The sequence below is a fragment of the Pseudomonas sp. Au-Pse12 genome (assembly GCF_021341665.1).
Lineage (GTDB): Bacteria > Pseudomonadota > Gammaproteobacteria > Pseudomonadales > Pseudomonadaceae > Aquipseudomonas.
Window position 1 is genome coordinate 114,086 of record NZ_JAJTTH010000006.1, and the last position, 57,671, is coordinate 171,756.

Annotated in this window: 41 protein-coding genes and 2 pseudogenes (2 of these 43 running past the window's edge); 18 read left to right on the forward strand and 25 right to left on the reverse strand. The window is 63.1% G+C overall.

Features of this window, described 5'->3' with window-relative positions:
- Positions 1–570 carry the beginning of a lipid A export permease/ATP-binding protein MsbA gene (msbA, locus tag LXM55_RS18165; protein ID WP_233321619.1) on the reverse strand. 1,236 nt of this gene lie to the left of the window's left edge, so the window shows 570 of its 1,806 coding nt (coding positions 1–570); its start codon is at positions 568–570; its stop codon lies off the left edge, out of view.
- A 156-nt stretch (positions 571–726) separates the two neighbouring features.
- Between msbA and LXM55_RS18170 the strand changes: the two genes are divergently transcribed.
- Entirely contained in the window at positions 727–2,589 is a 1,863-nt protein-coding gene (locus tag LXM55_RS18170; RefSeq protein ID WP_233321621.1) for an O-antigen ligase family protein, read from the forward strand.
- Between the two features lie 81 nt (positions 2,590–2,670).
- Here LXM55_RS18170 and LXM55_RS18175 read toward each other — a convergent pair whose 3' ends face one another.
- From LXM55_RS18175 to glnE, 16 genes are all read right to left on the reverse strand, one after another.
- Positions 2,671–3,291, reverse strand: a complete 621-nt coding sequence (locus LXM55_RS18175) for a CatB-related O-acetyltransferase (RefSeq protein ID WP_233321622.1) — start codon at positions 3,289–3,291, stop codon at positions 2,671–2,673.
- Positions 3,292–3,305: 14 nt separating this feature from the next.
- Positions 3,306–4,190: a glycosyltransferase gene (locus LXM55_RS18180; protein ID WP_233321623.1), complete on the reverse strand. Its 885-nt coding sequence runs from the start codon at positions 4,188–4,190 to the stop codon at positions 3,306–3,308.
- Complete coding sequence (locus LXM55_RS18185) at positions 4,187–5,341, reverse strand: glycosyltransferase (RefSeq protein WP_233321624.1); 1,155 nt, start codon at positions 5,339–5,341, stop codon at positions 4,187–4,189. Before LXM55_RS18185 ends, LXM55_RS18180 begins: the two co-directional genes overlap by 4 nt.
- A complete protein-coding gene (locus tag LXM55_RS18190) occupies positions 5,338–6,222 on the reverse strand; it encodes a DUF6625 family protein (RefSeq protein ID WP_233321625.1) in 885 nt (294 codons plus the stop codon). The genes LXM55_RS18185 and LXM55_RS18190 overlap by 4 nt, the downstream gene beginning before the upstream one ends.
- A gap of 54 nt (positions 6,223–6,276) precedes the next feature.
- The gene (locus tag LXM55_RS18195) at positions 6,277–7,689 is read right to left on the reverse strand and encodes a PIG-L deacetylase family protein (protein WP_233321627.1); all 1,413 of its coding nucleotides are present in this window, start codon (positions 7,687–7,689) and stop codon (positions 6,277–6,279) included.
- An 8-nt stretch (positions 7,690–7,697) separates the two neighbouring features.
- The gene (locus LXM55_RS18200; protein WP_233321629.1) at positions 7,698–8,594 is read right to left on the reverse strand and encodes an antimicrobial resistance protein Mig-14; all 897 of its coding nucleotides are present in this window, start codon (positions 8,592–8,594) and stop codon (positions 7,698–7,700) included.
- Positions 8,594–9,724, reverse strand: a complete 1,131-nt coding sequence (locus LXM55_RS18205) for a glycosyltransferase (protein ID WP_233321630.1) — start codon at positions 9,722–9,724, stop codon at positions 8,594–8,596. Before LXM55_RS18205 ends, LXM55_RS18200 begins: the two co-directional genes overlap by 1 nt.
- Positions 9,708–11,465 carry a carbamoyltransferase family protein gene (locus LXM55_RS18210; RefSeq protein WP_233321631.1) on the reverse strand — a complete coding sequence of 586 codons (1,758 nt, stop codon included), beginning with the start codon at positions 11,463–11,465 and terminating at the stop codon, positions 9,708–9,710. Before LXM55_RS18210 ends, LXM55_RS18205 begins: the two co-directional genes overlap by 17 nt.
- Positions 11,466–11,666: 201 nt before the next feature.
- On the reverse strand, positions 11,667–13,121 hold the full coding sequence (locus LXM55_RS18215; RefSeq protein WP_233321632.1) for a lipopolysaccharide kinase InaA family protein: 1,455 nt from the start codon (positions 13,119–13,121) through the stop codon (positions 11,667–11,669).
- Entirely contained in the window at positions 13,121–13,873 is a 753-nt protein-coding gene (locus LXM55_RS18220) for a lipopolysaccharide kinase InaA family protein (RefSeq protein ID WP_233321633.1), read from the reverse strand. The genes LXM55_RS18215 and LXM55_RS18220 overlap by 1 nt, the downstream gene beginning before the upstream one ends.
- Positions 13,870–14,604 carry a lipopolysaccharide kinase InaA family protein gene (locus LXM55_RS18225; protein WP_233321635.1) on the reverse strand — a complete coding sequence of 245 codons (735 nt, stop codon included), beginning with the start codon at positions 14,602–14,604 and terminating at the stop codon, positions 13,870–13,872. Before LXM55_RS18225 ends, LXM55_RS18220 begins: the two co-directional genes overlap by 4 nt.
- On the reverse strand, positions 14,604–15,410 hold the full coding sequence (gene rfaP, locus LXM55_RS18230; RefSeq protein WP_233321637.1) for a lipopolysaccharide core heptose(I) kinase RfaP: 807 nt from the start codon (positions 15,408–15,410) through the stop codon (positions 14,604–14,606). Before rfaP ends, LXM55_RS18225 begins: the two co-directional genes overlap by 1 nt.
- Positions 15,407–16,531 carry a glycosyltransferase family 4 protein gene (locus tag LXM55_RS18235; RefSeq protein ID WP_233321638.1) on the reverse strand — a complete coding sequence of 375 codons (1,125 nt, stop codon included), beginning with the start codon at positions 16,529–16,531 and terminating at the stop codon, positions 15,407–15,409. The genes rfaP and LXM55_RS18235 overlap by 4 nt, the downstream gene beginning before the upstream one ends.
- Complete coding sequence (gene waaC / locus LXM55_RS18240; RefSeq protein ID WP_233321639.1) at positions 16,531–17,592, reverse strand: lipopolysaccharide heptosyltransferase I; 1,062 nt, start codon at positions 17,590–17,592, stop codon at positions 16,531–16,533. The genes LXM55_RS18235 and waaC overlap by 1 nt, the downstream gene beginning before the upstream one ends.
- 1 nt (position 17,593) lies before the next feature.
- A complete protein-coding gene (gene waaF, locus LXM55_RS18245) occupies positions 17,594–18,628 on the reverse strand; it encodes a lipopolysaccharide heptosyltransferase II (protein WP_233321640.1) in 1,035 nt (344 codons plus the stop codon).
- 134 nt (positions 18,629–18,762) lie between these two features.
- Complete coding sequence (glnE, locus tag LXM55_RS18250) at positions 18,763–21,702, reverse strand: bifunctional [glutamate--ammonia ligase]-adenylyl-L-tyrosine phosphorylase/[glutamate--ammonia-ligase] adenylyltransferase (RefSeq protein ID WP_233321641.1); 2,940 nt, start codon at positions 21,700–21,702, stop codon at positions 18,763–18,765.
- Between the two features lie 383 nt (positions 21,703–22,085).
- On the opposite strand from glnE, the gene aceE reads away from it, so the two are divergent.
- The 4 genes from aceE (at position 22,086) to msrA (ending at position 30,424) form a co-directional block, all read left to right on the forward strand.
- Positions 22,086–24,731, forward strand: coding sequence for a pyruvate dehydrogenase (acetyl-transferring), homodimeric type (gene aceE / locus LXM55_RS18255; RefSeq protein ID WP_233321642.1), 2,646 nt, complete (start codon positions 22,086–22,088; stop codon positions 24,729–24,731).
- Between the two features lie 11 nt (positions 24,732–24,742).
- The gene (gene aceF / locus LXM55_RS18260) at positions 24,743–26,695 is read left to right on the forward strand and encodes a dihydrolipoyllysine-residue acetyltransferase (RefSeq protein ID WP_233321643.1); all 1,953 of its coding nucleotides are present in this window, start codon (positions 24,743–24,745) and stop codon (positions 26,693–26,695) included.
- 311 nt (positions 26,696–27,006) lie between these two features.
- Entirely contained in the window at positions 27,007–29,700 is a 2,694-nt protein-coding gene (locus tag LXM55_RS18265) for a putative bifunctional diguanylate cyclase/phosphodiesterase (RefSeq protein WP_233321645.1), read from the forward strand.
- Positions 29,701–29,773: 73 nt separating this feature from the next.
- Positions 29,774–30,424 (forward strand): peptide-methionine (S)-S-oxide reductase MsrA, encoded by a 651-nt coding sequence (gene msrA / locus LXM55_RS18270; RefSeq protein ID WP_060837213.1) that lies wholly within the window; start codon positions 29,774–29,776, stop codon positions 30,422–30,424.
- Positions 30,425–30,516: 92 nt separating this feature from the next.
- On the opposite strand, the gene LXM55_RS18275 is transcribed toward msrA, so the two are convergent.
- From LXM55_RS18275 to eutH, 3 genes are all read right to left on the reverse strand, one after another.
- A complete protein-coding gene (locus tag LXM55_RS18275; protein ID WP_103407686.1) occupies positions 30,517–31,353 on the reverse strand; it encodes a 23S rRNA (adenine(2030)-N(6))-methyltransferase RlmJ in 837 nt (278 codons plus the stop codon).
- A 103-nt stretch (positions 31,354–31,456) separates the two neighbouring features.
- A complete protein-coding gene (locus tag LXM55_RS18280; RefSeq protein WP_233321647.1) occupies positions 31,457–31,813 on the reverse strand; it encodes a DUF1937 family protein in 357 nt (118 codons plus the stop codon).
- A 37-nt stretch (positions 31,814–31,850) separates the two neighbouring features.
- Positions 31,851–33,086 carry an ethanolamine utilization protein EutH gene (gene eutH / locus LXM55_RS18285; RefSeq protein WP_060842294.1) on the reverse strand — a complete coding sequence of 412 codons (1,236 nt, stop codon included), beginning with the start codon at positions 33,084–33,086 and terminating at the stop codon, positions 31,851–31,853.
- A 380-nt stretch (positions 33,087–33,466) separates the two neighbouring features.
- Here eutH and LXM55_RS18290 point away from each other — a divergent pair, with 380 nt between their 5' ends.
- The 6 genes from LXM55_RS18290 to LXM55_RS18315 all read left to right on the forward strand — a co-directional run bounded on the left by LXM55_RS18290 (position 33,467) and on the right by LXM55_RS18315 (position 40,578).
- Complete coding sequence (locus LXM55_RS18290; protein WP_060837209.1) at positions 33,467–34,231, forward strand: DeoR/GlpR family DNA-binding transcription regulator; 765 nt, start codon at positions 33,467–33,469, stop codon at positions 34,229–34,231.
- A gap of 158 nt (positions 34,232–34,389) precedes the next feature.
- Positions 34,390–35,796, forward strand: coding sequence for an NAD(P)/FAD-dependent oxidoreductase (locus tag LXM55_RS18295; RefSeq protein ID WP_233321648.1), 1,407 nt, complete (start codon positions 34,390–34,392; stop codon positions 35,794–35,796).
- The gene (locus LXM55_RS18300; protein ID WP_233321649.1) at positions 35,783–37,015 is read left to right on the forward strand and encodes an NAD(P)/FAD-dependent oxidoreductase; all 1,233 of its coding nucleotides are present in this window, start codon (positions 35,783–35,785) and stop codon (positions 37,013–37,015) included. Before LXM55_RS18295 ends, LXM55_RS18300 begins: the two co-directional genes overlap by 14 nt.
- A gap of 27 nt (positions 37,016–37,042) precedes the next feature.
- The gene (locus LXM55_RS18305; protein ID WP_233321651.1) at positions 37,043–38,467 is read left to right on the forward strand and encodes a glycerol kinase; all 1,425 of its coding nucleotides are present in this window, start codon (positions 37,043–37,045) and stop codon (positions 38,465–38,467) included.
- Between the two features lie 221 nt (positions 38,468–38,688).
- A complete protein-coding gene (locus tag LXM55_RS18310) occupies positions 38,689–39,960 on the forward strand; it encodes an O-acetylhomoserine aminocarboxypropyltransferase/cysteine synthase family protein (RefSeq protein ID WP_233321652.1) in 1,272 nt (423 codons plus the stop codon).
- Positions 39,961–40,083: 123 nt separating this feature from the next.
- Positions 40,084–40,578, forward strand: coding sequence for a DUF2165 family protein (locus LXM55_RS18315; protein WP_233321654.1), 495 nt, complete (start codon positions 40,084–40,086; stop codon positions 40,576–40,578).
- A gap of 370 nt (positions 40,579–40,948) precedes the next feature.
- Here the strand turns inward: LXM55_RS18315 and putP are convergent, their stop codons facing one another.
- Positions 40,949–42,433 (reverse strand): sodium/proline symporter PutP, encoded by a 1,485-nt coding sequence (gene putP, locus LXM55_RS18320; RefSeq protein WP_233321656.1) that lies wholly within the window; start codon positions 42,431–42,433, stop codon positions 40,949–40,951.
- A gap of 465 nt (positions 42,434–42,898) precedes the next feature.
- On the opposite strand from putP, the gene putA reads away from it, so the two are divergent.
- Both putA and LXM55_RS18330 read left to right on the forward strand, forming a co-directional pair.
- Positions 42,899–46,852: a trifunctional transcriptional regulator/proline dehydrogenase/L-glutamate gamma-semialdehyde dehydrogenase gene (putA, locus tag LXM55_RS18325; RefSeq protein ID WP_233321657.1), complete on the forward strand. Its 3,954-nt coding sequence runs from the start codon at positions 42,899–42,901 to the stop codon at positions 46,850–46,852.
- A 247-nt stretch (positions 46,853–47,099) separates the two neighbouring features.
- Positions 47,100–48,902, forward strand: a complete 1,803-nt coding sequence (locus LXM55_RS18330) for an acyl-CoA dehydrogenase (RefSeq protein ID WP_233321659.1) — start codon at positions 47,100–47,102, stop codon at positions 48,900–48,902.
- 85 nt (positions 48,903–48,987) lie between these two features.
- On the opposite strand, the gene LXM55_RS32710 is transcribed toward LXM55_RS18330, so the two are convergent.
- The 4 genes and pseudogenes from LXM55_RS32710 to LXM55_RS18345 all read right to left on the reverse strand — a co-directional run bounded on the left by LXM55_RS32710 (position 48,988) and on the right by LXM55_RS18345 (position 51,573).
- A complete protein-coding gene (locus tag LXM55_RS32710) occupies positions 48,988–49,833 on the reverse strand; it encodes a methyl-accepting chemotaxis protein (RefSeq protein WP_442799771.1) in 846 nt (281 codons plus the stop codon).
- Between the two features lie 21 nt (positions 49,834–49,854).
- Positions 49,855–51,018: pseudogene (locus LXM55_RS32715) on the reverse strand (cache domain-containing protein); the annotation flags it as partial.
- Between the two features lie 25 nt (positions 51,019–51,043).
- The gene (locus tag LXM55_RS18340; RefSeq protein ID WP_011058865.1) at positions 51,044–51,346 is read right to left on the reverse strand and encodes a cell division protein ZapA; all 303 of its coding nucleotides are present in this window, start codon (positions 51,344–51,346) and stop codon (positions 51,044–51,046) included.
- Positions 51,343–51,573 carry a hypothetical protein gene (locus LXM55_RS18345; RefSeq protein WP_233321661.1) on the reverse strand — a complete coding sequence of 77 codons (231 nt, stop codon included), beginning with the start codon at positions 51,571–51,573 and terminating at the stop codon, positions 51,343–51,345. The genes LXM55_RS18340 and LXM55_RS18345 overlap by 4 nt, the downstream gene beginning before the upstream one ends.
- A 327-nt stretch (positions 51,574–51,900) precedes the next feature.
- Here LXM55_RS18345 and LXM55_RS32720 point away from each other — a divergent pair.
- The 5 genes and pseudogenes from LXM55_RS32720 to mscK form a co-directional block, all read left to right on the forward strand.
- A pseudogene (locus LXM55_RS32720) lies at positions 51,901–52,656 on the forward strand (MCP four helix bundle domain-containing protein); the annotation flags it as partial.
- Entirely contained in the window at positions 52,648–53,511 is an 864-nt protein-coding gene (locus LXM55_RS32725) for a methyl-accepting chemotaxis protein (RefSeq protein ID WP_442799772.1), read from the forward strand. The pseudogene LXM55_RS32720 and the gene LXM55_RS32725, both read left to right, overlap by 9 nt.
- A 210-nt stretch (positions 53,512–53,721) precedes the next feature.
- Entirely contained in the window at positions 53,722–55,332 is a 1,611-nt protein-coding gene (locus LXM55_RS18355; protein ID WP_233321989.1) for a methyl-accepting chemotaxis protein, read from the forward strand.
- A 176-nt stretch (positions 55,333–55,508) separates the two neighbouring features.
- Complete coding sequence (locus LXM55_RS18360) at positions 55,509–57,251, forward strand: potassium/proton antiporter (protein WP_233321665.1); 1,743 nt, start codon at positions 55,509–55,511, stop codon at positions 57,249–57,251.
- 64 nt (positions 57,252–57,315) lie between these two features.
- Positions 57,316–57,671: the beginning of a mechanosensitive channel MscK gene (mscK, locus tag LXM55_RS18365; protein ID WP_233321666.1), read on the forward strand. 2,998 nt of this gene lie beyond the right edge of the window; only the first 356 of its 3,354 coding nucleotides appear in the window; it begins with the start codon at positions 57,316–57,318; its stop codon lies beyond the right edge, outside the window.

The window sequence follows — 57,671 nt, forward strand, 5'->3', positions numbered from 1 at the left end:
CGGCAAGATGGCGATCATCACCAGAGTCAGGCGCCAGTTCATCCACAACAGAGAGGCGAACAGGAAGATCACGGTCATGCCTTCGCGGATCACCACCTTGATCGCGTCCGTCGCCGCCCCCGTGACCATGGTCACGTTGAAGGTGATGCGCGAGATCAAGTGTCCGGAGTTGTGCTTGTCGAAGTAGCGGTTGGGCAGGGTCAGCAGGTTGTTGAACAGTTGCACCCGCAAGTCATGCACCAGCCCCAAGGACACCTTGGCTAGAAAGTAGTTGCCCAGGTAGGAGCCCAGGCCTTGCCAGGCGGCGATCAGAACGATCAGCAGCGGCACCGCTTGCAGCAACTGCATGTCACGCAGATAAGGCACACCGGGAAACAGCACGGCCTGGGGATTGGACAGGCCGTCGACGAAATACTTGAGGATGTAGCCAAGCATTGGCTGGGTCGAAGCGAAGATCAGAAACCCGACGATGCTGATGAGAAACAGACCAATATATGGCCGCACATAGCCGAGCAGACGGAAGTAGATTTTCAAGCTCGAGGGGCTTGCGCCGGGACTGGAGTCGGTCATATCACGCGAATGTCGTCAAAAAGGAGGCTGACTTTAGCACAGCTTGTTCGCGGTACTGGCACTGCCGTGGGCCCGAGAATGTTCAGCTGACCAACGACACCGTCAGGTATTAGTCGTTATGATTGCCAGCTTAACTTCTGGGATGAACGTCTAAGCATGCAACCCAATGCTCTTCACAACACGGCCAATCGAGTATTCGATTTCATTTGCCTGTGGATTCTGCCGATCGGCTATCTACTGCTTCTCAGTGCATTGTTCTTCATGCCAGGACGCAGCGGGTTGCACAAGTTGTACTACGGGCTGTTCAGCATCCCGGCGCTGGTCGCTCTGTGTATACGCCCTAGCGAGCTCAAAGGTCTGTTACGCGAACCTATCTTCGTCGCTATGCTGCTGTTCTGCACTTGGGCCATTGTCAGCCTGGCCTGGAGCCCGCCGGTCGACAGTGTGCTGGGTGAAATCAAAACGCCCCTGCACACTCTGATGTTGTTTGTCGGCTGCACACTAATGGCCCGCTACCGCGGCGAGGTGCTAAAGCCGCTGCTCTTCTGCGCCGCGATCGTTGCCCTAGTCGCCTCGATATTCAACCTGTACGTCTTCATTCGCTACCACACCCCTGAACTGCGCATGGTGGGTGCCGGAGCCTTTGACAACCCATTGCTAAGCTCACATGTCTTCGGCTTCTTCTGTGTCTACTGGCTGTGCCTGTGCATGAACTGCCGTCGTTACCAGATGCTCTGGCTTAGCATTCCAGCACTGCTCATCATGATCGCTGCGTTGATTGCGACGGGCTCCAGGACGCCTTTGGTGGCACTGACCCTTGCAGCACTGTGGCTGAGTTTCATTAGCTGGAACCGACGTTCACTAATGCTGCTTGGCGGCATGCTGGCAGGCGGCACAGCTGTCATTGCACTGTTCTCGCAAATGCTTCTGGAACGGGGCAGCTCTTCACGTTTCGACCTCTGGCGCCTGGCCCTCGAGCAGATTGCCAACCATCCCTGGATTGGCCACGGCTATAACGCCAGCCTGTCACTGGACCCAGGCATCGGTTTCCTTCTACAGGAACCCCATAACTTCGCTCTTGGCGTTCTCTACTACGTCGGCATCTTCGGCCTGCTGCCATGGCTGTTCATGCAGGCCTGGGCCCTCTTCAAGAGCTGGCAATTGCGTGCCGAGCCGCTGCTGATCCTGGCATCGACCTGGCTGATGTTCGGCATCGGCGCTGGGCTGACCGAAGGCGGCGGGATTCTCTCTCGTCCAAAGGAGCACTGGTTCCTGCTGTGGATCCCACTGGCCTTGATCGCAGCCCTGTGCATCAGCCAACGAGCCCGACGCTCACCCAGCCATCCGGTCAAGTCACTCGCAGCGGTCGACGCGGAAAAACTGATGGCCAATGCTCAAGTCATTGAAGCCGACGGCTTGGGCCCCAAGGTTCTGCGCCTTGAAGACGGCAGTTTTTTCAAGCTGTTCCGCCCTCGTCGCTGGTACACCTCCGGCGGGTTCTATCCCTACTCCGAACGGTTTGCCGCCAATAGCGAGCAATTGCGCACACTGGACATCAGCACCCCTGACATCCTCGGCCTGTATCGCCTTGCCGACGGCAGCAACGCCGTGCGCTACCAGCCCCTGCCCGGCCAGACCATGCGCCAGCGCCTGCAATTCGCAGGTGCTGCCGACGATCGCGCCAAGCTGATCAAGCGCTTTGGTACCTTCATGGCCAAGTTGCATGAGCAGGGTGTGTACTTTCGCTCACTGCACCTGGCCAATGTGCTGGTACTGGAGAATGGCGAGTTCGGGCTGATTGATCTTGCCGATCTACGGGTCTATCCCTCCTCGCTGAGGAAGTCCCTGCGCCAGCGCAATTTGCGCCACATGCAGCGCTATGCCGAAGATTGTGGCTGGCTGTTTCAGGAGCACCTGGATGCACTAAGGGCGGGGTATGCGCTGCCCACCTCAATGCCTCAGGCCACCAGCCTGTTGAAGCCGCTGACAGCGAACGACAAGCACCAAGCAGCGCTCTGACCCCTGCGCCCGCACTTGCTCCATGACAGCTGGACACGGCGTGTCATGGGGCAAGGCCAGAAGGAATGGAACAGCAACAGGTCAAGCAGAACGTTGCCGGGCGTAGGTTAGGAAACCTTCGATATCATCGCTGCAGAGCTTGTCGGCCAAGCCGTGCAACTCAGCCTCCGGCCAGTCCCACCAAGCACTCTGCAAGAGCTGTTGGCGCTGCTCTTCGGTAAAACGCCAGCGTAGAAAGCGCGCCGGATTGCCACCCACCACCGCATAAGGTTCTACGTCCTTGGTGACCAGCGCTCCCGCCGCGACAATCGCGCCATGGCCAACGGTTACACCGGACAACAGCGTGCAGTTGGAACACAGCCACACATCATTCCCCACCCGAACATCACCGTTGGTCCCGGCATAACCTGTGATGTGCGCGGCCTGGGGCAACATGGCCGGGAACGGATAGGTGGTCACCCAATCCGCGCGGTGATGGCCTCCAAGGAAAATCTGCACCCCTTCGGCAATCGAGCAATACGCCCCAATGCTCAGGGTCGAACCTTCTTGCCAGTCATGCACCTCGGGCAAGCCATAACTGCCGCGGCCGATGCTGTAGCCTGGGTAACGCTGCTGGAAACGCACCACGCCACGCTCGATCTTCGGCAGCTTGCGAACCGCCCGCTTGGCGCGTTTTTCAAGATAGCGCTGAATCCAACCCATGGTCCGACGTCTCTTCAGTCTTTTTCCAGTGGAGAAAAGCACAGGCGCGCTAAACCACGCCAGGTTTTCTTGTTCCAGGCCTTGAACGGAATCTGCGCCAGCAACTCACGAGCCAGCTTCCGGTCACGATTGGAGACCTTCAGGAACATCGAGCTGAGGAACTTGTAGCGCACCTCGTCATACAGCGGGTGATCACTGAACAACGCGTAGGAACGCAGGATGTTGTCGATCATGAACCGGTGGTTCTTGTAGGAGTTGGTAGCGTGCTTGCGATAGCGAGCCATCAACACATTCAGGCCGTCGATGAAGTAGCCAGCCCGGGTAATCTTCAACTCGATCAGCAGGTCTTCAAGACGGATATTCGGATCGAAACCACCGACCTTTTCCAGGGCCTCACGGCGAATCATCAGGGTGGGAGCCGGAGGGTAAGGCTTACGCTCGAGGAACATATCGTCGAAATCAAGACGTCGAAACGGCACGTCACGGCGCTGGCGCTTCTCGGGAAACAGGTTGCCATCGCTGTCGATCAGCTCGATATTGCCTGCACAGATCCCCACCTCAGGTTTACCGTCCATGTAGGCCACCTGAGTCGCAATGCGTTCGGGCAGCATGATGTCATCGGAACCAAAGGGCACGATCAGGCTGCCGCTGGAGCGCGCGATGGCGCCATTGAGGGTGTTGGTCAGTCCCTGATTCTGCTGGACCCGAAAATCAAAGCCGTGCTGCTCCTGCAAGCGCCGGATCCGCTCGACACTGTCATCGCTGGAGCCGTCATCCACCACCAGCAACTCGATGTTCGGGTAGGTCTGATTGAGCACACTGAGAATGCTCTGCTCAATGTAGGGCGCATGGTTGTAGGAGGCGATGATCACCGTCACCACCGGTTGCTGGTCTGTCATTGCTGCCTCTTGCCCGCTTGACTCAATCCCGAGTCGATCAGTTGCCGGTACTCCTCACGGAACACCTCGATATCGTGTTCTTTCTGCAGATAGCCATAGGCTTGCTGCCCCTTGGCAGCCAACGCCTCATCGGAAAGCCCGAGATAGGCGTCCAACGCAGCTACCAGCGACGGCACGCTGGCCGTCTCCACTGCCAAACCACCCGCCCCCTCGATCAAAGGCAACATGGCCGGCACGTTGGAGGCGATCACCGGCAACTGCCCGCTCATGCCCTCAAGCAAGGCCAGGCCCAAGCCTTCAGCCAGCGACGGCATGGTCCAGATATCGAAGGCACGCACGTATTGCAGGGCATTTTCCTTGAAACCCAACAGGTGAGCTCGCCCCTGCAACCCCAGGCGCTGGATTTCGGCGCGCAGGTTGGCTTCTTCACGACCTGCACCAATGATCGCCAGTTGGGTCTGCGGGTATTTGTCCTTGAGTTGAGCAAAGGCCTGCAACAGATAGGTGTGCCCTTTGACTGGCACCAGGCGCCCCAGGGCACCGATCATCCGTACATCAGGGGCTAACCCCAGCAACTCCCGGGAACGCTCACGAGAAAGCTGCAACGCCTCGGCCTGTTCGATATCGATAGCGTTGGTAATTGCCCACGTGTTCTGGTCGGTGAAGCCGCATTTGCAATCCAGCAGGTACTGCTTAACGGCCGGGGACACCCCGACAAAGCGCCAATGCCGATCAATCAGACGCTGGGTCTGGCGACGACGATAAAGACGGTCATATTCACCGAAACCATGGGAGATGCCGATGCACAGTGGCACCTTCAACCAACGGTTGAGGGTCAGCATCATATTCACCGGTTTGAAGCGGTTGCAGATCACCACATCAAACTTTTCCTTGCGGCAGAACTGATACAGCCGCCACATCGCTCGCAGGCGCATGCCCTTGAGGGCCTTGTCGGAAAATTCGAAATACACCGAATGCGCAGCCCGACTTACCGGATCGTTTGGCCCTGGACGGCCACGCAGGAAAGCTGCGGTGACTTCGTATCGCTCAGCCGGCAAAGCCTTGACGATCTGCTCAGCCAGGTCAGCGAAGTCGTGAGACTTGACGTTGTAGTCCGGTTGCAACTGTAGAACCTTGAAGCGCTGGCTCATAACTCTCCCCGATGAAAACCTGTGGCATCGATGACCCAGGACGATTCGCTGGCCAGCGCCCGGACCACTTGAGCTTCAGGCTCGGGCAAGCGCGACCATTCATTGCGCTTCCAGCAAACAAAGTGGAAATACGGGAAACTGCGGTCGCCGTCGCGGTCATTGGTCAAGCAGCCATTCTTCCAGTACCAGTGCGACGGAAATTCGTGACTTCCGTCGTGCCACTTGATAACGCCTCCCGGTGTGCTGAACGCCTCGGTGAACTCGCTGCGGCGACGCCATGGATTGAACTTGCCCACCAGCTTGAATAACGGTTCCGGGAAATTCTTGCGCCAGAGGAAAATCCGGCTGAAGGCCCCCTCATCCAGTGCATGATGCTCCTGGTCGACAAAGCGCTTGCGCCAATCTTTGATCTGCATGAACAGCTCACGTTTGCGGGCGGTGTTGCGCATCAGGCACAGATGCCCGGCGACCCGACGTTCATGAGTGGAAAACAGGTCATAGCCCGCCAGGCGATCCGCAGTGAAGTAAGCCCGCAGGTCGCCGTAAACCAAGTCAATATCGCCGAAAGCCCAGAAATCGTAGCCCTCCAGCCGGTCGATATGAATATGCCCCAGAGCGGGTTTGATATCACAGAGCTTGTAGGCGGCTTTCGGCGCGAAGTCGATACCCAAACGCCGAGAAACCAGGGCGCAATAATCGCTGAAGCTGATGCTCTCGATGCACACGTTGGACGGCAGATCATCGGGAGCCCCACAGTCACTGAACAACAGCCAATCGATGTCCGGATTACGCCGACAACTTTCGAGGAAGAACGGCATCCAGAACGGCCAGCGACCGAAGTAAGGAATGACGAACAAAATTCGCGGGCGTGGATTGATCACAAAAGACTCGCTGTCAGGTTAGGGGCACAACAGATTCCTGTGTTGATGCCGGTTTTATCGCTGCCGTAACAGCCAGAACAGTTCGTGCCGCCGCACTGCCTTGCGAAAGAACTCATTCTCTCCCAGGGTGGAAGGCACTCTACCGGCCATAAGCCACTGTATCGACCTGCGCAGACGCCGCTTGAACGGCATTTTCGGTTGCAAGTCATGCATCATGCCCAGTGCCATGGCCTTGTCATACTGCTGCACCCGGGACAACGCAAGGCACCAGGGTCTTAGTTGCGCTGTAGAATCGAACACCGGCGGCAACGCAACGCCCGCACCCGAATCCCCCATTGGCCAACGGTCGTTGTCGTGCAGGTGATTGGCGTAGCCGAGCACAGTGCTCGGTTGCCAGGCCAATCCCTCCAAAGCCTGCATGACAGCCTCCCGAGCGCAGATGTGGTCGGGATGAGGGTCCAGGGTCGGGTGTGGCAGCACTATTACTTCGGGGCGCGCCTTGAGCAGCAGCTCACGCAAGTCGGCCAGCAGGTTATTCCAGGTTGGCAAACCATCCTGGTCGGCGGGCAACGGGAATGGATTGAACTGGCGGAACAAGCGGATATCACTCAGTTGCGCCTCGCGAGAGGCCAACGGCTGTTCCGGAGCGGCTTGCATGGCCGGCAGTTGCAGGCAGAAGTAGCCCAGTTGCACGCAATGGGCCTCAGGCACCCCGGCCCAGCGCGGAACGCTGATACTGTCCCAGGCGCGCAGGCGCCCTTTGATCCGCGCCGCTTCTGCCGGGTCCATGCCCATGGCCTGGTAGTGCTCAGCCTCGATCTCTCCGGCGGTCAAGGTCACGATCCAGGCCTCATCAGCCTGGCTGTAGAGGCCGAAGGCTGCCAATTCGGCATCGTCGGCATGGGGAGCGATCACCATCACCCGCTGGCGCCGATAATCAGGGTCGCGCCAGAGCATCAGTTGCGGCTGGATGCTGATCCGGCAGAAACGCCCGCGCAGCTGCAGTTCGCCACTGGCCAGGGGAGCGGCCAAGCCGCTGAGATTCAGATAGCGCAGGCCATTGGCGCCGCGCTCGAATGCTTGGCGATCGGCAAGCGGGCCGCCCGTTACCTCAACCGCCGGGTCGAGAAAACGCCCCAGCCACGAGCTCTTGACCTGTACGCCCAGCACCAGGGTTTCATCCCCAGCCAACTCCAGCGGCGCCTCCAGCAGCAGACGCCCCGCCTCAAGACGTACAGCGACCTGTTGCGCATCGCCGCCGAAGTCGTAGCGGTAATCATCCTTGGGCGAGTAGAACAGGTGATCGGCAAACCAGGCCTCATGGGCCAGCCAGGCACATACCGCCAGCAACACCGGCAGCCACCAGGCCACCAGGATGCCGAGCACCACCAGCAACACCAGCCCCACCAGCAGAGCGGTTCGTTTGTTGCGCCGGTGGCGCTTGAGCAGTTGCTGCTTGCGACTCATGAGCTGACTCACACCTGGAAGACCGGCACAGGATTACACCAACGATCCTTGTATTCACGGTCGGCACGGCCGAAGGAAAAACGCAGCGGCTTGTTCAAGGCCCGGGCCTGCTCCCAGGCGCTCTGGGTATTGAGGAAACTCAGCACACTGCCGGGGCTGAACTCCCGGGTCTCGGGATCGACACCGCCATTCACGTACTCGACGCTGATCCACTCCGGCGCTTCGACCCGGTAGATCAACTGCACGGCAATGGGCGCATCGTTGAGGAAGATCACGGACCCGATCAGCAGCTCGCGCAGGCGCTCCAGCACCTCGGCCATGCGCTCGGCACCGGTCGCGGCGAAGCCCCAGCGGCGCTGGAACAGGTCGCAATAGATGGCTGCCAGCTCAGGACTGCTGAAATCACCGACTGGCCGTACAACCCCACCCGCTTCTTCCAGCAGACGCAGTTCACGACGCTGGTTGTAGCGAAACTTCTTCGACAACTCCTCGGGGGTACGGGCCATGGCCAACTGCTCGGCCTGGGGCTTGAGGGCCGTGAAGCGTCCCTCGTTCAACGCGGAGAGGTAACGCCCACGATGACGCAGCGCGGCCTGGGCATCGGCGGCGGCAGGCAGGATCAGTTCGGCATTGCCAATATCGAACAGTCCCTTCTTGCCAGCACGCTTGAGCACGTCCTTGGACAGTGCCAGATCGCGCCCCCAGGTGGCGATGGCCGCTTGCAAGTGACCGTCACGCTCCCAGGCCAGGTAGCGCACCGGAATCTGTGCCAGGTCCGCCAGTTGCTCCACCACCAGAGGGTGAGTGGCCACACTGCCACCGAACCGCTGCCAGGCATCGGCATAGGTCGACGCGTCAATGACTGACCAGCCGCGTTCGCGCCAGCCTTGAAATCGATTGAGCATCAGCCCCTCGCGGTCAGATCGGTGACTTGTGGCAAATGCCAGAATACGTCGCGAACGGCGCGATCGGAGAAGCGCTCGCGCAGGCGATCAAGCATCAGCTCGGCACAGACTCGGCGCTGATGCTCATCCATCGCGGCCAGATGCTGCAGCCCTTCGGCCATATGCTCGGCATCCCCCAGCGGAAACAGAATACCCACGCCCTCGACCACTTCCTTCGCGCCACCACAAGCGGTGGCGAGCAAGGGCACGCCGGCCGCCATGGCTTCCAGCAGGACCATACCGAAGGGCTCATGATCGGAACTCAGGGCGAACACGTCGAAGGCACGGAAATAACGTCGGGCCTGGGGCACTTGCCCGAGGAACAGCACGCGATCAGCAACCCCCTGCTCCCGGGCCAGGGACTTCAGGTCTTGCTCCAGGCGGCCGGTGCCAAGAATCGCCAACTGGCTGTGTGGCGGCAGTTGCGGCACGGCGGCGGCAAAGCCTTTCAGCAACGTAGCCTGGTCCTTGTCCGGATGCAGGCGCCCGACGTTGCCAACGATCCAGGCATCGGCGGACAGGCCCAGCTCGCTGCGCGCCTGGGCAGCGCTCAGTTGCTCGGCCTGCAGCGCCTCAAGGTCGATACGGTTGTACAGGGTCTGAATACGCTGCGCCGGCCATTTCGGCAGGCAGGCGCGCATATCGTCACGCACCGCATCCGACACCCCGAGCAAGCTCAAGCGCTTGCGAAACAGTTGGGCAAAGAGCTTGCGGCTGCCGCGCTTGTAATCGGAAAACGCATGATGGACACCGATCACCGGCAAGCCGGTCGCCAACAGGGCGATGTAGATCGGCTTGAAACGGTGGGCGATGCAGAAGCTGAAATTGCGAGACGCGGCGGTCTTGCGCAAGTCGCGGATGGCGCCCAGCTTCAGGCCACGGATGGCCTTGGAGCTGTACTCCATGAACAGCACTTCATCGGACGCGCAGCCCGCGGCGACATCGGCATCGGCGGCCCCGGTGAGGAACACCGTGGTCACTCGATAGCCGCTGCCCGCGAACAGATTGGCGTATTGCCGGGCACAGTCCAGGAACGGCCCGTCATAGCCGTGGCAGAACTGCAGCACATGGCGTTCAGCCGAGAGTGTCATAAGGGTCCACGCCGTCTTTGACCACCAGAATATCTTCCATGATCAGGTACTGCAGGTCAGACCCGTAGAACATATTCAGGGCGTCGGTAGGCGAGCAGATCATCGGTTCGCCACGGCGGTTCAACGAGGTGTTCAGCGACACACCGTTGCCGGTCAGCACTTCCAGGGCCTTCATCATGTCGTAGTAGCGCGGGTTGTATTCGCGCTTGAGCACCTGGGCCCGGGACGTACCGTCCTCGTGGACCACTTCCGGTACGCGGGTCTTCCACTCTTCAGCCACTTCGAAGGTGAAGGTCATGAACGGCGCCGGGTGGTCGACCTTGATCATCTGCGGGCCAACGGTGTCGAGCATCGACGGGCAGAAAGGCCTCCAGCGCTCGCGGAACTTGATCTGTTCGTTGATACGGTCGGCCACGCCTGCGGCGCTCGGGCAACCGATGATCGAACGACCGCCCAGGGCCCGTGGACCGAACTCCATGCGGCCCTGGAACCAGGCCACCGGGTTGCCGTCCACCATGATCTTGGCGATACGCTCCGGGGTGTTGTCGATCTGTCGCCAGGCCGGTTTGTTCGGGTGGCGGGCACAGGCGGCGATCACGTCTTCGTTGCTGTAGGACGGGCCGAGGTAGACGTGTTCCATCTTCTCTACCGGCACCCCACGGGCGTGGGAAACGTAGGCCGCAGCACCGACGGCGGTACCGGCGTCGCCGGAGGCAGGCTGCACGAACAGCTCCTTGACCTCGGGACGGGCAATGATCTTCTGGTTCAGCTTGACGTTCAGCGCGCAGCCGCCAGCGAAGGCCAGCTTGCCGGTTTCCTTGAGGATGTCGCCCAGGTAGTGGTCGATCATCTGCAGGGCCAGCTTCTCGAACAGCGCCTGCATGCTCGCCGCGTAGTGGATGTACGGCTCGTCGGCGATGTCGCCTTCGCGCTTGGGACCCAGCCACTCGATGAGTTTTGGCGAGAAGTAGAAACCCTTGCCTTTCTCTTTGTAGCGGCGCAGGCCGATGACGTTGGCGTAGTCGGTGTTGATCAACAGCTCGCCGTTTTCAAAGCTGGCCAGGCGCGAGAAGTCGTACTTGCTGGCATCGCCATAAGGCGCCATGCCCATGACCTTGAACTCGCCGTCGAGCATTTCGAAGCCGAGGAACTCGGTGATCGCGCCATAGAGGCCGCCCAGGGAGTCCGGATCGAAGAATTCCTTGATCTTGTGGATCTTGCCGTTTTCGCCGTAGCCGAAAAAGGTGGTGGCGTACTCGCCCTTGCCGTCGATCCCCAGGATCGCGGTCTTCTCCTTGAAGCCCGAGCAGTGATAGGCACTGGAGGCGTGGGCCAGGTGGTGCTCCACCGGCTCGATCTTGACCTTTTTCGGGTCAAAGCCCAGTTGCTCCAGGCACCAGACGATCTTCTTGCGGTAGCGCTTGTAGCGACGGTTGCCCATCAGGATCGCGTCCAGGGCGCGGTCCGGTGCGTACCAGTAACGCTTGGCGTAGTGCCAGCGAGCCTTGCCGAACAAGCTGATCGGGGCAAATGGAATCGCGACTACGTCAACGTCGGAAGGCTTGATCCCGGCCTGTTCCAGGCAGAATTTCGCCGACTCGTAGGGCATGCGGTTCTTTGCATGTTTGTCGCGCACGAAACGCTCTTCTTCAGCGGCGGCAATCAGCTTGCCATCGATGTACAGGGCCGCTGAAGGATCATGGCTAAGGGCGCCGGACAGGCCAAGAATCGTCAATGCCACAGGGGTCTAGCCTCGTTTAGTCTGCATGCGGGCGCGATGCGCCTTGAAAATGAAGTGTGCTCGCAATGGGCGAGAAACAACGAAAGGGCGGGATTATAACGTAAAAGCAGGGGCAAGCCTCTAGCGGCAAGCGGCAAGCCAGGGCGCCGCGACCGCCCCACCCCTCAGCCGCCGCCAGCAGCAGCGGCTATAGGTCGCAGGTCAGGCCTCGGCGCTCTGGACGGTCTTGGGCAGCCGCTGATCAATGACTTGATACAAATTGCTGCTTTCAGGCCAGTTGCGCATGAAACGTGCACGATCGCGCGCAAAAGCAGGAGCAAAACTGCTCAGACTGGAGTGCTGACACAGGGAATCCAGATCGATCAGGGCCCAACGATCCTCTTGCCAGAACAGATTGTGCCCCTTGAGGTCGCCATGACTGATGCGCTCCTTGATCAATTCAGCAAACAGCTGGTCCAGCGCCAGCAGTTCCGCCTCCGGTGCTTCGCCACTGTCCACGAACGGCGCAAATCGCTCGATGATGTCTGGCCCGGGCAGGTACTCGGTGACCAGATAGGCGGACCGGCGCAGCCAGAGGAAACGCCGCTCCAACAGCGCCAGTGGCTTGGGCGTGGCGATACCCAGGAACGCCAGGCGATTGCCTTCGCGCCAGGAGTGCCAGGCTCGGCTAGGGCGCCAGAAACGCTTGAGCCAGTGAGCAAAGCCCTTGATGTTGTAACGCTTGATCACCAGCGGTCGGCCGGCCACCTCCACTCGGCCGACGCTGGCCGCGCCACCGGTCTTGTACAGGTGCCCCTGATCGAGCAGGGCATCGGCCTGCTCCAGCACCGGCAGCATCGCCGCCTGCTCTTCGCGGCGGATCGCGCGCAGGGCGAACGGGCCGCGCTGCACGCTAAATAGCGTGCATTCGCGGCCGACCTTGCAGAGAAAGTCCCGCAAGCGCCAGCCACGGACCTTGGCCACCTGCTTCTGCAAGGCCTCCAGCGGCAGGGCATGTTCGCCATTACTCAACAGGTAGTGCACCAGCAACTCTTCGGTGAAGGGCTCCAGGCTCTTGGGCAACTGAGCGAAAAACACCCCAAGGTTCTCCAGGACCTTCTGCCGGGACAAAGGCTTGCCCGCCTCTTCGACGCAGACCCCCGCGCCATCGATCAAATACAGCCGACCGTCATGTTGCAGCAGGTTGTCCAGGTGCAAGTCAGACTGCCACAGCCCCTTGGCGTGCAACTGGCCGAGCGCCCCGAGGGCCTCTGCCAATACCGCGGTCTGCTCATCCGCCAGCACCGGCAGCGCCTCCACTCGTTTCCAGGCGTCGCCCAGGCTCTGCGCACCTTCGAGGAATTCGAACAGCAGCCAGCCGCCCTCGCCGTCCTGCAAACCATCCGCCAGCAGCAACGGCGTCGTCAGCCCCTGCTCCGCCAGCAGGCGCACACCGTGCAATTCCCGCTGAAAATGCCGCGCGGCCTTGGAGCCGACCAACAACTTGGCCAGCACCGGACGCCCGCGCCATACCCCGGCACCGACATAGCGCTGCCCTGGCAAGACCCGCAGCAGGCTCAACAAGTGCAACTGCGCCGGGCCGGCAGCATCCGCCAGTTCCAGACTCAGGGGCAGGGTCGGGCTGCGACCGCTGTTCTTCAGCTCGGACAAGCGCATCAGCGTGCTCCCTTGTGGCTACGGCGAGCATCGAGGCGCGCCATCCAGGCATCCACCAGCGCGCCATCCAGAGGTTGATCGACATAGGCCGCCAGCAGGCCGCGCACGTCATCGGTACTCCACACCGAGGCCCGGCGCAGCAACGGCTCCAGATCCTTGACCCGATCACGCTGGCCAAACAGCAGCGGCCGGGTTTTCTCCAGGTCGATCAATTGCGCCTGATAGCCGTCACCATCGGCCCGCAGGAAAATATGCTTGGGATAGAAGCAGCCATGCACCTGGCGCAAGCCGTGCAGTTGCCGGGCCAGTTGCCCGCACGCCGCAAGCACCGCCTGGCGCTGATCTTCACCCAGCTGGTCCCACTGCAACAACAGCGCATCCAGGTCATCCCAGCCATCCAGGGCGCGGGTCACCAGGATCGCCCGAGACTCGCCATTGACCTTGCGCATCCCGAAGAACACCGCTTGCAGGGCCGGAATGCCCAACTGCTGATAACGGCGAATATTGCGAAATTCACGGGCGAAACTCGGCTCGCCGAACGGCCGGTGCAGCGTCCGGGTCAGGTAGTTGGTCTGGCGCTTGAGGTAGAACCCCCGCCCTTCCACATCCAGGCGAAACACACTGCTGCTGCCGCCACGCCCCGTATTGGGTTCATCCACCGCTTCCAATTGTGTGGCCCACAGCTGGTCGAAAGTGCCAAGGCCGTTGCGCTCCAGCAGCGCACGCTCCTCGGACGCCAGAAAATCAGTCATTCACGCCCCTCGAAAAATCTCACCACGTGGCGAATACGCGCCTTGTCGGAAGCACTCAGCCGGTCCCGCTCGCGGTACTGCAGATAGAAACGCAGGCGCTGAGTGGCCGACAGATGATATTTGGCCACCTTGTCCAGGCAGGCCAGGTCCTTGGTGATCCGGTACTTGAGCCAGAAACCACGCCAGAAATCGCCGTTCGGACAGTCGATCAGGTACAACCGGTCCTGGTCGTCGACCAGCAGGTTGCGCCACTTCAAATCGTTGTGGGTAAAGCGGTGGTCATGCATGACCCGGGTGTAGGCGGCCAGCTGACGACTGATGCCATCCACCCAGCGGCGGTCCTTGAGCCGCGGATCGCTGCGTTCGGCCAGCACCGAGAGGTCCTCGGTCCGTGGCAGCTCGCGGGTGATCATGGCGCCTCGCGAGTAGGCCAGACAACGGCGCTCCAGGCCCCAGGCAACCACATCGGCGGTGGGAATCCCCCACTTGGCGAAGCGCTTGAGGTTCTGCCATTCGAACTTGACCCGGGGCTTGCCCAGGTAACGTCGCAGGTTCTTGCCGGCCCCGGTGTAGCGCTTGACGTAATAGTTGACGCCACCACGCTCGACACGGATGACCTCGGACAACGGGTCGCGAGTCAGGTGCTCGCCCTTTAGGGCAAATACCGCCTCCAGACTGCCGAAATCCTGCGTCAACGCCTGATAGGCCGGGTCCAGGTTCCAGCTCGCCATCAGAGTGCGTCTCCGTACCGTTGCTTGCGGGCGTAGAGCTTGTCCGCCTTGCCTTCGAGCCAGGACAGCAGAGCAGCCTCTTCAGCCAGGATCTGCCGCAGTGGCTGCAGGAAGTAGCCCTTGAGAAAACGCAGCTTGTCGCGACGCGTCAGGCCGATGTCCAACGCCGAGAAATACAGCGCCGCCAGGTCCTTGTTGCGCCAGCGCAGGGTGATCTTCGGCCGGGTCTGGGCCCGATGCAGGTCGATCACCGAAAGCTTCAGCCCCTCGGGCGTGATCGGCCGGTCGGTGTGCAGCAGGAAGTGACAGATGTAGCAGTCGCGGTGGTTGACCCCGGCGCGGTGCATCATGCCGGTCATGCGGGCCACTTCGGCGATCAGCGCGCGCTTGAGCGCAGGCGCCGGCGGCTGCTTGACCCAGTCGAGGCTGAAGTCTTCGAGGCTGACGGTTGGCGCCAGCTCTTCGGTGACGATAAATGAATGCTGATCCGCCGGATTGGCGCCGCGCTCGCCATAAGCCACGGCGGTCATGGTGGGTACGCCCACCTGGTGCAGGCGCTCAAGGGCCTGCCACTCCTGGCCGGCGCCGAGCACCGGCAGCTTGGCGGTGATCAGGTTCTTGACGATCTCGCCCCAGCCGATACCACGATGGATCTTCACGAAATAACCGCGGCCGTCGACTTCCGTACGCAAGGTACGGCGCGCTTCCAGCTCGCGGTAGACCTGGCCCTTGAGCTCCTCCACGGCATCGAACGCATCGCGCCCGGCCCAGAGGCTCTTGAAGGGTTCGGCAAGCATCAACTTCATCGGTGTTGCTCCGCCAGAATCACATCCGCAGCGTGCTGCGGCATGCTGTAAAGGTCGGCCGTCTCGGCGAACGCCAGGCCATTTCGGCCCCAGTCCGCGCGTGCAGCGTCGTCGGTCAACATGGTCGTGAGGTATTGATTGAGCTGGGCCTGTTCAAACGGCTCAGCCAGCACCAGGCCACTCTCGGCCTCGGCGATGTAATGGGCATAGCCGCAGACCGCAGTCACCAGCACCGGCAGCCCGGCCACCAGGGCCTCAAGCAGGACGGTACCGGTGTTTTCGTTGTAGGCCGGATGAATCAGCAGGTCGGCGCCCAGCAGGAACCGCGGGATATCGCTGCGGCCCTTCATGAACTGCACCTGGTCGCTCAAGCCCAGCGCCGCACTCTGCACCAGGAATACCTTGGGGTCGTCCTGGCCGATTACAAACAGCCGGGTGCGTTTTTTCAGCGCCGAAGGCAGGGCCGCCAGCGCCTTCAGGCTGCGATCCACGCCCTTGGTCTTGAACCCGGAACCGATCTGCACCAGCAGCAGCTCGTCATCCTTCAAGGCGAACTCGCGACGGAACTCGGCGCGGATCTCGGCGGCGTTGGCCGGTGCCCGGCGGTCCTGGGCAATGCCCGGCGGCAGCAGGTGAAAGCGCTCCAGCGGGGTGTCGTAATGCTTGATGAACAGCGGCTGCTGGACCTCGGAAATCATCAGGATCTCGGTCTTGGCGTCCTTGGCGAACACCGCCCGCTCGTACTCGGCAAAATGCCGGTAGCGGCCCCAGCGCCGGTACAGGGAGTGACGCAGGTTCTGCGCCTTGTCTTCGAAACAGCCGTCGGCGGCGTAATACACGTCCAGCCCCGGCATCTTGTTGAAGCCCACCAGCCGATCCACCGGGCGCTTGGCCAGGTCAGCCTCCATCCAGGCACTGAGCTTTTCATTGCGACGATGGTTGAACAGCGCCTTGACCGGCGCCACCAGCACTTCGAAACCGGGAGGCACGTCGCCCTCCCAGATCAGCGTGTAGACGCGGATCTGATGCCCGCGCCGCTGGCACTCCAGGGCGATGCGCATGAAGTCGCGCTGCAGGCCGCCGAAGGGAAAATACTTATAAAGGACAAAAGCCAATTGCATCAGCGCGGCTCCTCAGCCAGTAACAAGGCGCTCAGTCGGCTGGCGACTCGCTCGGGGTTCAGGCGAGTGAAGCACAGTGGCCACTCGCGCTTGAGGTCATAGCGCTGCTGGTCCACAGCAGAGGGTTGGTAGGTGCATTTCTTCTGCAGGCATGGCGCGCAGGGAAAGTTGCTGCCCAGGTGGATCTGCACCTTGCCATAGGCGCCGGTCAGGCCCGGATTGGTCGGGCCGAACAGCGAGAGGGTCGGTACATCCAGGGCCGCGGCAAGGTGGCCCAACCCGGTGTCCACGGCCACACAGGCCTGGGCATCGGCCAGCACCCTGGCGACCCCGGCCAGGTTCAGCTTGGGCAGCACCGTGGCGTTTTTCAGGCCACTGGCAATACGCTCCGCCCGGGCTTTCTCGGCGGCATTGCCCCAGGGCAGCTTGACCTCGACGCCGAGCATGCCCATGCGCTCGGTCAGCTCGCGCCAATAGGCTTCGGGCCAGTGCTTGGTGTCCCAGGTGGTGCCGTGCAGGAACAGCACGAAAGGATTCTTGCGTGGCAGTTCCACCAGCTTTTCGACATTCAGGCCGTAGTCGCCCAGCCCTTGTGGCAGGTCGTAGCCCAGGGCCACGGCAAACAGCTGGCGAACCCGCTCCACCGCATGCTGCCCACGAGCCACCGCCAGGCGCCGCGAGTAGAAACGCGACGCCAGAGGCTCACGGGCCGAGTGTTTGTCCAGCCCCGCCACCGGGGCGCGCACGTAGCGAGTCAGCCAGGCGCTTTTCAGCAGGCCCTGGGCATCGATCACCAGGTCGTACTTGGTCGAACGCACGCTCTGCTTGAAGCGGCGCCACTCGCCGCTCTTGATGGTCTGCCAGATATTCTTGCGCCAGCGACGGATCGCCACCGGAATCACCTTGCCGACCGCCGGATGCCAGGTGGGAATCTCGGCAAAGCCTTCTTCCACCACCCAGTCGAACTTGATCCCGGGGATCGCGCGCGCGGCATCGGTGAGTGCCGGCAACGCATGAATCACATCCCCCAGGGAAGAGGTCTTGATCAACAGTACCCGCAACTTATTGAACCTCGACCGGGGAGCCCTGCAAGCGCTGCAAGGCTTCATTCACCGGCTGCGGCAACAACTGGCGCAGGCAGTTGTAATGGCCGAAGCGACAAGTGCGGTCGAAACACGGGCTGCATTCGATGCCCAGGCGCACCACTTCAACCTGATCCGCCAGGGGCGGGGTGAAGCCCGGCGAGGTGGAACCGTACACCGCCACCAGCGGGCGATTCAGCGCCGCCGCCACGTGCATCAGCCCGGAGTCGTTGGACACCACCGAGTCGGCGCAGGACAACAGGTCGATGGCCTCGGCCAGGGAGGTTTCGCCGCTGAGATTGGTCGATTCCTCACGCAACCCGGGAATCAGTCGCCCGCGAATCTCTTCACCCACGGCATGATCGTTCTTCGAACCGAACAGCCAGACCTGCCAGCCCTCGCGGATCTTCGCCTCGGCCACCTGGGCGTAATGCTCGGACGGCCAGCGCTTGGCCTCGCCGAACTCCGCCCCTGGGCACAGCGCCAGCACCGGACGATCCAGCACCAGGCCGAACTTGGCCAGGGCCGCCTCACGGCTTTGCGGATCGATCTGCAGGCTCGGGCGCGGATAAGGCTGGGGCAGTTCGGCGCCCGACTCATAGGCCAGGGCCATGAAGCGCTCGATCATCAGCGGATAACGCGCCTTGTCGAGCTTGCGCACGTCGTTGAGCAGGCCGTAGCGGAACTCGCCACGCCAGCCGGTACGCTTGGGAATCCCGGCAAAGAACGGCACCAGCGCCGACTTCAACGAGTTGGGCAGCAGGATCGCCTGATCGTATTGGCCGGCCAGGGACTTGCCAATACGTCGGCGGGTCGCCAGTTCCAGGGCGCCGTGGCCCAGGGGAAAGCTCAAGGCCTGGCGCACCTGGGGCATGCGTTCGAGAATCGGCCGGCTCCACTCGGGGGCCAGCACGTCGATCTCGCATTGTGGATGACGCTGTTTCAGGCACTCGAAGAGTGTCTGCGCCATCACCATGTCACCGACCCAACTGGGCCCAACGATCAGAATATTCATGTGGTTTCCATAAACGAGCCGGGGAGGCATACGCCTCCCCGCCTCGAGAATCCAGCACCGCGGCCTTCACCGCCGGTTCAGTTTGGGCGAGCCCGCAAGGCCCGCCGAATACATGGTTGGCCTTCTCAGGCCGCTTAGCTTAGCCCCAGCTCGCGCCAAATTCGCAACACTTCCCGTCGTTCGGTCACGAATTGATCACCCGTAATGATTCCAGCCTCATTCTGCAACGCCTGTCGGTGAGCCGCGGAACGGTAGGCTTTGTAGACCTCGCGCAGCAGGCTGGCATCGCTCGCCGGCATCAGCCCGACTTGCTCCAGACCTTCCAGAATGCGGATGTTATCGGTGTAGCGCAGCAATGACGGGTGCTCTTCGGACCACGCCAGGGCCGCGTATTGCACCATAAATTCGATATCGACGATACCTCCGGCGTCCTGCTTGAGGTCGAACGGCGCCGTGGCTTCGAAGGCATTGGCCGCGGTTCCGGCGGCGGTCAGGCGGCTGCCCAGGTTGTCGCGCATCTTGGCCCGCATCTCGCTGACTTCCTGACGCAGCTTGGGCAGGTCGCGCTTCTTGCCCAGTACCACGGCCCGGACCTGTTCAAAGGCCTGGCCGACATCCTGGCTGCCCACCAGCACCCGCGCGCGCACCAGCGCCTGATGCTCCCAGGTCCAAGCCTCGTTCTCCTGATAGCGGGCAAAGGCGCCCAGGGAACTCACCAGCAGACCAGAAGCACCGGACGGCCGCAGGCGCATATCCACTTCATACAGCTGGCCGGAGTTGGTCTGGGTGGTCAGCAGGTGGATGATGCGCTGCCCCAGCCGGGTGAAGAACTGCGCACCGTCGATAGGTTTCGGACCGTCGGTTTCCGCCTGAGGGTCGCCATCATGGATGAACACCAGGTCCAGGTCGGAGCCGTGCCCCAGCTCGATGCCGCCAACCTTGCCGTAGCCGACGATGATGAATCCCGGATCGCACAAGGTGCCGTCGCTGCGCTGTGGTGCACCGTACTTGGCCACGGTCTGGCGCCAGGCCAGGGCCAGCACCTGTTCCAGAATCGCCTCGGCAAGCCAGGTCAGGTAATCACTGACCTTCATTAAAGGCAGGCTGCCGGCGATCTCCGAGGCGGCCACCCGCAAACGGTGAGCCAGCTTGAAGTGGCGCAAGGCCTCCATCTGCTGTTCCAGGTCGTCCTCGGGAATCCGCGTCAGGCGCTCGCGCAGCTCGGCCGCCAGCTCCGGTGCCAACGGCGGCTTGAACAGGCGCCCTTCGTTGAGCAGCTCATCCAGCAGCAGCGGGAAACGGGTGATCTGCTCGGCAATCCATGGGCTGGCCGCGCACAAGGTCAACAAGCGGCGCAAGGCACCGGGGTTTTCGGTGAGCAGCACCAGGTAGGCCGAGCGCCGCGCCACGGCTTCCACCAGCGGCAGCACCCGTTCCAGCACCAGGTCCGGATTGGCGTGTTCCACCGCCTGTGCCAGCAGCCGGGGAATAAAAGCATCCAGGCGCTCGCGTCCCAGGCGTTGCATGGCGCGCAATTGCGGGCTGCCACGCAAACCGGCCAGGGCGCGCAGGGCCTTGGGCGCATCGACGAAGCCGCCTTCCTGCAACTGGCGGCAGGCGGCCTCTTCGTCCTGGGCCTCTTCCCACAGCGGCAGCCATTCGCCGCCCACTACCACCTCGCTTTCGGCCCCCTCGTCCTCATCGGGGTCGGCGATGACCTGACGGAAGTGCCACTCCACCCGTCCGCGCCAGTACATCAACTGTTGGTGGAAGGCCTCCCAGTCGGCAAAGCCGAGCATGAAGGCAATCCGCGCCTGGTCCTGGGGATTGTCCGGCAGCATCTGTGTCTGGCGATCGGCAATGGCCTGGATCGCGTGCTCGGTATAACGCAGGAACTCGTAACCCTCGCGCAGCTCATCGATCACCGCGGCCGGCAAGTAGCCCTGCCCTTCCAGGGTACTCAGCACCTTTAATAGAGGACGCTGCTGCAGACTCAGGTCGCGCCCACCGTGAATCAACTGGAAAGCCTGGGCGATGAACTCGACCTCGCGGATGCCCCCCGAGCCCAGCTTGATGTTGTCGGCCATGCCCTTGCGCCGGACTTCCTGCTGGATCAGCTGCTTCATGGTGCGCAGCGCCTCGATGGCGGAAAAGTCCAGGTAACGGCGATAGACGAACGGCCGCAGCATATCCAGCAACTGCGCGCCGGCAGCCTGATCGCCAGCCACCACTCGGGCTTTGATCATGGCGTAGCGCTCCCAGTCGCGACCCTGATCCTGGTAGTACTGCTCCAGCGCATTGAAGCTCAGCACCAGAGCCCCGGCGGAGCCGTAAGGCCGCAGGCGCATGTCGACCCGGAACACAAAACCGTCGACGGTCATCGGGTCCAGGGCCTTGATCAGGCGCTGGCCCAGGCGAATGAAGAACTCCTGGTTATCCAGGGGACGCTTGACCCCGACCGTTTCACCGCCTTCGGGGTAGGCGAAGATCAGGTCGATGTCCGACGACAGGTTGAGCTCCACCGCCCCCAGCTTGCCCATGCCGAGAATCACCATCTGCTGCGGCTCGCCGCTGCGCCCGCCGGTGGGCACACCGAACTGCTGGGTATGACGCAGATACAGCCATTGATACGCCTGGTCGATGCAGGCGTCGGCCAGGTCGGAAAGGTCGCGGCAGGTCTGCACCAGATCCGCCTGGCGGGTCAGATCGCGCCAGATGATCCGCACCTGCTGTCGGGTGCGCTGGCGTCGCAGCACGCGCCCCAACTGCTCATCGGTTTCGGCCGCCTGCACGGCGGCGGCGATTTGCGCGCACAACTCCCCAGGGGCGAAGCCGCGATCCAGCTCACCGCTGCGCACCAGCTCCAGCAACATCAAAGGGTCACGCAGGCTCTGTTCAATGACAAAGTCGCTGGCCGCACTGACCCGGGCGAATTCGGCCCAGCGCTCGGCGCTCCAATCGGCCAACCCGGGGTCGCCTTCCAGGGCCACGACAGCGCCGCGCAACGACTGCTCTGCGCGGCTGACCAATGGCAAGAGAATCGCGGGGACTGGGGCAAGCGCGGGCAGACTCATGGGCTATCCTTGATCGGCGTGGAAAATGCGGGCGGGGATGGATGTCGAGGGCAAGCGGTCTGATGAACTGTCGAACAAAAGTTAGAAATAGCTGAAAATAGGTTTTTTTTAGCAGGCAGCATCAATTTATTACCTATTCCCGTTAGCCTTCGACCAACAGTAACGATTATTCTCACAACGCAGCAGGAGGCCACAAGCCGCTCTTCTGTAGTTTTACTACTCGTATATACATTCGAAAGGCTGAAATGGCCGACGATTTGTAGTAAAACTACACGCCGCCGGATCAACCTCCGGCAATCCAAGAATTTATAATCGTCTGCCCACAAGGCCAGTCGCAAACTCAGGCAACCGATTCTGGAAGCCTTTCCGCCCTGGAGCAAGCCATGCAAGACCTCGATCCCGTCGAAACCCAGGAATGGCTGGACGCCCTGGAATCGGTTCTCGACAAAGAAGGCGAAGACCGTGCTCACTATCTGATGACCCGTATGGGCGAACTCGCGACCCGCAGCGGCTCGCAACTGCCTTACGCCATCACCACGCCGTACCGCAACACGATTCCCGTCACCCACGAAGCACGCATGCCTGGCGACCTGTTCATGGAACGCCGCATTCGCTCGCTGGTACGTTGGAACGCGTTGGCCATGGTCATGCGTACGAACCTGAAAGATTCTGACCTGGGCGGTCACATCTCCAGCTTCGCCTCCAGCGCCACTTTGTATGACATCGGCTTCAACTACTTCTTCCAGGCCCCGACCGACGAACACGGCGGCGACCTGATCTACTTCCAGGGTCACGCATCGCCAGGCGTCTACGCCCGTGCGTTCATGGAAGGCCGCATCACCGAAGACCAGATGAACAATTTCCGCCAGGAAGTCGATGGCAATGGTCTGTCCTCCTATCCGCACCCGTGGCTGATGCCAGACTTCTGGCAGTTCCCGACCGTTTCCATGGGCCTGGGCCCGATCCAGGCGATCTACCAGGCGCGTTTCATGAAGTACCTGGAAGCACGCGGCTTCATCCCGGCCGGCAAGCAGAAAGTCTGGTGCTTCATGGGCGACGGCGAGTGCGACGAGCCGGAATCCCTGGGCGCGATCTCCCTGGCCGGCCGCGAGAAGCTGGACAACCTGATCTTCGTCATCAACTGCAACCTGCAGCGCCTCGACGGCCCGGTTCGCGGCAACGGCAAGATCATCCAGGAACTCGAAGGCGTGTTCCGCGGTGCCCAGTGGAACGTCAACAAGGTGGTCTGGGGCCGTTTCTGGGACCCACTGCTGGCCAAGGACGTCGACGGCATCCTGCAACGCCGCATGGACGAAGTCATCGACGGCGAGTACCAGAACTACAAGGCCAAGGACGGTGCATTCGTCCGCGAGCACTTCTTCAACACCCCTGAACTCAAGGCGATGGTTGCCGATCTGTCCGACGACGAGATCTGGAAGCTCAACCGTGGCGGCCACGACCCGTACAAGGTCTATGCGGCCTACCACGAAGCGGTCAACCACAAAGAGCAGCCGACCGTCATCCTGGCCAAGACCATCAAGGGTTATGGCACCGGCGCCGGCGAAGCGAAGAACACCGCGCACAACACCAAGAAAGTCGACGTTGAAAGCCTGCGGCTGTTCCGCGACCGCTTCGACATTCCGGTGAAAGACGACGACATCGAAAACCTGCCGTTCTTCAAGCCTGAAGAAGGCAGCGCCGAAGCCCGCTACCTGAGCGAGCGTCGTGCTGCACTGGGCGGTTTCGTGCCTCAGCGTCGCGCCAAGAGCTTCAGCATCCCGACTCCGCCACTGGATACCCTCAAGGCCATCCTCGACGGTTCCGGCGACCGCGAAATCTCCACCACCATGGCCTTCGTGCGGATCCTCGCGCAGCTGGTCAAGGACAAGGAAATCGGCCAGCGCATCGTCCCGATCATCCCGGACGAAGCCCGTACCTTCGGTATGGAAGGCATGTTCCGCCAGTTGGGCATCTACTCCTCCGTCGGCCAGCTCTACGAGCCCGTCGATAAAGACCAGGTGATGTTCTACCGCGAAGACAAGAAGGGCCAGATCCTCGAAGAAGGCATCAACGAAGCAGGCGCCATGAGCTCCTTCATCGCGGCCGGTACTTCGTACTCCAGCCACAACCAGCCAATGCTGCCGTTCTACATCTTCTATTCGATGTTCGGCTTCCAGCGTATCGGCGACCTGGCCTGGGCTGCCGGCGACAGCCGTACCCGTGGCTTCCTGATCGGCGGTACTGCCGGCCGTACCACTCTCAACGGTGAAGGCCTGCAGCACGAAGACGGCCACAGCCACATGCTGGCCGGGACCATCCCGAACTGCCGCACCTTTGATCCAACCTACGGCTACGAGCTGGCGGTGATCATCCAGGACGGCATGAAGAAGATGACCGAAGAGCAACAGGACGTCTTCTACTACATCACCGTGATGAACGAGTCCTACCAGCAGCCAGCCATGCCGGCCGGGGTCGAGGAAGGCATCATCAAGGGCATGTACCTGCTGGAAGAAGACACCCGCGAAGCCGCGCACCACGTGCAGCTGATGGGCTCCGGCACCATCCTGCGTGAAGTCCGCGAAGCCGCGAAGATCCTGCGTGACGAGTTCAACGTCGCTGCTGACGTGTGGAGCGTGACCAGCTTCAACGAACTGCGTCGCGACGGCCTGGCCGTAGAGCGCAGCAACCGTCTGCACCCTGGCCAGAAGCCAAAGCTGAGCTACGTCGAAGAGTGCCTGAGCGGCCGTAAGGGTCCGGTCATCGCCTCCACCGACTACATGAAGCTGTTCGCCGAGCAGATCCGCCAGTGGGTCCCATCCAAGGAATTCAAAGTCCTGGGCACCGACGGTTTCGGCCGCAGCGACAGCCGCAAGAAACTGCGTCACTTCTTCGAAGTAGACCGTCACTTCGTGGTGTTGGCAGCCCTGGAAGCCTTGGCTGACCGTGGTGACATCGAACCTAAGGTCGTGGCTGAAGCCATCACCAAGTTCGGTATCAACCCGGAAAAACGCAACCCACTGGACTGCTGAGGAGACTTTCTGTGAGCGAACTCATTCGCGTACCTGACATCGGCAGCGGTGAAGGTGAAGTAATCGAACTGATGGTCAAGGTCGGCGATCGCATCGAAGCCGACCAGAGCATCCTGACCCTCGAGTCGGACAAGGCCAGCATGGAAATCCCTGCACCGAAGTCCGGCGTGGTCAAAAGCCTGAAGGTGAAGCTGGGCGACCGCCTGAAAGAAGGCGACGAACTGCTGGAACTGGAAGTCGAGGGCGCCGCCGCTGCGGCCCCTGCCCCTGCCGCCGCTGCGCCAGCACCTGCACAACCAGCCGCAGCACCTGCTGCTGCCGCTCCGGCTGCCGCACCTGCCAGCGCCTCGGTGCAACAGGTGCACGTGCCGGACATCGGCTCGTCGGGCAAGGCCCAGATCATCGAGATCCAGGTCAAGGTCGGCGATACCGTCGAGGCTGATCAGTCGCTGATCACCCTCGAATCCGACAAGGCCAGCATGGAAATCCCCTCGCCGGCTGCCGGCGTGGTCGAAAGCATCAGCGTCAAGCTCAACGATGAAGTCGGCACTGGCGACCTGATCCTGGCCCTGAAAGTGGCCGGCGCCTCGGCTCCTGCCGCTGCCGCCCCGGCCCAGACCGCCGCTCCGGCCACCGCTGCGCCTGCGCCAGCCGCTGCGCCAGCTGCGCCAGCTGCGCCAGCTGCGCCAGTGGCCGACAGCGTCCAGGACATCCACGTTCCGGACATCGGCTCGGCCGGCAAGGCCAAGATCATCGAAGTGCTGGTCAAGGCCGGCGACAGCGTCGTCGCCGACCAGTCGCTGATCACCCTCGAGTCCGACAAGGCGAGCATGGAAATTCCATCGCCTGCCGCCGGTATCGTGGAAAGCGTGTCGATCAAGCTGGACGACGAAGTCGGTACCGGCGACCTGATCCTCAAGCTCAAGGTCAAGGGCGCAGCCCCGGCAGCCGCTCCGGCACCTGCCGCCGCACCTGCTCCAGCCAAGGCTGAAGCGGCTCCTGCCGCCGCCGCGCCTGCAGCTCCAGTTGCCGCGCCAGCCAAGCCAGGCGCGAAAGTTCACGCCGGCCCGGCTGTACGCCAACTGGCCCGCGAATTTGGCGTCGAGCTGAACGCCGTGAGCGCCAGCGGCCCACACGGTCGCATCCTCAAGGAAGACGTGCAGGTCTACGTCAAGGCGATGATGCAGAAGGCCAAGGAAGCACCGGCTGCCGGCGCAACCGGTGGCGCGGGCATCCCGCCGATCCCGGTCGTGGACTTCAGCCGCTTCGGTGAAATCGAAGAAGTGCCGATGACCCGCCTGATGCAGGCCGGCGCCGCCAACCTGCACCGCAGCTGGCTGAACGTGCCACACGTGACGCAGTTCGATTCGGCGGACATCACCGAACTGGAAGCCTTCCGCGTTGCCCAGAAGGCCGTGGCCGAGAAGGCCGGCGTCAAGCTGACCATCCTGCCGCTGCTGCTCAAGTCCTGCGCCCACCTGCTCAAGGAACTGCCGGATTTCAACAGCTCCCTGGCGCCAAGTGGCAAAGCGATCATCCGCAAGAAGTACGTGAACATCGGCTTCGCCGTGGACACCCCGGATGGCCTGCTGGTGCCGGTGATCAAGAACGTCGACCAGAAGAGCCTGCTGCAACTGGCAGCCGAGGCCGCTTCCCTGGCAGAAAAAGCCCGGACCAAGAAGCTTTCCGCGGACGAGATGCAAGGCGCCTGCTTCACCATCTCCAGCCTCGGGCACATTGGCGGCACCGGCTTCACGCCGATCGTCAACGCGCCGGAAGTGGCAATCCTCGGTGTGTCCAAGGCCACCATCCAGCCCGTCTGGGACGGCAAGGCCTTCCAGCCGAAACTGATGCTGCCGCTGTCCCTGTCCTACGATCACCGTGTGATCAACGGCGCGGCCGCCGCACGCTTCACCAAGCGTCTGAGCGACCTGCTGGCGGACATCCGCACCATTCTGCTGTAACTCGCGGACCGGCCTTCCCATCATGGGTGGGCCGGTAGCGCACGCTTTCCGAGCGCCACGCTCGTACCTCAACCCCGTCAATTTGGCGGGGCTTTTTTTGCCAGAAAAACGTCGCCAATAGCCCGTCATTGTCCGAGCCAACACTGCAAAAAAGTTACTTTGCAGAAATCCTTCTGCCTGCCGATACAGGTTTATAGCACTTAGCCTTCATCTTACTTGTCAGTCGATGCAGCATGATGCAACCTTGCCGCAGGCAACAGTAAAGAGGGCGTGAGCCCGGCGCGATCAGCAATTTCGAAGCGAGTTTCCCCATGAAAAGCCAACCCGATGCCGCCAGCCGTATGGCGGCCGAGGTAGTGACGCAGTTGCCCGTGCCCTCGCGGCTCGGCATGTTGCGTTTCGAACGGCTGAATGAAGCGAGCTGGGCGCTGCTGTTTCTCGACCCCAATTGCGAACGTCAGTTCGGCCTGCCTGCCGTCGAACTCTGCGCCCTGGTGGGCTCGCCCTACGCCAGCCTGATGGAGCCCGAAGCGCGCTATCAGCTGCACGACACCATCCAGCAGCAACTGAGCAACAGCCCCCATTACCTGATCCGCTACACCCTGCACACTGGGCAAGGCCCATTGAGCATCCTGGAGCTGGGCGAAGCCTACAAACAGCACAACCGACACCTGCTGCGCGGCTACCTGCTGGTGGTCGAAGGGCTGTTCAGTGACGCGTCGCCCATGCCGGTCCTGGACCTGGAAACCCAGAACACCCGCCTGCAGATTGCCCTGGAACTCAACCAGCGGGCCCAGCAGGAACAACTGCAGCACCTGGAACGGGTACGTGCGCAGCAGGACCTGATTCTGCTCCTGACCCGCCAGCGCTACAGCAGCGGCAACTCCCTGAAGGAAGCTGCCGAGCTGATTACCCGCAGCGCCTGCGACATCTACCAGATCGACTGCGCGAGTATCTGGAACCTCGAAGACCAGCGCCTGGTACCTATTGCCGCCTATCACCGCGGCCCCCAGGAATACCGGATGCCGGAGCCGATCGACGCCAGCAGCTTCCCCGACTACCTGGAAGCCCTGCACAGCTGCCGCGCCATTGATGCACAGAACGCCATGCGCGACCCGCGCACCCGGGAGATGGCCGAAAGCCTGCGCCCACGGGACGTGAACGCCATGCTCGACGCCAGCATCCGCATCGACGGCCAGGTGGTCGGCGTGCTGTGCCTGGAGCAGACCGGCATGACCCGCTCCTGGCAGTCCGACGAAATCGCCTTTGCCGGTGAGCTGGCGGACCAGTTCGCCCAGGTCATCAACAACCACAACCGACGCGCCGCCACCAGCGCCCTGCACCTGTTCCAGCGGGCCGTGGAACAAAGCGCCAACGCCTTCCTGCTGGTCAACTGCGACGGCGTGGTGGAGTACGTCAACCCGAGCTTCACCGCGATCACCCAATACAGCACCGAAGAGGTTCACGGCCACCGCCTGTCCGAACTGCCAGCCCTGGAAAACCTCAGCGAGCTGCTGTTCGATGCCCCTTCCAGCCTGGCCAAGAGCAACAGCTGGCAAGGCGAGTTCAAGAGCCGACGCAAGAACCTCGAGCCCTACTGGGGCCAGCTGTCGATTTCCAAGGTGTACGGCGACAATCGCGAGCTGACCCACTACATCGGGATCTACGAAGACATCACCCAGACCAAGCTCGCCCAACAACGCATCGAGCGCCTGGCCTACACCGACAACCTGACCAACCTCGGCAACCGCCCTGCGTTTATCCGCAACCTCGACGAGCGTTTCGCCCGAGACAGCGATACCCCGATCAGCCTGCTGCTGGTGGACATCGACAATTTCAAGCGGATCAACGACAGCCTTGGCCACCAGACCGGCGACAAACTGCTGATCAGCCTGGCCCGGCGCCTGCGCAACAGCCTGAGCCCCAGTGGCAGCCTGGCCCGTTTCGCCAGCAACGAATTCGCCGTACTGCTGGACAACACCGACCTGGAAGCCGGGCAACAGATCGCCAGCCAGTTGCTGATGACCCTGGACAAGCCGATGTTCGTCGACAACCAGCTGATCAGCGTTACCGGCTCGGTGGGCCTGGCCAGCGCGCCACTGCACGGCCGCGACCCGCAGACCCTGATGCGCAACGCCGGCCTGGCCCTGCACAAGGCCAAGGCCAACGGCAAGCACCAGGTCCAGGTGTTCACCGAGGCCCTCAACGCCGAAGCCAGCTACAAACTGTTCGTCGAAAACAACCTGCGCCGCGCCCTGACCCAGAACGAGCTGGACGTGTTCTATCAGCCCAAGCTGTGCCTGCGCAGCGGTCGCTTGCTGGGCATGGAAGCACTGCTGCGCTGGAACCACCCGGAAAAGGGCATGATCCGCCCGGACCAGTTCATCAGCGTGGCGGAAGAAACCGGCCTGATCATCCCCATTGGCAAGTGGATCGCCCGCCAGGCCTGCCGCATGAGCAAGCAACTGACCGCCGCCGGCATGGGCAACCTGCACGTGGCCATCAACCTGTCGCCCAAGCAGTTCTCCGACCCGGACCTGGTAGCCTCCATCGCCAGCATCCTCAAGGAAGAACAGCTGCCCTCTTCACTGCTGGAACTTGAGTTGACAGAGGGCTTGCTGCTGGAAGCCACCGACGACACCCACCAGCAGCTGGAGCAACTGAAGAAACTCGGCCTGACCCTGGCCATGGACGACTTCGGCACCGGCTACTCGTCCCTGAGTTACCTGAAGAAATTCCCCATCGACATCATCAAGATCGATCGCAGCTTCATCCACGAGATCCCCGATAACCAGGACGACATGGAAATCACCTCCGCAGTGATCGCCATGGCCCACAACCTGAAGATCAAGGTGGTCGCCGAAGGCATCGAAACCGCCGAACAGCTGGCCTTCCTGCGCCGCCACCGCTGCGACGTCGGCCAGGGCTACCTGTTCGACCGGCCGATTCCCGGCTCCGAGCTGATTGCCAAGCTCAAGCGCTATCCCCGCGGCCCAATTGCCTGACAGCGCTGTAACACTCGGGCAAACTGCGTGTCTGATTAATTACTCAATCCCACCCTGACTGAGAGGACTGATCATGGTTCTGCGCTCGGAAATTCTGGTGAAAAAAAACGTGCTACCGACCAAAGAACAAGCTCTGCCTGGCCGCGAAACCCCGATGACACTGCCTGAAAAGCACTTTGTCTTCGAAGACACCCCGCTGCTGGGTCCGTTCTTCCAGGACGTCGACTTCGCGATCTTCGGCCTGGGCTGTTTCTGGGGCGCCGAACGTCGCTTCTGGCAGCGCGAGGGCGTGGTCAGCACCGTGGTCGGTTACGCCGGCGGCTTCACGCCGAACCCGACATATGAAGAGGTCTGCTCGGGCTTAACCGGCCACACCGAAGTGGTACTGGTGGTGTATGACAAGGCCAAGGTCAGCTACAAAGAACTGCTGGCGATGTTCTGGGAACTGCACAACCCGACCCAGGGCATGCGCCAGGGCAATGACATCGGCACCCAGTACCGCTCGGTGATCTACACCACCAACCCGGCCCAGCTGGAGCAGGCGCTGCACAGCAGGGACGTGTTCCAGGCGGAGCTGACCAAGGCCGGCCTGGGCACCATCACCACGGAAATCGAAGAAGCGCCGACCGTGTACTTCGCCGAGGCTTACCACCAGCAGTACCTGGCGAAGAACCCGGAAGGCTATTGCGGGATCGGCGGCACCGGAGTGACTTGCCCCATTTGAAGCAGCTGCGAGCTGCAAGCCTCAAGCTGCAAGAAGTTCATCGTCGACTTGAGGCTTGCCGCTTGCCGCTTATAGCTTGCGGCTCGTAGCTGCTACTCAGCTATGAGCCAGTCCATCTGCCAGCCGCCCTGGGTCTGGCCGAGCTTCTTCGACAGCCAGGGCAGCAGCTCGCGCAATTCCTCTTCCAGGCCCCAAGGCGGGTTGGCGATCGCCAGGCCCGAGCCGTTCAGGCTGTTGGGCGTATCCAGCGGATGCACCAGCAATTCCACCCGCAGCAACTTCGGCGCACCGGTGCCGGCCAGGTCCTGGTAGAAACGCCGCAGGGCGCGCTGGTCCTTGACCGGGTACCAGATGGCCGCCACGGTCTGCCGCATGCGGCCGATGGCTTCCTTGAGCGATGCCGCGCAGCGCTGCATCTCGTCCAGTTGCTCGAAAGGCGGGTCGATCAGCATCACCGCGCGCTTTTCCGCGACCGGCAGCAGGGCCCGGGCCACATGCCAGCCTTCCCCCAGGTGCACCGCCACCCGGCGATCACCCTTCATGTTGTCCTTGAGCAGCAGGCCGTCGTCCGGGTGTTTCTCGTTGAGCAGCACCCGGTCCTGGGAACGGGTCAGGCGCCGTGCCAGCTCCGGCGAACCCGGGTAGTAACGCAGCTCGCCGTCCGGGTTCATCTTGTGCAGCACCTGCATGTAGTCGGCGGTCAGCGCCGGCAGGTCCTCGTCCCCCCACAAACGGGCGATGCCTTCCAGGTATTCGCCGGTGCGCGTGGCCTGGTCGCCCTTGAGGTCATACAGGCCGATGCCGGCGTGGCTGTCGAGGTAGGCGAACGGCTGCTCCTTGCGCGACATCAGGGCGATGAGGCGGGTCAGGGTCAGGTGTTTGAAGACGTCGGCGTGATTGCCGGCGTGGAAGGCGTGACGATAGTTCATGGTTGCTCCTGCGCAGGAGCGCAAGTTTACCTTGTGTGCAGCCTGTCGTCAGTTCACAGCAGGCCCGTACCCGGCGCAGTCGACGACGGGTACGGGGAAAGCCTCAGGCGAACTCGTGGCCGACTTCGGACCACAGGCTGACCCGCCGGCCGGACGCTTCGAACACCTCGATCTCACGCTTGATTCCGCCGCTGTCTTGCCAACCCGGCAGGTCGAGCACAATCAGCTCCTCCATCATCGCCATGTACAGCGCATCGACCGGCGCCCAGAGCTTGCCGATGGCGGCGTTGTCCTTGCCCGCCAGGCACAGGTTGATCGGGTGGGACATGCTCACCTGGCTGAACACGGCATGCCCGGCCTCCAGTATCTGCGCCGCCACCTGGTTGCACTTGAGAAAACGCTCATTGATGACGGCCGGCTCGGAGTGACTGTAGGGGCAGGCGAGGAAAATCTTGCGCATCGTGACCTCGAAATCATGGGGAGGTGGAGCGGGCCATTCAGGCCCGCGCGGGTTGCAGGGCAAAGGCCGCGGCCTGTTCCTGCTCTTGTTGCTCATAACGCTGGGCGGCCGGCACCGAGATACGAATGGCGATCGCCACCGCCAGCAGGCCGCCGAACAGTTTGCCGAACAGAATCGGCAGGATCAGGCTTGGCTGGAAGTTCGCGGTGAACGCCAGGTGGTCGCCGATCAGCGCCTGGGCACAGACCCCGAGGGCCACGCACAGCACCTTGTCGCGGGCAGTCATGTGCTTGAACAGGTGGTAGGTGGCGATGATATTGGCGAACACCATGACAAAGCCCGCCGCACCGGTGCTCGACAGGTTCAGTTGGCGCCCCAGCAGTTCCATGGGCTTCTTGCAGTAGCGCTGGAACAGGTAGCAGATGGGGAAGGTGCCAGCGAGCATGATGCCGATGTAGCCAGCGATCTCGATGGCCCGGAACAGCTCCTTCTCGTCGGCGAACATCGGGTCGAAGCCCCAGCCGCCGAAGTTGATGCTGAAGAACTTGGTGAAGTGCTCGACGATGCTCAGCGCCAGGATCAGCTTGATCGCCGCGTCCATGATCTTGCCGAACACCAGGAAGCCCTTGACCATCATCTGCGGCCGGTAGCGCAGCCCCGCCGCCAGCAGGAAGCAGAACACGAACAGCGGCGCCAGCAGCTTGAGCATGTCGACGAAGCCCAGGGACAGGTAATACAGCGCCTCGGAGTTGGTGGAAACGATGTCCCGCACCGGCAACTGGGTCGCGGTGATGATCAACAGCGACATCAATACCGCGAACGGAATGCTGATCAGCCCGGCCATGGCGCCCAGGGCCAGGTACTTGTGGTCCTTGCGCTCGAGCATCGTCAGGCCCACCGGGATCAGGTAGACGATGGTCGCCCCCGAGGTGTAGCCCACCAGCATCGCGGTGATCCACAGGTCACGATTGGCGGTCAGGGCATTGGCCAACTGGTAGCCGCCCATGTCCACGGCGATGATCGACAGCGCCGCAATCGACACATCCGACCCCAGGGCGTTGAAAAACGGCCCCAACGCATGGGAAATGCCCTGCGACAGGTAGGGAATCGCCACCATGATCCCGGCCTGGGCCAGGAACACCGGGCCGATGGAGTGGATACCGTTGACGAACTCCTTACCCAGGCCACTCTCGGGCTTGATGATGGATGACAAGGCGCCGATCACGGCGCCCAGCATGATCAGGTAAATGACGTAGTTTCCAAATTCAGCCATGTGGGTTCATCTCTCTGAGCGTCATTTATAGGGTTCCCCCACCGGGGAAGTTCTTGTTGAGGCCAGCACGGGTTACCCATCGCACAGGTGGCGATGGAGCAGGTGAGGAAACACAGGGCATATCCCGTGCCACAATGTGTATTAGTTGTGGTTTTTACAGGAAAACAACCAAATATCGGTCACAAAAACCATCCGGTGTGGCCCCGGCAGGCCGACAGCCCTATTGAAACCTCATGACTGCTGAGCATTGTGAAACGTGCAAGTAAATGCTTAACTTTTCCAGCGAACTTGACCGAATACGCACATTTCTGAGTCATGAGTGTGCCTAAGTAACAAAAAATGCCCATTTGTGTGGCGAAGTACCACTAACGGAAAACACCATGCGCCCCAACGAACGACGACAGCACATTCTCGAACTCCTGCGCCAGCGCGAGCGGATCTCCGTGGAAGAGCTGGCGCGCATCACCGCCACCTCCCAGGAAACCATCCGCCGCGACCTCAGCGAACTGGCGGAAAGCGGCCTGGTCACCAAGTTCCACGGCGGTGCGGCGCTGCCACCGACCGGCGAGCACGAAAACACCTTCCAGACCCGCATGAACGAACACGCGGTGGAGAAACGCGCCCTCGCCCGCTACGCCGCCGGCCTGTTCTGCGCGGGTGACAGCATCTTCATCGATACCGGCACCACCACCCTGTTCTTCGCTCGCGAACTGGCGCAGCACACGCGCCTGACGGTCATCACCAACTCCCTGCCGATCGCCGGCTGCATTGGCGAATCGGGCAACCGGGTGTTCATGATCGGTGGCGAATATCGCCCCGACTCGACCCAGAACGTCGGCACCCTGGCCCTGGAGCAGATCACCCGCTTCAACGCCGAGCATGCCGTGATCACCATCGGTGCACTGAATGAAGACGGCGCCATGGATTTCTCCATCGAAGAAGCCGAAGTGGCCCGTGCGATGATTGCCCAGGCCCGCCAACTGACGGTCATCGCCGACTCATCGAAGCTGGAACGCCGTGGCCTGTTCAAGGTATTCCCGCTGGAGCGCATCGACCGCCTGGTGATCGATCGCCAGCCTGGTGCCGAGCTGCTGGCCGCACTGGAGAAGGCCGGCGTGGACGTGCATGTCGTGGCACAGCCCTGAGCCCCGGACTATTGCAGGAAATAGTTTTCCACAGCAAAAACCACAGCAAAGCGACCGATAAATGACCGAATAGAAAATAAAAACAACAACTATGGCGCGCATTATGCTTTGATTCCTGCACAGATTCTTGGATGTTACCGCAGGAAACAGGCATTTATATGACCGAACTTTATCCGAACAATGTGACTTTCGATGTGGCCGTCGTCGGTGGCGGGGTCGTCGGTTGCGCCATGGCCCGGCGCTTTGCCCTGGAAGGCGCACGGGTGGTGCTGCTGGAAAAGGGCAGCGACATTCTTTCCGGCGCCAGCAAGGCCAACAGCGCCATCCTGCACACCGGCTTCGATGCCCCCAGTGACAGCCTGGAATTGCAGTGCATGCAGGCCGGCTACCAGGAATACCTGGAAATTCACTCGGCGATGAACCTGCCACTGCTCAAGTGCGGGGCACTGGTGGTGGCCTGGAACGCCGAGGACCAGGCCAAGCTGCCGGGGATCCTCGCCCAGGCCCAGGCCAATGGGGTCGACAATGCGCGCCTGTTGGAACGCAGCGAGATCCTCGCCCTTGAACCGCATCTGGCCAATCACGCCGTGGGCGCGGTGCTGGTGCCCGACGAACACCTGATCGACCCCTGGTCCGCGCCCCTGGGCTACCTGCAACAGGCCATGGCCCACGGCGCCCGGGTGCAGTTGCAGTGCGAGGTGCAGCAAGGCCAGTTCGACGGTGACGCCTGGACCCTGCATACCAACCAGGGCACCTTGCGCAGCGCCCAGGTGATCAACTGCGCCGGGCTGTTCGGCGACACCCTGGAGCACAACCTGCTGGGCCACAGCGAATTTCGCATCATGCCGCGCAAGGGCCAGTTCGTGGTCTTCGACAAGGCCGCGACCAAACTGCTGGAGCGCATCGTCCTGCCGGTGCCCAACGAACGCACCAAGGGCATCGTTCTGACCCGCACCGTCTACGGCAACCTGCTGGTGGGGCCCACCGCCGAGGAACAGGAAGACCGGGTGCATGCTGGGCTCGACGGCCCGACCCTGCAAAGCCTGATCGACGCCGCCGTGGAGCGGATTCCCGCCCTCGCGGGGATGCCGGTCACCGCCACCTACGCCGGGCTGCGTCCCGCCAGCGAAAAGAAGGAATACCGGATCCAGGCCGACCACTCCCGGCACTGGATCACCGTCGGCGGCATCCGCTCCACCGGGCTCACCGCCGCCCTGGGCATTGCCCGGCACGTCTACGGCCTGTACAGCCAGCGCCGCCAGCACCATCCGGTGCGGGAGCCGGTTTGGCCGCAGATGCCCAACCTCGCGGAGCACTTGCCCCGCGACTGGCAACGCCCCGGCTATGGCGAAATCGTCTGCCATTGCGAACTGGTGACCCGTCGCGAAATCGAGAGCGCCTTGCACAGCCCCCTGCCCCCTGGCGATCTGGGCGGGCTCAAGCGTCGCACCCGCGCCTGCATGGGTCGCTGCCAGGGTTTCTATTGCTCGGCCCAGGTCGCCGAACTCAGTGCCAGCCAGCTGGCCGTCCCACTTGCCACAGGTCGTTGCCATGAACAGCACTGAACTTCTTCAGGCCGAAGCGGCCATTATCGGCAGCGGCCCGGCGGGCCTGGCGGCCGCCATTGAACTGCGGCGCCAGGGCATCGGCCCGGTGATTGTCATCGAGCGTGAAAGCGAGGCCGGCGGCATTCCCCGGCACTGCGCTCACCCGCCCTTCGGCATGGGTGAATACCAGCGTGTTCTCAGTGGCCCGGCCTACGCTCGGCGCAATGTCGAGGCCGCGTTGCAGGCCGGCGTGGTCGTGCTGCTGCGCCACACCGTGGTCAGCCTGGAACCCGGCGGCCTGTTGCGCCTGGCCAGCCCCGACGGGCCGCGGCAGATCCAGGCACAAAAGGTCCTGATCGCCACCGGCGCCCGGGAAACCCCGCGCTCGGCACGCCTGCTGTCCGGCGACCGCCCGGTGGGCGTGATCAACACCGGAGCGTTGCAGAACTTCCTTTATATGCAGCACCTCAAGCCCTTTGAGCGGCCGCTGATCGTCGGCACCGAGCTGGTCAGCCTGTCCGCCGTGCTCAGTTGCCGGCGCGCCGGAATCCGCCCGGTGGCGGTGCTCGAAGCCAACACCCGGGCAACCGCACGCTGGCCGCTGTCGCTGTTTCCACGCTTGCTGGGCATCCCCATGCATTTCGGCGCGCAACTGCTGGCGATCAATGGCACCGGCCGGGTGGAATCGGCCCAGGTGCGCCTGGCCGACGGTCAGCTGCGCGAGATTGCCTGCGACGGCGTGCTGCTCACGGGCCAGTTCACCCCGGAATCGAGCCTGGTGCGCCAGAGCCACCTGCAACTGGACAGCAGTAGCGGCGGGCCGAAGATCGACCAGTACGGGCGCTGCTCGGACCCGGCCTACTTCGCCGCCGGCAACCTGCTGCGGCCGATCGAGACGGCCGGCTGGTCGTACCGTGAAGGGCGGCGCATCGGCAGCCTGATGGCCCTGGCCCTGTGCGGCCAGCTACCCGCCCCGCATGACGCGCTGACCCTGAAATACGCAGAGCCGATCAAGCTCGGCGTACCGAGCCGGCTGGTGCGCGGCGAGCTTGCGGGCCTGCGGCACATCCAACTGCGGGTCAGCCGGGCGGTCAGTGGCACCTTGCGGGTCCGCGCCCAAGGCCTGGACCTCTGGAGCCGCCCGGTCTCGGCGCTGCCGGAACGGCGCCTGCTGATTCCCCTCAAGGATCTGCAACTGCCGGAACACCTCGACCAACTGGACATCTGCATCGACTAGGCCCGTCCCACAACAAGAGAAAAGACCATGCGAATAGCCGCACTTGACCAGGGCACCACCAGCACCCGCGTACTGGTCGTGGACATGCAAGGCCGTGCCGACATCCAACTGGCGCTGCGCCACCAGCAGCACCACCCGCGTCCGGGCTGGGTCGAGCACGACCCGCTGGAACTGCTGGCCAACCTGCAACGCTGCCTGGAAGCCACCGGCCGGGTCGACGCCATCGGCCTGGCCAACCAGGGCGAAAGCTGCCTGGCCTGGGACGCCATCAGTGGCGCACCGCTGTCCCCGGTGATCGTCTGGCAGGACAACCGCAGCGCCGCACGCATCGAGGAACTGCGGGCCAATGGCGCCGAAGCCCTGACCCTGGAACGCGCCGGGCTGCCCCTGGACGCCTATTTTTCCGCCAGCAAGCTGGCCTGGATCGTGGAAAACCTGCCAGAGGCGCAAGCAGCCCTGAGCGCCGGCCGCCTGCGCCTGGGCACCACCGATGCCTACTTCCTCGACCGCCTGGCCGGGGTCTATGCCACCGACATCACCACCGCCTCGCGCACTTCGCTGATGAACCTCGCGAGCGGCCAGTGGGACCCGGAGCTGTGCGCGCTGTTCGGCGTGCCCCTGCAGGCCCTGCCGGAAATCCGCGCCACGGTCGGCGACTTCGGGCGCATCGGCCAAACCCCCATCAGCGCTTCGGTGGTCGACCAGCAGGCTTCGCTCTATGGTCACGGCTGCCGCAAACCCGGGGATGCCAAGATCACCTTCGGCACCGGCGCCTTTGCCCTGACGGTCACGGGCGAGCAGATCATCCGCGCCCCGGAAAAAGGCCTGCTGGCCACCGTCGCCTGGCAGGCCGACGGCCAACCGGTGTATGCCATGGACGGTGGCGTCTATGACGCCAGCGCCGCGGTGGAGTGGGCCGGGCGGCTGGGGCTGTTCAGTGACTTCTCGGAGCTGGCGGCCTTTGACCAGCCTCCGGCGATCTCCCGTGAGCTGGCCTTCGTCCCGGCCTTGTCCGGGCTCGCCTGCCCGCACTGGGACCGCAGTGCCGGAGCGGTGTGGATCGGCATGAACGCCGCCACCAGCCGCCAGGACCTGTGCCAGGCGGTACTGGAAGGCGTGGCCCTGCGCAGCGCCGAAGTCATCACCGCGATGGACGATCACCTCAGCGTCACCGACCAGCTATCGATCGACGGCGGGCTGGCCCGCAGCCCGTACTTCGCCCAGTTTCTCGCCGACATCCTGCAGCGCACCATCGTCACCCAGCGCTTCGACGAACTCACCGCCCTGGGCTGCGCCGCCCTGGCTGCCCGCGGCCTGGGCCTGGAGCTGCCCGAGCTGGACAACACCCGTACCGACTACCACCCGCGCATCGACCGGGCCACGGCAGATGCCTGGCGCAACACCTTCAGCGCCGCGGTCAAGCGCTCCCAAGGCTGGTCACAGCCACGCTGAAACGCTCCAGCGGCCAAGGATGGCCGCCGCTCTCCCGGAACGCCCGCGCTCCCCTTGCCGATCCGCCACGCCTATTGGACACTGACGCCCGCCCGCCACCACGCGGCGGGTACACCAAGCGGTTGCTGGCGACTCAGACACACGGGACCACTGACTGCTGCGCGGGCACACGACCTGCCTGGCTGTGCTCATAAAACGGATTGCTACTGAGTCGAGGATTTATGAAAGACGCAACGATTGCGCTGCACCATGGATTCAAGTCGGACCCGACCACCAAGGCCGTGGCCGTGCCCATCTACCAGAACGTCGCCTTCGAGTTCGACAACGCCCAGCACGGGGCCGACCTGTTCAACCTGGATGTGCCCGGCAACATCTACACCCGCATCATGAACCCCACCAACGATGTGCTGGAGCAGCGCATGGCCGCCCTGGAAGGCGGGATCGCCGGGCTGGCGGTGGCCGCCGGCAGCGCCGCGATCCACTACGCGATCCAGACCCTGACCCAGGCCGGCGACAACGTTGTTTCCACCCCGCAGCTGTATGGCGGCACCTACACCCTGTTCGCCCACCTGCTGCCGAGCTTCGGGGTCGAAGTGCGCTTCGCCCGGGACGACTCGCCCGAAGCCATCGCCGAGCTGATCGACGACAAGACCAAGCTGGTGTACTGCGAGAGCATCGGCAACCCGGCGGGCAACATCGTCGACATCGAGGGCCTGGCCCAGGCCGCCCACGCCCGCAACGTGCCGCTGATGGTGGACAACACCGTCGCCACGCCGATCCTGTGCAAGCCGATCCAGTTCGGCGCCGACATCGTGGTGCACTCGGTGACCAAGTACGTCGGTGGCCACGGCAACTCCCTGGGCGGGGTGATCGTCGACAGCGGCAACTTCCCCTGGGCCGACCACCCGCAGAAGTTCGCCAGCCTCAACACCCCGGAGCCGGCCTACCACGGCGTGGTCTACACCGAGAAATTCGGCCCGGCCGCGTTTATCGCCCGGGCCCGCACCGTGCCGCTGCGCAACACCGGTGCGGCGCTGGCGCCGATGAATGCCTTCCTGCTGCTGCAAGGCCTGGAAACCCTGGCCCTGCGCATGGAACGCCACACCGACAACGCCATCAAGGTCGCGCAGTTCCTCAAGGCTCACCCGCTGGTGGCCTGGGTCAGCTATGCCGGCCTGCCCGACCACCCGCACCATGAACTGGCGCGCAAGTACATGCAGGGCAAGCCGTCGGCGATCCTCTCCTTCGGCCTCAAGGGCGGCTACGCCGCGGGCGTGCGTTTCTACGACGCGCTGCAGATCTTCAAGCGCCTGGTGAACATCGGCGACGCCAAGTCCCTGGCCTGCCACCCGGCCTCCACCACCCACCGGCAGATGAACGAAGAAGAACAGGCCAAGGCCGGGGTCAAACCGGAGATGATTCGTCTCTCGGTAGGCATCGAAGCCATTGAAGACCTGCTCGAAGACCTCGACCAGGCGCTGCGCCAAGCCTGACCCCCTGGGCCCGCCGCCAGAGGCTGGCGGGCCCTTGCCCCCCCGAACCCATTCGCGTTGGCACCGACGCGCCCTCCCCCCAACAGCCCCCAGGACCCTCTCCGACCCTCAAAGGACTCAACCATGATTGTGCGTTACGTAAAGATCACCATGACCCTGGCCGTTGCCGCCTTTGCCCTGCTGGTGGCCTACAACAACATCAGCGACTACGGTTCCAACTTTGCCTTCGTCCAGCACGTGCTGAGCATGGACAGCGTGTTCCCCGGCAACAGCGCCACCGACCGCGCCCTGACCCTGCCGCTGCTGTGGAACCTCGGTTACTGGCTGATCATCGGCGGCGAAGCCCTGACCGGCGTGCTGCTGGCGTTCGGCGCCCTGCGCCTGTGGCTGGCCCGGCACGGTGTCGCCAGCTACTTCAACCGCACCAAACGCTGGGCCATCGCCGGTTTCTGCCTGGGCTTCTGCGTCTGGTTCTTCGGCTTCATGGTGGTGGGCGGCGAGTGGTTCATGATGTGGCAGTCCAAGGCCTGGAACGGCCAGGACGCGGCCTTCAAGTTCTACATGGCGATCCTGGGCGTGCTGATCTTCCTCAACCAGCCCGACGCCGAACTGCACTAACCCTGCCGCCGCTGAGCCTGTGAGGCCTTGCCTGGCGATCTCCCGTCGGAGCTCATCGGCCGTGAGAGCGCCGCGTCCCTACGGGCCGTTCGCAGCCTGCGGCAGCGGCTACACCAATCTCGGATCGGCATTGGTCTGTAGCCGCTGCCGAGCCATGGCGAGGCTGCGCAAAGGCCTGCAAGGCCTTGCTTGGCGATTGCCAGACGAGCCTTGGCGTTCTTCAGAGCGCCGCCACCGCTGCGCCGGAATACCGCCCATCAGGTTCGCAGCCTGCGGCAGCAGCTAGCCGAACCGCAAAAAAAACGGCCCGCTGCGGTGACGCAGCGGGCCGTTTTCATTGCCCCGAACCATCAAGGCAGGGTTTTCGCACTCAGTGGTTGAGCTTGAAATCCTTCTCGGCCGCTTCGAAACGCTGAACCATGCCAGCGCTCGGCGCGCCCATCTTGCTCACCAGCAGGATCGCCAGGCTGGCGAAGATGAAGCCCGGGATGATTTCGTACAGGCCCAGCAGCGCGAAGTGCTTCCACAGGATCACGGTGACAGCACCGACGATGATCCCGGCCAGCGCGCCGTTGCGGGTCATGCCTTTCCACATCACCGAGATCAGCACCACAGGACCGAAAGCGGCGCCGAAACCGGCCCAGGCGTAGCTCACCAGGCCCAGTACGCGGTTTTCCGGGTTGGCGGCCATGGCAATGGCGATCAGCGCCACCACCAGCACCATGGCGCGACCGACCCATACCAGTTCCAGCTGCGAGGCGTGCTTGCGCAGGAAGGCTTTGTAGAAGTCTTCGGTCAGTGCACTGGAGCACACCAGCAGCTGGCAGCTCAGGGTGCTCATCACCGCCGCCAGGATGGCCGACAGCAGCACACCGGCAATCCACGGGTTGAACAGCAGCTTGGCCAGTTCGATGAACACACGCTCAGGGTTTTCGGTCACGGGGCCGGCCACGTCCGGATGCGCCGAGAAGTAGGCGATGCCGAAGAAGCCCACGGCCACGGTGCCGCCCAGGCACAGGATCATCCAGGTCATGGAGATGCGACGAGCGTTGGCGATCGATTTCACCGAGTCCGCCGCCATGAAGCGCGCCAGGATGTGTGGCTGACCGAAGTAGCCCAGGCCCCAGCCCATCAGCGAGATCACGCCGATGAAGGTGGTGTTCTTGAGCATGTCGAAGTTGGTCGGGTCCTGAGCCTCGATGGCCAGGAAGGTGGTGTCGACGCCACCGGTGGCCAGCAGCACGATGATCGGGGTCAGCAGCAGGGCGAAGATCATCAGGGTGGCTTGTACGGTATCTGTCCAGCTCACCGCCAGGAAGCCACCGACAAAGGTGTAGGCAATGGTCGCGGCCGCGCCAGCCCACAGGGCTGTCTCGTACGGCATGCCGAAGGTGCTTTCGAACAAGCGGGCACCGGCAACGATGCCGGAGGCGCAGTAGATGGTGAAGAACACCAGGATCACCACCGCGGAGATGATCCGCAACAAGCCGCTCTTGTCTTCGAAGCGGCTGGAGAAGTAGTCCGGCAGGGTCAGGGCATCACCGTTGTGTTCAGTCTGTACCCGCAGGCGACCGGCCACGAACAGCCAGTTCAGGTAGGCACCGACGATCAGGCCGATGGCGATCCAGCTTTCCGAAAGACCGGACATGTAGATGGCGCCCGGCAGGCCCATCAGCAACCAGCCACTCATGTCGGAAGCACCGGCGGAAAGCGCGGTCACCACGCTGCCCAGGCTACGGCCGCCCAGAATGTAGTCGGAAAGGTTGTTGGTGGAGCGATAGGCCATGAAGCCGATCAGCACCATTGCCGCGATGTAGATCACGAAGGTGATCAGGGTGGGATTGCTTGCACTCATTGAGTTACGCCCTGGCTTTGTTTTTATGGTGCGGCGGTCACTGCCTGCCGTCGCCAAACGATGATGTTTGGCAGACGATCGGGCGAGCCGCGCATTTATGACTGATGTTTCCCCAGGAAAGCCATCAGCCGATGAACCACCCCAAAAGGGGTCGGTTGCACCTTGGGCGCGAATCCTATGCAACAAAATGAACAAGGTGCAACCAATTTGAGGTATTTCAGTTGCACCTTGTCAAATATTCGTTCAGCAACGAAGTCTTTGCTCCTTTTTGGAGCAAGAAATCGATTTTTCAGAAGCAAACGCACCATCACGATGCAGCCTCGGTGATGCAGGATATTTATTCCTGACAAGCTGCCGTTTTTTCCGGCCGAAAATGGGTTGCACCCGGTTGCACCTATTTCAGCGCGCGGATAATCTTGCCGCCAGCTGATGCCACACGTGCGTGGCAAACATGAGGATAAAAATATGGCTACCACCACTCTCGGGGTCAAACTCGACGACCCAACCCGCGAGCGCCTCAAGGCCGCCGCGGCCTCGATCGATCGTACGCCGCACTGGCTGATCAAGCAGGCGATTTTCAATTACCTGGAAAAACTCGAGGGTGGTGCAACCCTGTCCGAGCTGAGCAGTGTCACCGCCAAAGACGGCGATGACGCTGGCGAGGTGCAGACCGATCACGCTCACCAATGCTTCCTGGAGTTTGCCGAAAGCATCCTCCCGCAGTCGGTGCTGCGCGCGTCGATCACCGCCGCCTACCGTCGCCCGGAACCGGAAGTGGTGCCGATGCTGCTGGAGCAGGCGCGCCTGCCGGCCGCCACCGCCGAAGCCGCGAACAAACTGGCGGCCTCGATCGCCGAGAAACTGCGCAACCAGAAGAGCGCCGGCGGCCGTGCCGGTATCGTCCAGGGCCTGCTGCAGGAGTTCTCCCTGTCGTCCCAGGAAGGCGTGGCGCTGATGTGCCTGGCCGAAGCCCTGCTGCGCATTCCCGACAAGGGCACCCGCGATGCGCTGATCCGCGACAAGATCAGCACCGGCAACTGGCAGCCGCACCTGGGCAACAGCCCGTCGCTGTTCGTCAACGCCGCCACTTGGGGCCTGTTGCTCACCGGCAAGCTGGTGTCGACCCACAACGAGGCCGGCCTGACCTCCTCCCTGAGCCGCATCATCGGCAAGAGCGGCGAGCCGATGATCCGCAAGGGCGTGGACATGGCCATGCGCCTGATGGGCGAACAGTTCGTCACCGGCGAAACCATCGCCGAAGCCCTGGCCAACGCCAGCAAGTTCGAAGCCAAGGGCTTCCGCTATTCCTACGACATGCTCGGCGAAGCGGCACTGACCGAGCACGACGCGCAGAAATACCTCGCCTCCTACGAGCAGGCCATCCACTCCATTGGCAAGGCTTCCCACGGTCGCGGCATCTATGAAGGCCCGGGCATCTCGATCAAGCTCTCGGCCCTGCACCCGCGCTACAGCCGCGCGCAGTACGAGCGCGTGATGGAAGAGCTGTACCCGCGCCTGCTGTCCCTGACCCTGCTGGCCAAGCAGTACGACATCGGCCTGAACATCGACGCCGAGGAAGCCGACCGCCTGGAGCTGTCGCTGGACCTGCTGGAACGCCTGTGCTTCGAGCCGCAACTGACCGGCTGGAACGGTATCGGCTTCGTGATCCAGGCCTACCAGAAGCGCTGCCCGTACGTGATCGACTACGTGATCGACCTGGCCCGCCGCAGCCGTCACCGCCTGATGATCCGCCTGGTAAAAGGCGCCTACTGGGACAGCGAGATCAAACGCGCCCAGGTCGAAGGCCTGGAAGGTTATCCGGTCTATACCCGCAAGGTGTACACCGACGTTTCCTACATTGCCTGCGCACGCAAACTGCTGTCGGTGCCGGAAGTCATCTACCCGCAGTTCGCCACCCACAACGCCCACACCCTGTCGGCGATCTACCACATTGCCGGTCAGAACTATTACCCCGGCCAGTACGAGTTCCAGTGCCTGCACGGCATGGGCGAACCGCTGTACGAGCAAGTGGTGGGCAAGGTCGCCGAAGGCAAGCTGAACCGTCCATGCCGCGTGTACGCACCGGTCGGCACCCACGAAACCCTGTTGGCCTACCTGGTCCGCCGCCTGCTGGAAAACGGCGCCAACACCTCGTTCGTCAACCGCATTGCCGACCAGTCGATCTCGATCCAGGAACTGGTGGCCGACCCGGTGAGCCAGATCGAACAGATGGCCACCCTGGAAGGCGGCTTCGGCCTGCCGCACCCGCGCATTCCGCTGCCGCGTGACCTGTATGGCGCCGAGCGTGCCAACTCCGCCGGCATCGACATGGCCAACGAACACCGCCTGGCGTCGCTGTCCTGCGCGCTGCTGGCCACCGCCCACAACCACTGGAAGGCCGCACCGATGCTCGGTTGCGCCGCCAGCAGCGAAACCCCGGCGCCGGTCCTCAACCCGTCGGACCATCGCGATGTGGTCGGCCACGTCCAGGAAGCCACGGTCGAAGACGTCGACAACGCCATCCAGTGCGCCCTCAACGCCGCGCCGATCTGGCAGGCCACGCCGCCGGCCGAACGCGCCGCGATCCTCGAACGCGCCGCCGACCTGATGGAAGGCGAGATCCAGCCGCTGATGGGCCTGCTGGCCCGCGAGGCCGGCAAGACCTTCGCCAACGCCATCGCCGAAGTGCGTGAAGCCGTGGACTTCCTGCGTTACTACGCGGTGCAGGCACGCAACGACTTCAGCAACGACGCTCATCGTCCGCTGGGCCCGGTGGTGTGCATCAGCCCGTGGAACTTCCCGCTGGCGATCTTCAGTGGCCAGGTGGCCGCCGCCCTGGCCGCCGGCAACCCGGTACTGGCCAAGCCGGCCGAACAGACGCCGCTGGTGGCGGCCCAGGCCGTGCGCCTGCTGCTCGAAGCCGGGATTCCCGAAGGCGTGCTGCAACTGCTGCCGGGCCAGGGCGAGAGCGTGGGTGCCCGCCTGGTCGGTGACGAGCGGGTCAAGGGCGTGATGTTCACCGGTTCCACCGAAGTCGCGCGCCTGCTGCAACGCAACATCGCCGGGCGCCTGGACAACCAGGGCCGTCCCATCCCGCTGATCGCCGAAACCGGCGGCCAGAACGCGATGATCGTCGACTCCTCGGCCCTGACCGAACAAGTGGTCATCGACGTGGTGTCCTCGGCCTTCGACAGCGCCGGCCAGCGTTGCTCGGCCCTGCGCGTGCTGTGCCTGCAGGAAGATTCCGCCGACCGCGTGATCGAAATGCTCAAGGGCGCCATGGCCGAAAGCCGCCTGGGCAACCCGGAGCGCCTGTCGGTGGACATCGGCCCGGTGATCGACGCCGAAGCCAAGGCCGGCATCGAGAAGCACATCCAGGCCATGCGCGACAAAGGTCGCAGCGTGTACCAGATGGCCATCGCCGACAGCGAAGAATGCAAGCGCGGCACCTTTGTCATGCCAACCCTGATCGAGCTGGAAAGCTTCGATGAGCTGCAACGCGAGATCTTCGGCCCGGTGCTGCACGTGGTGCGCTACAAGCGCAAGGAAATCGACCAGCTGATCGCCCAGATCAACGCGTCCGGCTATGGCCTGACCCTGGGTGTGCACACCCGGATCGACGAGACCATCGCCAAGGTGGTGGACAACGTCCACGCCGGTAACGTCTACGTCAACCGCAACATCGTCGGCGCCGTGGTCGGCGTGCAGCCGTTCGGCGGCGAAGGCCTGTCGGGCACCGGCCCGAAAGCCGGCGGCCCGCTGTACCTGTACCGCCTGCTGTCGACCCGTCCGGTGGATGCCATCGAGCAGTCCTTCGCCCGTGGCGATGCCGAGAATGCCCCGGACCTGCGCCTGCGCGAAGTCCTCGGCAAACCGCTGAACGCGCTGCAAGCCTGGGCCGAAAGCAGCAAGCTGGCGGACCTGGCGAGCCTGTGCAAACAGTTCGCCGGCCAATCGCAAAGCGGCATCACCCGGCAGCTGACCGGCCCGACCGGCGAGCGCAACAGCTACGCCATCCTGCCCCGCGAGCACGTCCTGTGCCTGGCGGAGGTCGAGGGCGACCTGCTGACCCAACTGGCGGCGGTGCTGGCGGTTGGCGGCTCGGCGGTGTGGCCGGAAAGCGACCTCGGTAAGGCCCTGTTCGCCCGTCTGCCGAAGGACGTGCAGGCGCGCATCCAGCGTGTGGCCGACTGGACCAAGGACGAGGTGGTGTTCGACGCCGTCCTGCATCATGGCGACTCGGACCAACTGCGCGGCGTCTGCCAGCAGGTGGCCCAGCGTGCCGGTGCCATCGTCGGCGTCCAGGGCCTGTCCCAGGGCGAAACGGCGATTGCCCTGGAGCGCCTGGTGATCGAGCGCGCCCTGAGCGTCAACACCGCAGCGGCCGGCGGTAACGCCAGCCTGATGACCATCGGTTAACAGCAGCGGCAAGCTGCAAGCTTCAAGCGGCAAGTGAGGGTGCAACGCCTTTGCCTGCAGCTTGTAGCTTGTAGCTTGTAGCTTGTAGCTTGTAGCTTGTAGCTTGTAGCTTGTAGCTTGTAGCTTGTAGCTTGTAGCTTGTAGCTTGTAGCTGCTTCTGCCCCTCCATCACCTTCATCAATCTTTCTATCCAGCCTTTATTCACGCGACTAGACTCGGCCACTCCCTAGCCAACAGGTATGCCGCCATGTCCGAGACGCTGCTCAGTTCCCGCAATCTGGCTTTCGAACTGTATGAGGTACTCGATGCCGAGGGCCTGACCCAGCGCGAGCGGTTTGCCGAACACAATCGAGAAACCTTCGACGCCGCCCTGGGCACCGCGCGCCACATCGCCGAGAAGTGCTTCGCCCCGCACAACCGCAAGGGCGATGAGCACGAGCCTCGCTATGAAGACGGCCAGGCGGTGCTGATCCCTGAAGTGAAACCGGCGGTGGACGCCTTCCTCGAAGCCGGCTTCCTGAATGCCGCGCGCAGTTTCGACGCCGGCGGCATGCAATTGCCGACCCTGCTGTCCCAGGCCTGCTTCGCCCACTTCCAGGCCGCCAACGCAGCCACCACGTCCTATCCGTTCCTGACCATGGGCGCGGCCAACCTGATCGAGAGCTTCGGCACCGACGAGCAGAAACAACGCTTCCTGCAACCGATGATCGACGGCCGGTTCTTCGGCACCATGGCCCTGACCGAGCCCCATGCCGGCTCCTCGCTGTCCGATATCCGCACCCGTGCCGAACCGGCAAGCGATGGCAGCTACCGGCTCAAGGGCAACAAGATCTTCATCTCCGGCGGTGACCACCCGCTGTCGGAGAACATCGTGCACATGGTCCTGGCCAAGCTGCCGGACGCGCCGCCCGGGGTGAAAGGCATTTCGCTGTTTATCGTGCCCAAGTTCCTGGTCAACGACGACGGCAGCCTGGGGCCGCGCAACGATGTGCTGCTGGCCGGGCTGTTCCATAAGATGGGCTGGCGCGGCACCACCTCCACCGCGCTGAACTTCGGCGATAACGGCCATTGCGTGGGCTATCTGGTGGGCCAGCCCCACCACGGCCTGAGCTACATGTTCCAGATGATGAACGAGGCGCGGATCGGCGTCGGCATGGGCGCGGTGATGCTCGGCTACGCCGGCTATCTGTATTCCCTGGAATACGCCCGCGAACGCCCGCAAGGTCGCCTGCCGGACAGCAAGGACCCGACCAGCGCGCCGGTGTCGATCATCCAGCACGCCGATGTGCGACGCATGCTGCTGACCCAGAAGGCCTACGTCGAAGGCGCCTTCGACCTGGGGCTGTACGCGGCGCGGCTGTTCGATGACACCACCACCCTGGCCGGCGAGGACGAGCGCCAGCAGGCCCATGAACTGCTGGACCTGCTGACCCCGATCGTCAAATCCTGGCCGTCGGAGTTCTGCCTCAAGGCCAACGAACTGGCGATCCAGATCCTCGGCGGCCACGGCTACACCCGGGAATACCCGGTGGAGCAGTACTACCGCGACAACCGCCTGAACCCGATCCACGAAGGCACCCACGGCATCCAGTCCCTCGACCTGCTGGGGCGCAAGCTGGCGCAAAACGGCGGCGCCGGGCTCAAGCGCCTGATTCGCCTGATCGCCGAGACGGGCGAACGGGCCCGCGCCCATCCGTCGCTGGACGCCCTGCGCCAGCCTCTGGAGCAACTGGTGTCGCGCCTGCAAAGCGTGACCCTGGGCCTGCTGGGGGACCTGGCCAGCGGCAAGGTCACGGCCACCCTGGCCAACTCGGCGCTGTATCTGAAAGCATTCGGCCATGCAGTGATTGGCTGGCGCTGGCTGGAACAGGCCATCAGAGCCGAAGAAGGGCTGGCCCGCGAAGTGGCGGCGGATGGGGATTTCTACCGAGGCAAGCTGCAGGCCGCGCGCTACTTCCTGACCTGGGAAGTACCGGCCTGCCAGCATGAACTGACACTGCTGGAAGCGCGGGACGACACCTGCCTGGCCATGCAGGACGCCTGGTTCTGAGGCCCAGGCGGCCTGAGACACCTAGGCGCGCGGGCCTGGCACACCGCAGCACGCGGTTCGCTGGCAGGCCCGCGCCCCTGGGCGGTCAGCGCAGCTTGAAACCACCCACCTGGCGCGCCAGGTCCTCGGCCAGGCGCTGCAGGGTCCGGCAGTCTTCACGGCAGGCCTGCACCTCGGCCGCCGTGGCACGGGCCAGGTCGGAAATCCCCTGTACGTTGCGGTTGATCTCCTCGGTCACCGCCGATTGCTGGTCGGTGGCCGTGGCCACTTGCTGGTTCATGTCGCTGATGTGCTCCACCTGCCCGGTAATCGCGGTCAACGAAGCCCCGGTCTGCTGGCTGGACTGAACCCCGGTGCCGGTCGCCGACTGCCCTGCATGCATGGAGGCCACGGCATTCTCCGCGCCCTGCTTGAGGCCCTGGATCATCTGCTGGATCTCGTCGGTGGAGGCCTGGGTGCGTTGGGCCAGGGTCCGCACTTCATCGGCCACCACGGCAAAGCCGCGGCCCATCTCTCCGGCACGGGCGGCCTCGATGGCGGCGTTGAGGGCCAGCAGGTTGGTCTGCTCGGACACTCCGCGAATCACCGCCAGCACCTGGTCGATGGACGCCACCTGCTCCGCCAGTTCGCCAACGGCGCTGGCCGCCAGGGCAATTTCCCCGGACATGCCCTCGATATGCCGGATCGATACGCCCACCACGTCGCGGGCTTGCAGGGCTTCCTCCCGAGCCGCCTGGGAGGCGTCGGCGGCCTGCCCGGCATTGCGCGCGATGTCCTGGACCGTCAGGCCCATCTGGTGCACGGCCGTGGCCACCATGTCGGTCATTTCCTGTTGCCGCCCGGAACGTTCGGCGGTGTTCTCCACCACCGCCGCCACCTGGCCCACGGAAGAACGCAGGCGCTCGGTGGTGGCCAGTACTTCGCCGATCATGCCGTGCTGGCTGTCGAGGAAACGGTTGAACCCGCGGGCCAGGTCACCCAGTTCGTCGGCGCGGCTGGCATCCAGGCGCAGGGTCAGGTCACCCCCGCCACTGCCGATGGCCACCAGCCCCTCGGTCACTTGCCGGACCGGGCGCACCAGGCCACGGGCCAGCAGCACAACCAGTGCCAGGCAGACCGCGGCTATGCCCAGGCCAATCAGGCTGGTCAGCCAGATGGCGCGATGCGCCTCGGCGTAGATCTGCGCCTGCGGCACCTCGGCCACCAGGCTCCAGCCAAAGCCGCGCAGAGGCAGGCTCAGGGCCAGGAAGTCTTCACCATCGCGCTCGAAATGGCTGCTGGTCAGCCCCTCATGCCCCATCAGCGCCTCGGCGGCCGTCGCGCCGATCTGCTCGGACAACTGCCGCTTGCCGCTGAACTCGGCGTCCGGATGCACCTGGATCAAACCGTCGTTGCGCACCAGAAACACCCGGCCGCGCTCACCAAAGCTGTAGTCGTGAATCAGCTTCGACAGCTCGGTCATGCGCAAGCCCAGGCCGGTGACGCCCACCAGTTCACCGTCTTTCTCGACCCGGTCGTTGATGAACATCGCCAGCTCGCCACTGGCAACGTCGATATCGATGTTCAGCACCCGTGGCTTGCCGCTGTCGATAAAGCGATAGAACCAGACGTCCTTCGGGTTATCCCGACTGAGGGTCCGGTCCAGGCCTTTCTGGTTGTAATAGTGATGGCTGAGCGGGCTCGCCATCATGGTGGTGAACGCCTGGTTCTCGGCGCGGATGTCTTCCAGGTAGCTGATGAAGCTCTGCGCCCGGGCCGGTTCTTCGCCCGCCGCCAGCCAGTCGCGCAGCATGCCGTTGCCGGCCAGGTCGCGGGCGGCGGTCAGCGGCTGGGTAAGAATGCGTTCGATATCATTGCGCATGGCCTCGATGCTCGAAGGCAGCGCTCTGTCCACCAGATAGTTCTGGGTCAAGTGATTGATCAGCACCGTGTAGATGGCTACTACCACCAGCAGACTGACCAACAGGGCTGATCCCATGCTGAGGATCAGCTGCCATTGAATACTGCGTCGCCAGAATTGCATGGAACACCTCTTTCTTATGGTTATAAGAGGCTGAGATACCGCGCCAGCCGCGGGAAGTTGTATACAAACATTGACCCTGCTTGTCCAACCCATTACCCGCCGGCTGTGTGCACTTCCATCAATTCTGTTGAATGGTCTTGGCGATCACCTCGACGGTGGCGCTCACCTGTTCCTGATAACGCTCCAGCTCCTGGGCATGACGCTTTTGCATCTCGATCTGCTGCGAGCACAGGTTCATCGCCGCCAGCACCAGCAGGCGCTCGCCGATCAGCGTCGGGTATTTCTTCTTGGTGTCGGCCAGGGCGGCCTTGAGCATCAGCGCAGCGTCCATCAGGGTCTGTTCTTCCCCTGCCGGCGCCTTGATCGAGTAATCCTCACCCAGGATCGAGACCACCTTCACCCCATCGATATGGTGTCTCATGGCTTGGCCGGGCTCGCACTGACGCGCTCAACCAGAGCCTGGATGCGGGCGGCGGTAGCGCCGTGCTTTTCTTCCTGCTCCATGAGGCTCAATTGCAGGCTTTCGTTCTCGTCCTTGGCCTGTAGCAGTTGTGCCTTGAGGGTTTCGTTCGTGCCGAGCAGTTCCTGGTTCTGTACCACCAGGTCGCTGACCAGCTGTTCCAATTGGCTAAGGGATGCTTCCAACATTTTGATATTCCGGGCTTTTTGCAAAGGGCGCGTACGATAAAGAAAAGTCACCCTGGACACCAGGGATATCCAGGCGCAAGGCCTTGATTTTACTGGCGATGACCCTTCCGCGAGAGCTGCTAGAGACTGCCATTTCGCCTTCGGGTTCCTGACGCTCTGTCGGCCCCATCAGACTTTTCCGAATTTTCCCAAAAAGCACTAGGACTTTTCTGAAAACTCCTCTGACGGTTCAAGAAGCGTTTTTTCAGCGCGATAGCACAGTTACTTCCCTGACCCACAAAGCGCGAACAGCGCACACCCGAGGTAGGTTCAATGTCCCTGCGCACCATGAATATCGCTCCGAGGGCATTCCTCGGTTTCGCCCTGATAGGTTGCTTGATGCTGTTCCTGGGGATCTTTGCCCTGAATCAAATGAGCCAGATCCGCGCAGCGACCGAAAGAATCACCCAGGACACCATCCCCAGCATCAAGAGCGTCGACGAATTCACTCAACTGAGCCTGCGCCTGCGGATTCAGGCCTATCGGCTGCTGCTCAACCGCGACCCTCAGGAACAACAAAAAACCCTGGACACCATCACCCAGCGCAACCAGAAGATCGATCAAGCCCGCACCCAGTACCAGAGGCTCATCAGCAGCCCCGAGGAGCGCGCCGCTTACGAGCAGTACGTCAATCTGCTGACCCACCATCGCCAGCTGGAAAGCCAGCTGATCGAGCTGTCGCACGACAACCAGCTCGAGAGCATGCAAAAACTGTTGAACAGCGACCTGATGGACAGCGCCGAAAAAATCAACGCGGCCCTCGGCCAGCTGGTCGAGATCAACACCCAGTACTCCAGCACCGCCGACCGCACGGCGGCCGAGCAATACACCACGGCCTTCAACCTGGTGGTGACGCTACTGGCGCTGGCCACCGCCCTTACTCTGCTGTTCGCCTGGCGACTGATCCGCAGCATCACCTTGCCGATCGCCAATGCCCTGTCCGCCGCCGAAGCGATCGCCGAGGGCGACCTGACCCGACCGATCACCGTGGACGGCGGCGACGAAGCCGGCCGCCTGCTGCAAGCCATGCTCACCATGCAGAACAGGCTGCGAGACACCCTGCAACGCATTTCCGGCTCTGCCGGCCAACTGGCCTCGGCCGCCGAGGAACTCAATAGCGTCACCGACGAAAGCGCCCGCGGCCTGACCCAGCAGAACGATGAAATCGAGCAAGCGGCGACCGCCGTCAATGAAATGACCAGCGCCGTGGAGGAAGTGGCGCGCAACGCCGTCAGCACCTCCGAAGCCTCGCAGAGCGCCACCCGCTCTGCCGGTGACGGACGGGACATGGTGCGGGAAACCGTCACCGCGATCGAACGCATGACCGGCGACGTACAGAGCACCGCCAACCTGATCGGCGAACTGGCCAACGAGTCCCGGGACATCGGCAAGGTGCTGGACGTGATTCGCGGCCTGGCCGACCAGACCAACCTGCTGGCCCTCAACGCGGCCATCGAAGCCGCCCGCGCCGGTGAAGCCGGCCGGGGCTTTGCCGTGGTCGCCGACGAGGTTCGCGCCCTGGCGCACCGCACCCAGCAGTCCACCAGCGAAATCGAGCGCATGATCGGCAGCATCCAGAGCGGCACCGAGCACGCCGTGGATTCGATGCGCAACAGCACCGAGCGCGCCGAATCGACCCTGAACATCGCCCGGGGCGCCGGCCTGTCGCTGGACACCATCAACAGCGCCATCAACGAGATCAACGAACGCAACCTGGTGATCGCCAGCGCCGCCGAAGAACAGGCCCAGGTGGCCCGCGAAGTGGACCGCAACCTGGTGAACATTCGCGACCTGTCGGTGCAGTCCACCACCGGGGCCAACCAGACCCGTTCCGCCAGCAGCGAGCTGTCGGTCCTGGCCACGGACCTGAACAGCCTGGTGACCCGCTTTCAGCTGTAACAGCGCCTGTTTCTCCTGCTCCAGCCCTCTATTACGGGGCTGGGGCCGGCGCGACTCATCACTGGCGCTCCCGGGACGGGGCGTAGCCAAGCGGCTAAATCCGCGGCGAGACTCAAGACTTTAGTCGTACGACCGATAAGTCACGGTAGATCAGTCTCAAGCCCCGCACGGATGCGCCCATTTTGGTACCCCACCATGTCCCTTCGTAATATGAATATCGCACCGCGGGCCTTCCTCGGCTTTGCCATGATCGGCGGCTTGATGCTGATCCTGGGGGTGTTCGCCCTGAATCAGATGAGCAAGATCCGCGGCGCCGCCGAGGACATCACCCTGAGCAGCGTGCCGAGCATCAAGAGCCTCGACGAGTTCACCCAGCTGACCCTGCGCCTGCGGGTGCTGTCCTATCGCCTGCTGGTGAACCGTGAACCGGATGTCCAGCAAAAGACCATTGAACTGCTGGAGATGCGCAACCAGCAGATCCGCAGCGCCCAGACCACCTACGAGAAGCTGATCACCAGCTCGGCGGAAAAAGCCGCCTACGACCAGTACGTACAGCTGCTGGGCCAGTACCGGCAGATTGAAGAGCGGATGAAGAGCTTGTCCCGCAGCAACCAGGTGGACGAGTTGCGCAACCTGCTCAACACCGACCTGCTGAACAACTCCGAAGCCATGAACACCGTGCTCAACCGCCTGCTGGAGATCAACACCCAGCAGACCCTGGACACCAACCAGCAAGCCGCCGAGCAATATTCCTCGGCCTTCAACCTGGTGGTAGCGCTGCTGGTGCTGGCCACCGGCCTGACCTTCCTGTTCGCCTGGCTGCTGACCCGCAGCATCACCCTGCCGATCGCCAACGCCCTGGGCGCCGCCGAGGAAATCGCCGAAGGCAACCTGACCCGGCCGATCAAGATCGACGGCAGCGACGAAGCCGGGCGCCTGTTGCAGGCCATGGCCAAGATGCAGGAAAAGCTGCGCGACACCCTGCAGCGCATCTCCGGCTCCGCCACCCAGCTGGCATCGGCGGCCGAAGAGCTCAACAGCGTCACCGAGGAAAGCGCTCGCGGCCTGACCCAGCAGAACAACGAGATCGAGCAAGCCGCGACGGCGGTCAATGAAATGACCAGCGCCGTGGAAGAAGTGGCGCGCAACGCCGTCAGCACCTCCGAAGCCTCGAAGAACGCCACCACCTCGGCCGGCGACGGCCGCGACCTGGTGCAGGAAACCGTGGCCGCCATCGAACGCATGAGTTCCGATGTGCAGAGCACCGCCAGCCTGATCGGCGACCTGGCCAACGAGTCCCGGGACATCGGCAAGGTGCTGGACGTGATTCGCGGCCTGGCCGACCAGACCAACCTGCTGGCCCTCAACGCCGCCATCGAAGCCGCCCGTGCCGGTGAAGCCGGCCGGGGTTTTGCCGTGGTCGCCGACGAGGTTCGCGCCCTGGCGCACCGCACCCAGCAGTCCACCAGCGAAATCGAACGCATGATCGGCAGCATCCAGAGCGGCACCGAGCACGCCGTGGATTCGATGCGCAACAGCACCGAGCGCGCCGAGTCGACGCTGAACATCGCCCGGGGCGCCGGTCTGTCGCTGGACACCATCAACAGCGCCATCATCGAGATCAACGAACGCAACCTGGTGATCGCCAGCGCCGCCGAAGAACAGGCCCAGGTGGCCCGCGAAGTGGACCGCAACCTGGTCAACATCCGCGACTTGTCGGTGCAGTCGGCCACCGGCGCCAACCAGACCAGTGCAGCCAGCAACGAGCTGTCGCGCCTGGCCGTGGACCTCAACGGCATGGTCGCCCGCTTCCGTCTCTGAAACCGCTCGCCAGCCCCGCAAGACGCCGGTAAAACGGCGCCGGAATTCACGCCCGAAGAATCCGCCACTGTCATCAAAAGCTTTTTGACAGTGGCGCATTTCAACAGGTTAGAATCGCTGGCACGCAGACTGCATGGTCAGTTTGCGCCCGCCTTTTTCGCCCTGGAGTAATGCCTTTGAATGCGACGACCATCAACAGCCTGTTCTTGATCGGCGCGTTGCTGGTAGGTGCGAGCATTCTGGTGAGTTCACTTTCATCACGCCTGGGCATCCCGATCCTGGTGATCATCCTCGCCGTGGGCATGACCGCCGGCGTCGATGGCGGCGGCATCATCTTCAACAACTACCCGACGGCCTACCTGGTGGGCAACCTGGCCCTGGCAGTGATCCTGCTGGACGGCGGCTTGCGCACCCGGGTGGCGAGTTTCCGCGTGGCGCTGTGGCCGGCGCTGTCCCTGGCCACGGTGGGGGTGCTGATCACCACCGGGCTGACCGGCATGGCCGCCGCCTGGCTGTTCGACCTCAACCCGATCCAGGGCCTGCTGATCGGCGCCATTGTCGGCTCCACCGACGCTGCGGCGGTGTTTTCGCTCCTGGGTGGCAAGGGCCTCAACGAACGGGTCACCGCCACCCTGGAGATCGAGTCCGGCAGTAACGACCCGATGGCCGTGTTTCTCACCGTAACCCTGATCGACATGCTCGCTCAGGGCCACACCGGCTTGCACTGGAGCCTGCTGGGGGACCTGATCCGTGAGTTCGGCATCGGCGCGATGATCGGCCTGGGCGGCGGCTGGCTGATGCTGCAACTGGTCAATCGCATCCATCTGGCCAACGGCCTGTACCCGATCCTGGTGGTGGCGGGCGGCCTGGTGGTCTTCGCCCTGACCAACGCCCTGCACGGCAGCGGCTTCCTCGCGGTGTACCTGTGCGGCCTGGTGATCGGCAACCGCCCGGTGCGCAGCCGCCACGGCATCCTGCACATGCTCGATGGCATGGCCTGGCTGGCGCAGATCGGCATGTTCCTGGTGCTGGGGCTGCTGGTCACCCCGCACGACCTGCTGCCCATCGCCCTGCCGGCCCTGGGCCTGGCGCTGTGGATGATCCTGTTCGCCCGGCCGTTGTCGGTGCTGGTGGGGCTGCTGCCGTTCAAGGCCTTCCATGGCCGGGAAAAGGCGTTTATTTCCTGGGTCGGGCTGCGTGGCGCGGTGCCGATCATTCTTGCGGTGTTCCCGTTGATGGCCGGGCTGCCCAATGCCCAGCTGTACTTCAACCTGGCGTTCTTCATCGTGCTGATCTCGCTGCTGGTGCAGGGCACCAGCCTGCCGTGGGTGGCCAAGTGGCTGAAGGTCACGGTGCCACCGGAGCCGGCGCCGATTTCCCGGGCGGCCCTGGAAGTCCACGTCACCAGCGAATGGGAGCTGTTCGTCTATCGCCTGGGGGCGGAGAAATGGTGCATCGGTGCGGCCCTGCGCGAGTTGAAAATGCCTGAAGGCACGCGGATCGCGGCGCTGTTTCGTGGCCAGCAACTGCTCCATCCGTCGGGTAGTACGGTGCTCGAAGCCGACGATCTGCTGTGCGTGATCGGCCATGAACACAACCTGCCGGCCCTCGGCAAACTCTTCAGCCAGGCCCCCGAACGCGGCCTGGACCTGCGGTTTTTCGGCGACTTCGTACTCGAAGGCGACGCCCAGCTGGGCGCGGTTTCGGCGCTCTACGGGCTCAAGCTCGACGGCCAGGACGCGGACATGCCGCTGGCTGCGTTCATCGCCCAGAAGGTCGGTGGCGCACCGGTGGTCGGCGACCAGGTGGAGTGGAACAACACCATCTGGACCGTGGCGGTGATGGACGGGAACAAGATTGGCAAAGTCGGCGTCAGATTCCCCGAAGGAAGTCGCCCCGGCCCCGGACTCTTCCTCTAAACTCGGGAGCGCGCCAGGCCTCGCCGCGACGCTCCCCCTTTTCCTACGTGCTCGACCGACTTCTATGCCTACCCTGCGTAAACTTTTCGCTGTTGCCCTGCTGGGCCTGAGCCTCTCTGTCGGCGCCGCACAGGGCGGCGATCCTCCCAGCGCCGAATCGGTCCAGCAGAGCCTGGACAGGATCGCCGAGCGCAAATTGCCGGAAGCCGATCAGAAGGCCCTGCAGACCCTGCTGCAGAACACCCTGAACCAGCTGGCCAACAAGCAGGGCTACGAGCAGCGCCTGAGCGACCTCAAGCAGCAATTGAGCAACGCGCCACGCCAGACCGCGGAAAACCAGCGCGAATTGGCCCGCCTGAAAGCCAGCAAAGTGGTCCCGGTGACCCAGCGTTACGGCTCGCTGCCGGTATCGCAGCTCGA

Coding starts and splice junctions, on each gene's coding strand:
- msrA (WP_060837213.1), top strand. CDS start 29,774: ATGGTTCTGCGCTCGGAAATTCTGGTGAAAAAAAACGTGCTACCGACC.
- LXM55_RS18290 (WP_060837209.1), top strand. CDS start 33,467: ATGCGCCCCAACGAACGACGACAGCACATTCTCGAACTCCTGCGCCAG.
- LXM55_RS18225 (WP_233321635.1), bottom strand. CDS start 14,604: ATGGCGAGCTGGAACCTGGACCCGGCCTATCAGGCGTTGACGCAGGAT.
- LXM55_RS18265 (WP_233321645.1), top strand. CDS start 27,007: ATGAAAAGCCAACCCGATGCCGCCAGCCGTATGGCGGCCGAGGTAGTG.
- LXM55_RS18330 (WP_233321659.1), top strand. CDS start 47,100: ATGTCCGAGACGCTGCTCAGTTCCCGCAATCTGGCTTTCGAACTGTAT.
- LXM55_RS18175 (WP_233321622.1), bottom strand. CDS start 3,291: ATGGGTTGGATTCAGCGCTATCTTGAAAAACGCGCCAAGCGGGCGGTT.
- LXM55_RS18180 (WP_233321623.1), bottom strand. CDS start 4,190: ATGACAGACCAGCAACCGGTGGTGACGGTGATCATCGCCTCCTACAAC.
- LXM55_RS18275 (WP_103407686.1), bottom strand. CDS start 31,353: ATGAACTATCGTCACGCCTTCCACGCCGGCAATCACGCCGACGTCTTC.
- waaF (WP_233321640.1), bottom strand. CDS start 18,628: ATGAATATTCTGATCGTTGGGCCCAGTTGGGTCGGTGACATGGTGATG.
- LXM55_RS18310 (WP_233321652.1), top strand. CDS start 38,689: ATGAAAGACGCAACGATTGCGCTGCACCATGGATTCAAGTCGGACCCG.
- LXM55_RS18280 (WP_233321647.1), bottom strand. CDS start 31,813: ATGCGCAAGATTTTCCTCGCCTGCCCCTACAGTCACTCCGAGCCGGCC.
- LXM55_RS18220 (WP_233321633.1), bottom strand. CDS start 13,873: ATGACTGATTTTCTGGCGTCCGAGGAGCGTGCGCTGCTGGAGCGCAAC.
- LXM55_RS18200 (WP_233321629.1), bottom strand. CDS start 8,594: ATGCTCAATCGATTTCAAGGCTGGCGCGAACGCGGCTGGTCAGTCATT.
- LXM55_RS18205 (WP_233321630.1), bottom strand. CDS start 9,724: ATGACACTCTCGGCTGAACGCCATGTGCTGCAGTTCTGCCACGGCTAT.
- LXM55_RS18215 (WP_233321632.1), bottom strand. CDS start 13,121: ATGCGCTTGTCCGAGCTGAAGAACAGCGGTCGCAGCCCGACCCTGCCC.
- putP (WP_233321656.1), bottom strand. CDS start 42,433: ATGAGTGCAAGCAATCCCACCCTGATCACCTTCGTGATCTACATCGCG.
- eutH (WP_060842294.1), bottom strand. CDS start 33,086: ATGGCTGAATTTGGAAACTACGTCATTTACCTGATCATGCTGGGCGCC.
- LXM55_RS18185 (WP_233321624.1), bottom strand. CDS start 5,341: ATGAGCCAGCGCTTCAAGGTTCTACAGTTGCAACCGGACTACAACGTC.
- rfaP (WP_233321637.1), bottom strand. CDS start 15,410: ATGAAGTTGATGCTTGCCGAACCCTTCAAGAGCCTCTGGGCCGGGCGC.
- LXM55_RS18300 (WP_233321649.1), top strand. CDS start 35,783: ATGAACAGCACTGAACTTCTTCAGGCCGAAGCGGCCATTATCGGCAGC.
- LXM55_RS18345 (WP_233321661.1), bottom strand. CDS start 51,573: ATGTTGGAAGCATCCCTTAGCCAATTGGAACAGCTGGTCAGCGACCTG.
- LXM55_RS18355 (WP_233321989.1), top strand. CDS start 53,722: ATGAATATCGCACCGCGGGCCTTCCTCGGCTTTGCCATGATCGGCGGC.
- LXM55_RS18170 (WP_233321621.1), top strand. CDS start 727: ATGCAACCCAATGCTCTTCACAACACGGCCAATCGAGTATTCGATTTC.
- LXM55_RS32710 (WP_442799771.1), bottom strand. CDS start 49,833: ATGATCGGCGAAGTACTGGCCACCACCGAGCGCCTGCGTTCTTCCGTG.
- LXM55_RS18235 (WP_233321638.1), bottom strand. CDS start 16,531: ATGCAATTGGCTTTTGTCCTTTATAAGTATTTTCCCTTCGGCGGCCTG.
- putA (WP_233321657.1), top strand. CDS start 42,899: ATGGCTACCACCACTCTCGGGGTCAAACTCGACGACCCAACCCGCGAG.
- LXM55_RS18305 (WP_233321651.1), top strand. CDS start 37,043: ATGCGAATAGCCGCACTTGACCAGGGCACCACCAGCACCCGCGTACTG.
- aceE (WP_233321642.1), top strand. CDS start 22,086: ATGCAAGACCTCGATCCCGTCGAAACCCAGGAATGGCTGGACGCCCTG.
- LXM55_RS18315 (WP_233321654.1), top strand. CDS start 40,084: ATGATTGTGCGTTACGTAAAGATCACCATGACCCTGGCCGTTGCCGCC.
- LXM55_RS32725 (WP_442799772.1), top strand. CDS start 52,648: ATGCAGAACAGGCTGCGAGACACCCTGCAACGCATTTCCGGCTCTGCC.
- LXM55_RS18340 (WP_011058865.1), bottom strand. CDS start 51,346: ATGAGACACCATATCGATGGGGTGAAGGTGGTCTCGATCCTGGGTGAG.
- LXM55_RS18195 (WP_233321627.1), bottom strand. CDS start 7,689: ATGAGTCGCAAGCAGCAACTGCTCAAGCGCCACCGGCGCAACAAACGA.
- LXM55_RS18295 (WP_233321648.1), top strand. CDS start 34,390: ATGACCGAACTTTATCCGAACAATGTGACTTTCGATGTGGCCGTCGTC.
- glnE (WP_233321641.1), bottom strand. CDS start 21,702: ATGAGTCTGCCCGCGCTTGCCCCAGTCCCCGCGATTCTCTTGCCATTG.